Consider the following 57671-nt stretch of genomic DNA (forward strand, 5'->3'; position numbering starts at 1 on the left):
CAGATCACCGTGGCCACGGGAGTACCGGTCTACTTCTGCGACCCGCACTCGCCCTGGCAGCGCGGATCGAACGAGAACACCAACGGCCTGCTGCGGCAGTACTTCCCCAAAGGCACCGACCTGTCCGTCCACAGCCCAGAAGACCTCGAACACGTCGCCCAGCAACTCAACCGCCGACCACGCAAAACGCTCGGCTGGAGAACACCAGCCGAGCGCCTGCGTGATCTACTGACGACCACGTAAGCCATCAGGTGTTGCGAGGACCCCGAGAATCTGCCTATCGCCGGGCTCTTTCCGGTCCGCTACGGGCCGCGAAACTCGGGAACGCGGGAACGCAGAATCAGCCGGAGATGACCCTGACCTCGCCGATGCCCAGCCCCCGCACCGGCGCGGCGATCTTCTCCGCGTCGCCGACGAGCACGGTGACGAGCCGGTCCGTGGGGAACGCGCCCAGCACCGCCGCCGTGGCCTCCACCGTGCCGGTGTCGGCGAGCCGGGCGTACTGCCGGGCCTGGTAGTCGTCCGGGAGCTGCTGCTCGACCTGGTCGGCCAGCGTGCCGGCGACCGCGGCGGACGTCTCGTACCGCAGCGGGGCCACACCGACCAGGAAGTCCGCCGCCGCGTCCCGCTCGGCGTCGGTCAGCCCGTCGGCCAGCGAGCGCAGCACCTGCCAGGTGTCCGCCAGCGCCGGACCGGTCACGTCGGTCTCCACCGAGCCGCCGATGGCCAGCAGCGCGGCGCCGGTGCCGTCGGCCGGCGAGCGCAGCGGCTGGGCGGAGGCGCGGACGCCGTAGGTGTAGCCCTTCTCCTCGCGCAGCACGACGTCCAGGCGGGAGGTGAGGGTGCCGCCGAGGCAGTACGTGCCGAGGATCTGGGCGGGCCAGACGGCGTCGTGCCGGTCGGCGCCGACGCGGCCGACGAGCAGTTGCGTCTGCACCGCGCCCGGGCGGTCGACGATGACGACCCGGCCGGTGTCGTCGGCGGCCACCGGCGGCAGCGGGCGGGCCTCGGCGGGAGCGCCGGTCCAGGCACCCAGGGTGCCGGCCAGCGCGTCGGCGACGTCGGCGCCGGTCAGGTCGCCGACCACAACAACGGTGGCGGTGGCGGGCCGGACGTGCGCGTCGTAGAAGGCCCGTACGGACGCGGCGTCGATGCGCGCGACGGACTCCTCCGTGCCCCAGCGGGGGCGGGAGAGCCGGTCGCCGGCGTCGAACAGCTCGGCGTACAGCGCCATCGCGGCACGCCGCCCGGGGTTGGCCAGCTCGTGCGGGATCTCGTCGAGCCGGTTGGCGACCAGCCGCTCGATCTCGTCGTCCGGGAAGGCGGGCGCGCGCAGCGCGTCGGCGAGCAGCGTCAGGCCGCGGCGCAGCCGGGAGGCGGGGACCTCCAGGGAGACGCGGACGCCGGGGTGGTCGGCGTGCGCGTCCATGGTGGCGCCGCAGCGCTCCAGCTCGGCGGCGAACTCCTCGGCGGTGTGGGTGTCCGTGCCCTCGGAGAACGCCCGCGCCATGATCATGGCGACGCCGTCCAGACCCGCTGGCTCGGCGTCCAGCGGCGCGGCCAGGCACACCTCGACGGCGACGACCTGCTGGCCGGGGCGGTGGCAGGTGAGCACCGTGAGCCCGTTGGCGAGGGTGGCGCGGTCCGGGGCCGGGAACGCCCAGGGCCGCGCCTCGCCGCCCTGCGGGCGGGGGTGGAAGCTCATGGTCGTGCTGGTCGTCTCGGCGGTCACGCCTGAACCTCGTCTTCCTCGGTGCCCGCGGCGCCGGTGGTGTCGTCGGCATCGGCGTCGGCCGGCGCCGTGGGCTCGTACACGAGAGCCGCGCGGTTCTCCGGGATCAGCCGCGCCTTGGCGACGGCCTGCACCTCCGCGGCGGTGACGCCGAGGATCCGCTCGACCGCGCCGAGCGCGAGCTTCGGGTCGCCGAAGAGCACGGCGAAGCGGCAGAACTCGTCCGCCCGGCCGCCGACGGTCGCCAGCCGGTCCAGCCACTCGCGCTCCAACTGCGCCTGCGCCCGCTCCATCTCCTCGGAGGTGGGCCCCTGTTCGGCGAAGCGGGCCAGCTCCTCGTCGACGGCGGTCTCGATGGCGGGCACCTCGACGCCGCCGGACGCCTTGACGTCCAGCCAGCCGAGCGACGGCGCGCCGGCGAGCCGCAGCATCCCGAAGCCGGCCGCGACGGCGAGCCGGTCGCGGCGCACCAGGCGGTTGTAGAGCCGCGAGGACTCGCCGCCGCCGAGGATGGTCAGGGCCAGGTCCGCGGCGTCGGCCTCGCGGGTGCCGTCCTCGGGCAGCCGGTACGAGGCCATCAGCGCCCGCGACGGCACCTCTTCGGCGAGCGGCACGCGCCGCGCGCCGCCGAGGGTGTCGGGCAGCGAGCCGTCGCGCGGGGGCTGCTTGCCCTCGTGCGCGGGGATGGTGCCGAAGTACTTCTCCACCCAGGCCAGCGTCTGCGCGGGGTCGATGTCGCCGACGACGGAGAGCACCGCGTTGCTCGGCGAGTAGTACGTGCGGAAGAACGCCTGGCAGTCCGCGAGCGAGGTCGCGTCCAGGTCGGCCATCGAGCCGATCGGCGTGTGGTGGTACGGGTGTCCCTCGGGGTACGTCAGCGAGGCGAGCTTCTCGAACGCCGTGCCGTACGGGACGTTGTCGTACCGCTGCCGGCGCTCGTTCTTCACCACGTCGCGCTGGTTGTCCAGGCTCTCCTGGGTCAGCGCCGTGAGCAGCGAGCCCATCCGGTCGGCCTCCAGCCACAGCGCCAGTTCGAGCTGGTGGGCCGGCATGGTCTCGAAGTAGTTGGTGCGCTCGAAGCTGGTGGTGCCGTTGAGCGAGCCGCCGGCGGACTGCACCAGTTCGAAGTGGCCGTTGCCGGAGACCTGGGCCGAGCCCTGGAACATGAGGTGCTCGAAGAGGTGGGCCAGGCCGGTGCGGCCGGCCACCTCGTGGCGTGAGCCCACGTCGTACCAGATGCACACCGAGGCGACGGGCGTGAGAGGGTCCTCGGAGAGGATGACCCGCAGCCCGTTGTCCAGGCGGTGTTCTTCCAGTGTCAGTCCGCCTGAGTTGGCCTGCGGGGTGGCCGTCTGACCCATGGGCATGGAGTCCCTTCGATCGCTGCTGTACGCGGGACACCGGACATCCGGTGTCGCGCCCCCACTGTATGCCGGGGGCAGTGCGCCGGGTCGTGGTCGGCGTTGTCGGCGCGTGGGTCCACAATGGGGGCGCACGCCGACCGCCCGTGAACGAGCCCGTAACCAGTCGATGAGGAGCAGCAGCCGAGATGGCCCGCCGCAGAAGCAGTGCCCCGCCGCCAGAGGAGTTCGAAGAGCGGATCCTCGACGTCGACGTCGTGGACGAGATGCAGGGCTCCTTCCTCGAGTACGCGTACTCGGTCATCTACTCCCGCGCGCTCCCCGACGCCCGCGACGGCCTGAAACCCGTACACCGCCGCATCCTGCACCAGATGAACGAGATGGGCCTGCGCCCCGAGCGGTCGTACGTCAAGTGCGCGCGCGTCGTCGGCGAGGTGATGGGCCGGCTGCACCCGCACGGCGACACCGCCATCTACGACGCGCTGGTGCGCATGGCGCAGCCGTTCTCGATGCGCCTGCCGCTGGTCGACGGCCACGGCAACTTCGGCTCCCTCGGCAACGACGACCCGCCCGCGGCCATGCGCTACACCGAGTGCCGCCCCGCGCCCGCCGCGACGCTCATGGTGGAGTCGATCGACGAGGACACCGTCGACTTCGCCCCCAACTACGACGGCAGCGAGCAGGAGCCCGTCGCGCTGCCGTCCGCGTTTCCGAACCTGCTGGTGAACGGCGCTTCCGGGATCGCGGTCGGGATGGCGACCAACATGCCGCCGCACAATCTCGGCGAGGTCATCGCCGCCGCGCGGCACCTCATCCGGCACCCGGGCGCCGACCTGGAGACCCTGATGCGGTACGTGCCGGGCCCCGATCTGCCCACCGGGGGCCGGGTCGTCGGCCTCGACGGCATCCGGGACGCGTACGAGACGGGCCGCGGCAGCTTCAAGATCCGCGCCACCGCGACGGTGGAGCAGGTCTCCGCGCGCCGCAAGGGCATCGTGGTCACCGAGCTGCCCTTCACCGTCGGCCCGGAGAAGATCAGGGCGAAGGTCAAGGACCTCATCGGGGCGAAGCGGCTGCAGGGCATCGCCGACCTGAAGGACCTCACCGACCGCGAGCACGGCCTGCGGCTGGTCTTCGAGGTGAAGAACGGCTTCAACCCGGAGGCCGTGCTGGAGCAGTTGTACAAGCTGACGCCGATGGAGGAGACCTTCGGCATCAACAACGTCGCGCTCGTCGACGGCCAGCCGCTCACGCTGGGCCTGAAGGAGCTGCTTGAGGTCTTCCTCGACCACCGCTTCACGGTGGTGCGGCGGCGCAGCGAGTTCCGGCGCACCAAGCGCCGCGACCGGCTCCACCTGGTGGAGGGCCTGCTCGTCGCGCTGCTCGACATCGACGAGGTCATCCGCATCATCCGCGGCAGTGAGAACGCCGCGCAGGCCAAGGAGCGGCTGATCGCCCACTTCTCGCTCTCCGAGACCCAGACGCAGTACATCCTGGACACGCCGCTGCGCCGGCTGACGAAGTTCGACCGGCTGGAGCTGGAGGCGGAGCGGGACCGGCTGACGGCGGAGATCGCCGAGCTGACGCGGATCCTGGAGTCGGACGCGGAGCTGCGCAAGCTGGTGTCCGGGGAGCTGTCGGCGGTGGCGAAGAAGTACGGCACCGAGCGCCGCACGGTGCTGCTGGAGGCCGGCGGGGAGCCGGCGGCGGCGGTGCCGCTGGAGATGTCCGACGACCCGTGCCGGGTGCTGATGTCGTCCACGGGGCTGCTGGCCCGTACCGCCAACGGCGATCCCTTCGGCGAACCGGCACCGGCGAAGCGCGTCAAGCACGACGTGATCGTCTCCGCCGTGCCGACGACGTCGCGGGCGCACATCGGGGCGGTGACGTCGCAGGGGCGGCTGCTGCGGGTGTCGGTGATCGACCTGCCGGTGCTGCCGGAGACCGCGGCCCGGCCCAGCCTGGCGGGCGGCGCGGCTCTCTCGGAGTTCCTGACGCTGGCGGACGACGAGCAGGTCATCTGCCTCACGACGCTCGACGAGTCCTCGCCGGGGCTGGCGCTGGGCACGGAGCAGGGCGTGGTGAAGCGCGTCGTGCCGGACTACCCGGCGAACAAGGAGGAGTTGGAGGTCATCTCGCTCAAGGACGGCGACCGGATCGTCGGCGCGGCGGAGCTGCGCACCGGCGAGGAGGACCTCGTGTTCGTCACCAGCGACGCGCAGTTGCTGCGCTACCAGGCGGGACAGGTACGGCCGCAGGGGCGGCCGGCGGGCGGCATGGCGGGCGTGAAGCTGGGCGCGGGGGCGAAGGTCGTCGCGTTCCACGTGGTCGATCCGGCGGCGGACGCGGCGGTGCTGACGGTCGCGGGCTCCACGGGGGCGCTGGACGGGGCGTGGGTGCAGACGGCGAAGCTGACCCCGTTCGACCAGTTCCCGCGGAAGGGGCGGGCCACGGGCGGCGTGCGCTGCCAGCGGTTCCTGAAGGGCGAGGACTGCCTGACGTTCGCCTGGGCGGGGCCGGTGCCGGCCCGCGCGGCGGGGCGCACGGGCGGCCCGGTGGAGCTGCCGGAGCCGGACCCGCGCCGGGACGGTTCGGGGACGCCGCTGGCGAAGCAGGTGACGGCTGTCGCGGGTCCGGTGTAGGCCCGGGGCGTCGTACGAGACAGGGCGCCGCGGGGTCCGGGGCGTCGGGGCGGCGTGATCTATTCGCTGGACCCGGAGACCGCCGGCTGCCAGCGTGGGGCCATGAGGACTCCGACCGTCACCGACGCCCTGCTCGCCCGCCGGCTGATCCGCGACGTGCTGCCGCCCACCCCGCTGTGGTCGTACCCCGCGCTGGACCGGGGCTCGGCCGCGGCCCTGCTGGTCAAGCACGAGAACACCCAGCCGACGGGCGCGTTCAAGGTACGCGGCGGCCTCGCCCTGCTCGCGTCGATGAGCGACGCGGAGCGCGCCCGCGGCATCGTGGGCTACTCCACAGGCAACCACGCCCAGTCGCTCGCCTACGCCGCGGCCCGGCACGGCGCGCCGTGCACGATCGTGATGCCGGAGCGCCCCAACCCGGGCAAGGCGCGCGCCGTCACCGCCCTGGGCGCGGAGCTGGTCGAGCACGGCGCGACCTTCGACGAAGCCCGCCCGTACGCCGCGCGGTTGGCCGCCGAGCGGGGCGCCCGGCTGGTCAGCGCCGCGGACGAGCCTGAGATCATCGCCGGGGTGGCCACCGCGTACCTGGAGCTGTTCGAGCAGGCGCCGGACCTGGACACGGTGATCGTTCCGGTCGGCGGCGGCAGCGGTGCCGCCGCCGCGTGCCTGGTGGCGGCGGCCGTCGCCCCCGGCTGCCGGGTCGTCGCGGTGCAGTCCGCGGCCTCCCCGGCAGCGTACGAGTCGTGGCGCGCGGACCGCATCGTCGAACGGCCCAACCGCACCCGCGTGGAGGGCCTGGCCACCGGCACCGGATTCGCACTGCCGCAGGCGCTGATGCGCGCCGGGCTCGCGGACTTCCTCCTCGTCGAGGACGAGGCGATCGCCCTCGCCCAGGCCGGCCTGATGCGCGACGCGCACACGCTGGCAGAGGGCGCGGGCGCCGCGGCGCTCGCGGCGCTGTACACGCACCCGGACGCCTTCGCGGGACAGCGCGTCGCGGTCGTGTGCACGGGAGGCAACGCCCAGGAAGCGGAGATCGCCAGGGCGGTTCACCTGAAGGTGTGAAAGGCCGGGAATGCCCCGTCTGCGATCTCCCCCCGTTGCCAGTTTGGTGAGCCGGCAAGCCCGCCGAACGAGGGGAGCACCCCGGTGAACACGACCCAGGAGCCCGAGGGGGCCCCGCCAGCCCTGCCCCACGATCCGTGGTCCGGCCTGCCGGACTGGTCCGGCAGGCCGGACGTGTCGCCCTGGCCGGCCCGGTCGGCACCGACCGACCGGAGGGAGCAGTTCTACGCGCCCGCCGCCCCGGCCCCCGGCTGGGGCTGGGACGGGTGGGACGCGGAGCCCGACCCGCCCGCGCCGCCACCGCCCCGGGCCGCCGAGACCGGCGAGACCGGTGAGAGGGGCGAGACCGGTGACGACGTGTACCTCGCCGTCCACGCCGGCCCCGAGTTCCAGCGCGTACGCGGCCGGTACCGCCGGTTCGTCGTGCCGGCCGTGCTCGTGTTCCTCGCCTGGTACCTGGCCTACGTCGTCACGGCCACCGCCGCCCCCGGCCTGATGGGCCGCCAGGTCGCCGGCCCGGTCAACGCCGCGCTGCTCGCCGCCCTCGGCCAGTTCGCGACGACGTTCCTGCTCACCTGGGCGTACGCCCGGCACGCCCGGCTGCGCCGCGACCCCGCCGCGTTCGACCTGCGCTGGGACGTCGCCATGCGGACCCGCCGCGCGGCGGGCTGCCCGGACGACCGGGGCCGGGCCGGCACCCGCGGGAACCAGCGGCGGGAGCCGGGCCGGTGACCGGGGAGCACCAGAAGCTCGCGCTGCTGCTGTTCTGCGCGTTCGTGGCGCTGACGCTGGCCATCACGCTGTGGGCCGGCCGGCGGCGGCACGGCTCGCCGGAGGAGTTCTACGCCGGCGGCCGGCTGTTCACCCCCATGGAGAACGGTTTCGCCATCTCCGGTGACTACCTGTCCGGCGCCTCCTTCCTCGGCATCTCGGGCTTTATCGCGCTCTACGGCTACGACGGCGTGCTGTACTCCGTCGGCTTCCTCGTCGCCTGGCTCGTCCGGGCGCTGACCGGGGCGGGGGCCGCGTAGCGTCCTGGACGCCGGGGGCGCTCTCCCCCGACGCGTCCTCGGCTACGGGCGCGGGCGCGGCGTCCCCGCGGCCATGTGCGTCTGAGCCACCGGCGCGGCGCCGCAGCTCGCCGGCGTGGCCACCGCGGCGGCGCGCGGGGAGACGGGCACGTCCCAGGCGCGCCCGTCGCGGTGCGCAAGGGTCACCTGCCAGTCGTCGCCGTCGCGTTCGGTGCGTACGACGGCGAGGTCGTCGGCGCCGTACGCGCCGGTCAGCCGGCGCACCGCCAGCTCCGCCGCCTGCCCGGGGCGCTCCCAGGTGGAGCGCCCGCGGCAGCCGTCGGGGACGACCAGCCCGGAGGCGAGCGACTCGACTATCTCCTTGACGGCGTGCGGGGTCATGCGGCCGTAGGCGTAGCCGTGCGGGAGTACCAGCAGCGTGGGCGAGAAGCGGTGGCCGCCGATGTGGGTGATCTCCCAGGTCTCGGTGGCCGCGGCGGCGTGCAGGGCGGCGGCGAGGGGCCGGCCGAGCAGCGCGCAGCAGCGGTCGCGCCGGCCGTTGGTGCAGACGAACACGAGCGGCAGCGGACCCCGGGGCTCCCCGGGCCCCCAGGGCGCGGGGGGCGGACCGGCGCGGTAGGGGCCGGCGCCGAGGGCGGCGTCGAAGCCGTCGTGCTCGCCGCGGCCGAGGGCGGCGAAGTCGAGGTCGAGGAGGTGCGCGGGGTCGCCTGCGTCGGCGGCGTGGATCCAGATGCCGCCGGGGGCGGTGTGGGCGGCGAGGACGCGGCGGCTGGCGGGGCGGTGGACGTCGGCGTGCCGGCCGGGCCGGCGGATGAGCGCGACGCGCACACCGGTGCCCGCCGCGCGCTCCTCCAGGGCACGGCCGACCTCGGGATCGAGATGGCTCTGGGTCAGCGCCGCGTTCCCCCACGGGCCGGTCTGCTCGACGAGCAGCCAGGTCGCCGCGACGGCCGCGGTCCCGGCGAGCGGTTCGGCCAGCTCTCCGGAGGCGGTCGCGCACGTACTCACGAAGGTGAGCCTAACCGTTGTTCAACCTCCCGTCCCGCGGGGCCCGTCCGTCCCGGTGGCACTCCGGTCTCCCGCGGGCCCCGTGGAGCCGCCGCCCGCCGCGTACGCTCACTGCCCTGACGTACCGTGGCCGCGGGCCGGACCGTCCAGACCGGGCCCCACCCGCCGCAAGTAGTTTGCGTTTCTTGCGCTAATCTTGCGTCCATGACTCGACGACTTGCTGAGGTTGCCAAGAAGGTGGGGGTCTCCGAGGCCACCGTCAGCCGCGTGCTGAACGGAAAGCCCGGCGTGTCGGAGGCGACCCGGCAGGCCGTGCTGTCGGCCCTCGACGTGCTCGGCTACGAACGGCCCACGCAACTGCGCGGCGAGCGCGCCCGGCTGGTCGGCCTGGTGCTGCCCGAGCTGCAGAACCCGATCTTCCCCGCGCTGGGCGAGGTGGTCGGCGGCGCACTGGCCCAGCTCGGCCTGACCCCGGTGCTGTGCACCCAGACCAAGAACGGCGTCTCCGAGGCCGCGTACGTCGACCTGCTGCTGCAACAGCAGGTCTCCGGCGTGGTGTTCGCCGGCGGCCAGTACGCGCAGTCCGCCGCGCCGCACGAGCACTACCGCAGGCTGGCCGAGCGCCGCATCCCGGTGGTGCTGATCAACGCCGCCATCGAGGACCTGGGCTTCCCCAGCGTCTCCTGCGACGACGCGGTGGCCGTCGAGCAGGCGTGGCGCCACCTGGCGTCGCTCGGGCACCGCCGCATCGGGATGGTGCTGGGCCCCGCGGACCACGTGCCCTCGGCCCGCAAGCTCGCCGCCGCCGGGGAACTGGCGCGGGAGACGGGCCTGGAGCTGCCGGCGTCGCGGGTGGCGCGGGCGCAGTACTCACTGGAGAGCGGGCAGGCCGCCGCGGCGCGGATGCTGGCGGACGGCGTGACGGGCTTCGTGTGCGCCAGCGACCCGCTCGCGCTCGGGGTGATCAGGGCGGTGCGGCGGCGCGGTCTTGACGTGCCGGGGGACGTGTCGGTGGTGGGGTACGACGACTCGGCGTTCATGAACTGCACGGCGCCGCCGCTGACGACCGTGCGCCAGCCGATCGAGTCGATGGGCCGGGCCGCGGTCGAGCTGCTGTCGGCGCAGATCGGCGGCGCCCCGGTGGCCGCCGACGAGCTGCTGTTCGAGCCCGAGTTGGTGGTGCGCGGCTCCACCGGCCCGGCGCAGTGAAGGATCTCCATTCCTTAGTCTCTTTCTTGCAATCTCTGCGCGATATCTTGCGGAGTCCTGTCGACGGTGGTTGAGTGTGCGCGCCACGGCGGCGTGCAGCCGTGGCTTCCCGCTCCTGCCCAGAGGGGTCACCGAGATGAGACGAACCGGGTTCCGCCGTACCAGCGCCGCCCTCGCCGTCAGCGCCACCCTGGCGCTCGTCGCCGCCTGCGGCACCTCCAGCTCCGCCGAGGACGAGGACGACGCGGCCGAGCCGGCCGACGCCGCCGCCCCGCTGGACCCGGAGACCGAGGTCACCCTGACGATCGACTGCATGCCGCCGGCGGCCGAGAAGGCCGAGCTGAAGGAGTGGAACGAAGACCTAGCGGCCTTCCGGAAGAAGTACCCGAACGTCACGGTCGAGGGGAAGCAGACCGACCCCTGCCTGGAGCCGCCCCGGTTCACGGCCATGCTCAAGGCCAGGTCCCAACCGGACGCCTTCTACACGTACTTCACCGACCTGCAGCAGGTGCTGGACAACGACGGCGCCGCGGACATCACCGCGTACGTCAGCGAGGAGACCGTACCGGCGCTCGCGGACATCGACCCGCAGGTCCTCGACGTGCTCAAGCAGGACGGCAAGCTCTACGGGCTGCCCACCAGCAACTACACCATGGGCCTGCTGATCAACCGCAAGCTCTTCGAGGAGGCCGGCCTCGACCCCGACAAGCCCCCGACGTCCTGGGACGGGGTCCGTACCGCCGCCAAGGCCATCGCCGGCCTCGGCGACGGCATCAGCGGCTTCGGCGAGTACAGCGCCGGCAACAACGGCGGCTGGCACTTCACCGCCGCCATGTACGGCCTCGGCGGCGACATCGTCTCCGCGGACGGCACCGAGGCGGCGTTCAACGACGCGACGGGCGCCGAGTACGTCGAGAACCTCCACGCGATGCGCTGGGAGGACGACAGCATGGGCAGGACCCAGCTGCTCAAGTGGGGCGACCTGCAGAAGCAGATGGCGTCCGGCAAGCTCGGCATGTTCCTCGCCGCGCCCGACGACATCACGTACATGGTCCAGCAACTGGGCGGCGACTACGCCGACTACGGCATGGGCCCGATGCCCGGCGGCGAGGCGACCCTCTTCGGCGGCAACGACTACATGATCAAGAAGGGCAGCTCACCCGACCAGATCAAGGCCGCCATCGCCTGGCTGAACTTCAAGTTCCTCACCCCCGGCGAGGGCCAGTTCGCGTGGGAGCGTACGAAGGCGGACGGGCTGCCCGTCGGGCTGCCGCAGCCGGACTTCTGGAAGGGCCAGAGCAAGCAGCAGGACGACAAGCTGCGCGCCGCGCACTCCACGATGCCGGTCGAGAACTTCCAGCCGTTCCGTGACAACCCCGTCCCGGGCCGCGCCGAGCCGCCCAAGGCCCAGGAGATCTACAAGGTCCTGGACACGGTGATGTCCGGCGTGCTCACCAACGAGGACGCCGACCCGGCCGGCCTGCTCGACACCGCCGAGGACCAGGTCAACCAGGTCCTCGAGAACCAGTAGCCATGGCGGCGCCCACCCTGTCCCGGCCGGCCGCCCGGTCCGCCGGGCGGCCCGCCGGCCGGCGGCGCGCCGGCCGCGAGGACTTCGGCCGCGCGCTGCGCCGCAACCTGACCGCCCACGGCTTCCTCCTCGGCGCCGTGCTCTGCTTCGGTCTCTTCTCCTGGTATCCGATGGTCAGGGAGTTCATCCTGGCCTTCCAGAAGAACGAGGACGGCGAGACCGTCTGGGCAGGCTGGTCGAACCTCAGCTACATCGTGAACGACCCCGCCTTCTGGGAGGCGTGGCGCAACACGTTCCTCTTCACCGGCCTCGCGCTGCTCCTCGGCTTCGCCGTGCCGTTCGCGGTCGCGATCGTGCTGAACGAACTCCGGCACGGCCGCGCGTACCTGCGGATCCTGGTGTACCTGCCGGTGATGCTGCCGCCGGTCGCCTCGGTGCTGCTCTTCAAGTACTTCTACGACCCGGGCCACGGGCTCTTCAACCGCATCCTGGAGACCTTCGGCCTGCCCGCGCAGGACTGGCTGCAGTCGGCCGACACCGCGATGCTGTCCGTCGTCATCGCCGCCACCTGGATGAACATGGGCGCCGCCACGCTGATCTACCTGGCCGCGCTGCAGGGCATCCCCGGCGAGCTGTACGAGGCCGCGGAGCTGGACGGCGCCGGGCTGTTCCGCAAGATCTGGCACGTCACCGTCCCGCAGACCCGGCTCATCCTGTCGCTGATGCTGCTGATGCAGATCATCGCCACGATGCAGGTCTTCGTGGAGCCGTTCCTGCTCACCGGCGGCGCCGGCCCGGAGAACTCGACGCTCACCGTCGTCCAGCTCATCTACCAGTACGCCTTCACCTTCAACAACTACGGCAGCGCCGCCGCCCTCGGGCTCGTGCTGATGGTGCTGCTGGCCGCCTTCTCGGCCGCGTTCGTCCGCATCGACCGCAGCAGCGAAGACTGAAGCCGGAGATCCGACATGCCCGACACGGCAGCATCACAACGGACGCTGATCTCGCCGGCGGCGCTGGCCAGGCCGCGCGGCAAGGTCCTGTACTGGACCGCGTTCACCCTGGTCATGGCGGTCTTCACGCTGGTGTTCATCGGACCGCTGTACTGGATGGTCACCAGCGGGCTGAAGTCCACCCAGGAGTTCGCGCAGACACCGCCGACGCTCGTCCCGGGCGAGGCGCAGCCGGACAACTACTCCGAGGCGTGGAGCGTGCTGGACCTGTCCCAACTGCTCCTCAACACCTGCGTGTACGCGTTCGGCGCGCTGGCCTTCCAGCTCGTCTTCGACGTGGCCGCGGCGTACTCGCTCTCCAAGCTCCGCCCCGTACTCGGCAAGGTCGTCCTCGGCGCCATGCTCGCGACGCTGATGATCCCGGCGACGGTGCTCGTCGTACCGCAGTACCTCACCGTCCTCGACGTGCCGGTGGTGGAGCGCAACCTCATCAACTCGCCGTGGGTGATCTGGCTGCCGTCGGTCGCCAACGCCTTCAACATCTTCCTGCTCAAGCGCTTCTTCGACTCCATCCCCCGGGAGCTGATGGACGCCGCCGCCATGGACGGCGCCGCACCGCTGCGCACGCTGCGCTCCGTCGTCCTGCCGATGTCCCGGCCGATCCTCGGCGTCGTCTCGATCTTCGCGGTCGTCGCCGTGTGGAAGGACTTCCTCTGGCCGATGCTCACCCTGCCCGACCCGTCGAAGCAGACGCTCAACGTCGGCATCTACTCGCTGTCCGCGAGCGTTCCGGAGAACCAGCTCGTCGCGGCCCTCGCGATCGCCTCGGTGCCCACGTTGGTGGTCTTCCTCGTCTTCCAGCGCAACATCATGCACGGCCTGACCGCCGGCGGCCTCAAGGGCTGACGGTAAGGGCCCTCGTCCTGAACCAGTAGGGATTTCCTGTGGGGGATTCAGTGTCGGATACGAGCTGGTGGCGCGACGCCGCCATCTACCAGGTCTACCTACGCAGCTTCGCCGACGGCGACGGCGACGGCACCGGCGACCTCGCCGGCCTCCGCGCCAGGCTGCCGTACCTCGCCGAGCTGGGCGTGGACGCCATCTGGTGCACCCCGTGGTACGTCTCACCGATGGCCGACGGCGGCTACGACGTCGCCGACTACCGGGCGGTCGACCCGGCGTTCGGCACCCTCGACGAGGCCGAGAAGCTGATCGCCGAGGCCCGCGCCCTCGGCATCCGCACGATCGTCGACGTCGTGCCCAACCACGTCTCCGACGCCCACCGCTGGTTCCGCGCCGCGCTGGCCGCCGGGCCCGGCAGCCCGGAGCGCGAGCTGTTCCACTTCCGCCCCGGCCGCGGCCCCGGCGGCGAGCTGCCGCCGAACAACTGGTCATCCCAGTTCGCCGGCGCGTGCTGGACCCGGCACGCCGACGGCGACTGGTACCTCCACCTGTTCTCCGAACGGCAGCCGGACCTCAACTGGGCCCACCCGGCGGTGCGCCGGGAACACGAGGAGGTGCTGCGCTTCTGGTTCGAGCGCGGCGCGGCGGGCGTTCGCATCGACTCCGCCGCCCTGCTCGCCAAGGACCCCGTGCTGCCCGACTGGGACGAGGACGACCCGTGCGGCACGCCCAGCCCGTACGTCGACCGCGACGAGCTGCACGAAATCTACCGCTCCTGGCGGGCCATCGCCGACGAGTACGACGGCGTGCTCATCGGCGAGCTGTGGGTGCCCGAGCCGGAGCGCTTCTCCCGCTACCTGCGCCCCGACGAGCTGCACACCGCGTTCAACTTCGACTTCCTCGCCCGCCCCTGGGACGCCGGCGAGCTGCGCGCGTCCATCGACACCACGCTCGCGTACCACGCGCCGGTCGGCGCGCCCGCGACATGGGTGCTGTGCAACCACGACGTCACCCGTACCGTCACCCGCTACGGCCGCGACGACGCCGACCCGGGCACCGGCTTCGACTTCGCCGCCAAGCGCTTCGGCACCCCGACCGACCCGGTGCGCGGCACCCGCAGGGCGCGCGCCGCGGCGCTGCTCTCGCTCGCCCTGCCCGGCTCCGTCTACCTCTACCAGGGCGAGGAGCTGGGCCTGCCGGAGGCGGAGGTGCCGCGGGACCGGATCGTCGACCCGATGCACTTCCGCTCCGAGGGCCGCGACCCCGGCCGGGACGGCTGCCGGGTGCCGCTGCCGTGGCGGCCCGGCGGAGCGGCGTACGGGTTCAGCGACCCGGTGGACGCGGACGGCCGCAGCGGCGGCGACGGCCCCGCGCGCGCGAGCGGCGACGGCGCCGCGGCGGGCGGACCGTGGCTCCCGCAGCCGGCGGGCTGGGGCGCGTACGCCGTCGAGCACCAGGAGTACGACCCGGGCTCAATGCTGCGCCTGTACCGCGACGCGCTGCGGCTGCGCCGCGCCGAGCCGGGGCTCGGCGACGGGCCGATGCGCTGGCTCGACGCCCCCGCGGGCGTGCTGTCCTTCGCCCGTTCAGACGCGTTCGCCTGCGTCGTCAACCTCGCCGCGGAGCCCGTGCCGCTCCCGGCCCACCGAAGCGTCCTGATCGGCAGCGGCCCCCTGGACGGCGGGCGGCTGCCCCGGGACACGGCGGTCTGGCTGCGCACCTGACCCGGCTGCGCTCCGCGCGGCCAGGCCGCCGACCCACGCACAGGAAGGATCACACTGGCCGCGTCCGCGTCCGCCGCCGCGGTGCTCTTCGCCGCGCCCGGCTCGGGCTCTGGCTGACTGCGGCGGCACCGACATCACCGTCGAGAACAACCGCATCCGGGACACCAACGCCCTGGCAGCGGCACGAGGCAGATGTGAACATCACGGACACCGTCGTCACCGACAGCCCGTGGAGCGCCTTCGAGTTCGTCTCCGGCGGCGGTACGGGCAAGGCCGTGCAGAACGTCACGATCGACGGCGCCACCGTGGCCGGCGTCGGCAGCGTCGTCGTGCAGGCCGAGACGCAGGGCGAGGTGACCGCCGGCAGCGTCACCGCGACGGACGTCGGCGTGGCCGGCGTCTGCAACTGCCCGTACCCCGAGGGCAGCGGCACCTTCACGCTGACCGACGGCGGCAACTCCGGCTGGGACACCGAGTGGGAGGACTGCCCCGCCTGGCCCGGCCAGGACTGACCCGCACTCTCTCCCTCCGGGCCGCCGGCGCGGGCTCCCGTCCCATCCCCCACGGGACGGGAGCGCGTCCCGTGTGCCTCAGGTGTCGATCCGGGAACGGTCCAGGGTGGCCGCCGAGTTGGTGATGAACTCCTTGCGGGGGGCGACCTCATTGCCCATCAGCAGGTTGAACACCTGCTCGGCGGCCTCCAGGTCGCTGATGTTGATCCGCCGCAGCGTGCGGTACCGCGGGTCCATCGTGGTCTCCGCGAGCTGGTCGGCGTCCATCTCGCCGAGGCCCTTGTAGCGCTGGATGGAGTCCTTGAAGCGCGTGCCCTTGCGCTGCAGGTCGAGCAGGGTCTCGCGCAGCTCGGTGTCCGAGTACGTGTAGATGTACTTGTCCTGGCCCTTCTTGGGCTGGATCAGCTCGATGCGGTGCAGCGGCGGCACCGCGGAGAAGACCCGGCCCTCCTCGACCATCGGGCGCATGTAGCGCTGGAAGAGGGTGAGCAGCAGGGTGCGGATGTGCGCGCCGTCGACGTCGGCGTCGGCGAGGAAGATCACCTTGCCGTAGCGGGCCTGGTCGATGTCGAACGTCCGCCCCGAGCCGGCCCCTATCACCTGGATGATCGCGCTGCACTCGGCGTTCTTCAGCATGTCCGCGACGGACGCCTTCTGGACGTTGAGGATCTTGCCGCGGATCGGCAGCAGGGCCTGGAACTCGGAGTTGCGCGCGAGCTTGGCCGTGCCCAGCGCGGAGTCGCCCTCGACGATGAACAGTTCGGAGCGCTCCACGTCGTCGCTGCGGCAGTCCGCGAGCTTGGCGGGCAGCGAGGAGGACTCCAGCGCGGTCTTGCGGCGCTGCGCCTCCTTGTGCTGCCGGGCGGCGATGCGCGTACGGGCCGCGGCCACGGCCTTCTCCAGCACCGCGCGCGCCTGCTGCTTGGCGTCGCGCTTGGTGGACGTCAGGAACGCCTTCAGCTCCTTGGTGACGACCTGGGCGACGATCCGGGACGCCGCCGAGGTGCCCAGCACCTCCTTGGTCTGGCCCTCGAACTGCGGCTCGGCGAGCCGGACCGTGACCACGGCGGTCAGGCCCTCCAGCGCGTCGTCCTTGACGATGTCGTCCTCGGCGACGCGCAGCAGCTTCAGGCTGCGCAGGGCGTCGTTGACCGTGCGGGTCAGGGAGCGCTCGAAGCCGGTGACGTGGGTGCCGCCCTTGGGCGTGGCGATGATGTTGACGAAGGAGCGGATGGTGGTGTCGTACCCGGTGCCCCAGCGCAGCGCGATGTCGACGCCGAGGTCGCGGGTGACCTCGGTCGGCGTCATGTGCCCGCGGTCGTCGAGCACCGGGACGGTCTCCTTGAACGTCCCCTGCCCGGACAGCCGCAGCACGTCGCAGACGGGCCGGTCGGGGGCGAGGAACTCGCAGAACTCGCTGATCCCGCCGTCGTAGCGGAAGGTCTCCGTGGTGTGCTCGCCCTTGTCGGCGGAGCGCTCGTCGCGCACGACGAGGGTGAGGCCGGGCACGAGGAAGGCGGTCTGCCGGGCGCGCGCGTGCAGGTCGTCGAGGGACAGCTCGGCGTCCTTGAGGAAGATCTGCCGGTCCGGCCAGAAGCGGATGCGGGTGCCCGTCCTGGTCTTGGGGATCTTCTTGCCCTTGGTCAGGCCGCTCGCCGGCTCGAAGGAGGCGTCGGCGCCCTTGCCCGAGAACTGCCCGGGGACGCCGCGGCGGAAGCTCATCGCATGGGTCCTGCTGTGGAGGTCGACCTCGACGTCGAGCCGGGCGGACAGCGCGTTGACCACGGAGGCGCCGACGCCGTGCAGACCGCCGGAGGCCGCGTACGCGCCGCCGCCGAACTTGCCGCCGGCGTGCAGCTTGGTCATGACGACCTCGATGCCGGACAGGCCGGTCTTCGGCTCGACGTCGACGGGGATGCCGCGGCCGTCGTCATCGACCTGCACGGAGCCGTCGGCGGCGAGCAGGACCTCGATGTTCGAGCAGTATCCCCCGAGGGCCTCGTCGACCGAGTTGTCGATGATCTCCCACAGGCAGTGCATGAGGCCGCGGCTGTCGGTGGAGCCGATGTACATGCCGGGCCGCTTGCGGACGGCCTCCAGACCCTCCAGAACGAGCAGGTGCCGCGCGGTGTAGTTGGAGCCGTCGCGCTCGGCGGCGGCCAGCACTGACGGCACGGACGTGTCGGCGGTCACTCAGTTCGCTCCTCGCTGAATTCGGGCCCGGGTGGCGGTGGCGGGCCTCATCTGCCGGTCAGAGGGTACCGAGGCTCTATAGAGCCGGTACGCAGCCACCCGCATGTGACTCGATACTAGTCCCGCTTCGAGTGCATGTTCGATCCCTCGGAGGGGTGATTCGTTTATCACGTTCCCTTACACGCATGAACCATTTAGGCTCCGGGCACGTCCTCCTGAACAACCGGCAACCCAGCCGGGGAGGCCAAAAAGAATCAAATGCGCTCAAAACGGCACAGGCACGACAAGCACTACGGCTCCTCCGCCGCCACCTGACGACATCGGGCCTGGTGACGAGGGCTTTCCCGATCCCGAGCCACGAGCGGGAACGTTTTCGGCCTGGTTGGATGTTGACCCTGGTACGACAGCTCGTCGAGCTAGAGAAGAGGCGACGTGACTACTGTTCTGACTCCCGCAAGCCCGCTGACGGCCGCCGACCGGTGCGACCGCTGCGGAGCCCAGGCCTACCTGCGCGTTGTCCTGACGAGCGGTGGCGACCTGCTCTTCTGTGCGCACCACGGCCGCAAGTTCGAGCCGGAGCTCAAGAAGATCGCTGCCGAGATACAGGACGAGACGGAGCGGCTCCAGGCCACTCCCGCGTCGGCGACAGCCGACGAACGCTGACGCACCGGCGTCAGCCCGACGAGCCTCGTGCGGCCCCCGGGCCGGAGATGGCGGTCATTCCCCGCAGGGGGAGTGGCCGCCTCGTCGGTTTTCCGGGGCGGCAGCCGCTTCCGGGACTCCAGTCGGTTTCCGGGGCGGCAGGGGCGCCTGCGGCCGGGGGCGCGGCGCGTACGGCACAGGGTGCCGCGCCAGCGCCGTGAGGGGCGGCTGTGTGCTCCTCAGGCGACCTTGCCGGGGTGGTGCGCCTTGAGGGTCTCCACGACCGCTGAGATGCGCGTGTAGACGCCCGGCCGCCCCGCCTCGCCGCAGCCCTCGCCCCACGAGACCAGGCCCACCAGCCGCCCCCGTACGACCAGCGGGCCGCCGCTGTCGCCCTGGCAGGCGTCCGGGCCGCCGCGCATCAGCCCCGCGCAGAGCATCGACGCCGCGACGTAGCGGCCGTTGGCACTGCCCGGGTACGCCTCCTCGCAGACGGTCTCCGGCAGCACCTCGACGTCCGCGGCGTGCAGCGTCGTGGGGAGACCGGCGCCGCCCCCGGTGTCCCCCCAGCCGTAGACGCGGGCCGGCGAGCCCGGCTCGTACGCCGGGTCGTCCGGCTTCTCCGCCAGCTTCACGAAGGGCCCGTCCCCGGCCGGGTCCTTCAGGTGCAGCACGGCGAGATCGCCGGAGTTGGTCCAGCCGTCGTAGTCCGGGTTCACCCACACCCGCTCGATGGCGATCTCCTTGCCGTCGGTGCCCGCGAGGTCACCCCGGCCCGCCACCACGCTCAGATCGCCGACCCCGCTCCACGGCTCGCCCAGGGTCTCCTCGGCGAGGCAGTGCGCGACCGTGAGCACCACCGCCGGGGACACCAGGGCGCCCGCGCAGAACTGCCCCGAACGCTCGTCGCCGAAACGCTTGCGGCTGGTCAGCGCGACGGTCCAGGGGCTGTCGCCGATACGCACGGGGTGCCCGCCCACCACCACGCCGTCCGCCGCCGCCGGCAGTGCCTGTCCGAGCGCGGCCGGGGGCAGCAGCACGGCGACGGCGGCGGCGATCGAGCGGAGGCGCAGGCGCATGGGGTCTCCCTGACGGCGTGGGGTGTGAGCGGTCGTGCACTCAGCCTCAGCCAGCAGGGCGCGGGCCGCACTTCGGTCGCGCCGCCCGGGGTCCCCTCCCGGGCTCAGCCGCAGGCGGTCACGGTGCCGCCGGTGCCGCGCTCGCCGCCGGGGCGGCCGTCACCGCCGGTGCCGTGGTCGCCGCCGGCAGGTGGCGCAGCCGCTCGGAGGCCAGACAGGCGCGGGTCAGGATGGTGCGTACCTCGTCGGCGGCGCTGCCGCTGCACCGGGCGAGATAGAAGATCACGACATTGATGGCGGCCACGGAGCCGGCGTAGATGTAGATGTCCTTCGCGGTGCCCACGTAGATCGACAGTCCGATGCCCCAGCAGGCCACGCAGTAGAAGCCGGCCGTCAGCGTCCAGCTCTGCAGCGCGTCGAGGCCGGCGATCCGGCCCTGCGGCACCGTGCCCAGTTGCCTGCCGCGGGCCTCGGCGATGGCGGCGCGGGCGAAGACCAGGCAGGCGGCGTTGCACAGCGAGGTGGAGAGGATGCCGATCGCGGTGCAGATGGGCCACCAGTCGCGGTGGAAGAGCGTGGTCGACAGCACCAGCACGGCGGGGATGAGGGTGAACAGCCGCATCGCGACCTCGGCCTGGACCGCCCGCCGGCTCAGCCGCCCCTGCTGCCGGCCGGCGACCAGCGGGGTGAGGCCGGCGAAGAGGTTCTGGTAGTACCGGGCACCGGCGAGCAGGAAGCTCATGGCGACCATCCGCACCGGCGCGTTGGCGGAGTGGTCGGGGATGGTGTAGCCGTCCAGCCGCAGCCCGTCGAGGAGGGGGAGCTCCTCCTCGCCCGCGCTGTTGGTGCGCTGCAGCAGGGTGACGTAGTTGTTGCCCCACTCCCAGTTGAGGTCGCGCAGCCAGTACGTGATGACGATGCTGGCCGCGACGTACCAGGCCGCGGCCGACAGCCAGGAGAAGAACAGCAGCCACCGCACGTGCATGCCGCGGTGCGGGTCGCGGTAGAGCGACTGGTTGCGGCGGATCCGCCACATCTGGAGCTGCTGCCTCGGCGCCCCGGCGAGCGGCGTGTACAGCCGGACGAAGCGCGTGCCGGCGCTCTGTGCACGCGTCGCCTCGACGGCCGCCAGCTCCTCCTCGTAGAAGTGCAGCAACTGCGGATAGAGCCGCTCCCCCGCGGCGGGCCGGAACAGCAGCAGCCGGTTCTCGGGGACGGGGTCGGTGAGGTCTTCCAGGAAGCGGGCCAGCAGGGGCGTCTCGGCGTAGAAGCCGTCGGGTACGGTCACGGCGCCGGCGCCCGCCGTGTCGCGGTGCCCGCTGCCGATCGCGGTGAGGAGCTGCCCGACCGAGTACAGGTCGGCCTGCCGGGGGTCGACCACCATGGTCTCGCTGCGCACTTCGGGCGCGACGAACGCCGCGTCCGGGCCGCCGGAGCCGGGGACCGCGTGGGAGTAGAGGTAGTTGACGCCGAGGTCGATGAGGACGAAGCGGCGGTCCCCGGCACCCGTACCGCTTCCTGATCCGGAACCGGAGCCGCTGAGGATGATGTTGGACGGGGAGAGGTCGCCGTGGCGCAGGCCGCACCGGTCGAGTTCGTCCAGCACCCCCAGCAGCCGGGGCCCGAGGTCGCGCAGGAGATCGAGCCGGATGCGGGAGCTGTCCGGCCGCTGGCTCAGATACTCCGCCAGCGTCTCCCCGGGCACGAAGTCCATCAGGATCCACCGCCCACTGCTCGCCCACGCGCGGGCCAGCGGCAGCGGCTCGGTCGCCGCCTCCTCCCGCGCGTGGACGTCGCCGTAGGCGGAGCGGTACTCGCGGGTGGCCCGGACGATGGTCGGCACCCTCAGGTACGGGTAGACGATGCACTTGAGGGCGAACGGGATGCGCCGGCCGTGCGCCTGGCGCAGCGGGAGGCCGGTCAGGATGAACGACGTGGTGCCGTGGCGGTGGAAGCGCAGGGTCTCGGTGTCGACCTCGCGCCACGCCTCCAGCGTCACGGCCTCCTCGTCCACGCTCCCCTCGACGTCGGGAATCGGGGTGTCGGGCGCGTACAGCGCACGAATCGCCTCCCGCACGGCCGGGTCCGCCACGGCCGGCACGCACAGGGCCGCGCAGTCGTGCGGCGTCCGCTCACCCTGGTCGTAACGGCGCTGGTAGGAGTGGGCCAGCGAGACCAGAGTGAGAAGGAGCAGGCCGAGATATCCGCTGACCGACCGGAACTCGCTGCGAAACGGCGCCGGGCGGGTGGCGAATTCCGTACGCCAGCGGGCCACCTGTTCGATGACCGATTCCCACGACTGCTCGAACTCGCCGCTGAAACTATGCGCCTCGAACGGCAGACCGAAAAGGACCCGGATCCAGTCCTCCCGGTCCCACTCGCATAACTCGTTCTCCGCCCGGGTCGCGGCCCGGGCAGCGCCCTGCGCGGGTGAACCCGCGGATACGGCGCGGATGATCGCGCGGAGATTACGCGCGCTGCCGGTTGTTGGCATCGTCCTTCGTCACGATGGTCAGTTGGGGTACGGCACGGATGCGGCCGTTCTTTATCAGCTCGGGGTCTTTGCCTTCGATGGCGCAGTACATCACCTCGTACCCGCCGCGGGCGCCGCTGAGAATCCGGCCGGGGTCCAGCTCGTGCCGCTTGACCTGCGGCATCCACGACATGGGCGCGAGGTCGAGCACATACGGGGCGTCGCCCGGCTCCGTCATCCGCCGCTGCAGCATGACGCGCTCGCCCCGGTAGCGGGCGATGGCCTCGCCGTAGCCCCGGCCGAGGCCGTCGCGGATGCGGTCGAGATGGCGGATCGCCCAGCGCTGCGAGACCGACAGCTTCTGCGCGGGCGGCTGGATGGGGCGGGTGCTCAGGGACAGCACGTGCGTGCAGCCGTCCTCCAGCGCCAGCTTGTACGGGTGCGGGGTCAGGACGCCGCCGTCGACCGCCCGGGAGCCGCGGAAGTCGGCCGTGCCGCGCAGCGCGACCGGGAGCCAGGCGCTGGCGATCAAGGCGGCACGCAGGTCCGCGCGCGAGGTGAAGTCGGTGGCGGCGGTGGTGCGGACCTCGTCGACGAGGGTGACCGCGACGTGCAGCCGGGTCGGGGAGGCGATGACCTTCTCGTACCCCAGGGGCTTGACGTTGTCCACGACCTCGAAGGCGTAGTCCAAGTCCATGATGCGGCCGCGCAGCGCCCGCCGGAAGTCGACGAATGTCCGGGTGGCGAGGTCGTCGTAGTAGATCGAAAGCGGATACCACGTCTCGCCGTTGAGGAAGTAGGCGCTGTTGATGGCACCGGAGGAGGCGGAATATATGGTGTCGAACGCCTGATTGAGCCCGCAGTCCTCCAAGGCGCAGAGCATCGCGGCCGAGACGACGCCCCGGATGCCGCCGCCCTCGACGGCCAGCCCGATCTTCAGGTCGTCCACGGGGTTGTCGTGCGTGTGTCCCTTTTCCCGGCGACGGCGTAAGGCGGCCAGCACAGGATGGTCCGCGTGCCACGGCATGGCACTACTCATGAGTCATGTCCTCCCTGAGGATCCGAGATTGTCACGCCCGGCAAGTGACGTCAATTCCTGGAGAGTTCACGGATACGTACCGTCTTCTCCACGAATCGCGGACGCGGCGGCCGGCGCGGCGCCCTCGCCGAAGAAAACGCCCCCGACCCGCCGCAGGGCAGGTCAGGGGCGCTGAATGCGGCTCGGCTCAGTCGAGATAGTCGCGCAGCACCTGCGAGCGCGACGGGTGCCGCAGCTTCGACATGGTCTTGGACTCGATCTGGCGGATGCGCTCGCGCGTGACGCCGTACACCTTGCCGATCTCGTCCAGGGTCTTGGGCTGCCCGTCGGTGAGCCCGAAGCGCATGGAGACCACGCCCGCCTCGCGCTCGGAGAGCGTGTCGAGGACGGAGTGCAGTTGCTCCTGCAGCAGGGTGAAGCTGACCGCGTCGGCCGGGACGACCGCCTCGGAGTCCTCGATCAGGTCGCCGAACTCGCTGTCGCCGTCCTCGCCCAGCGGGGTGTGCAGGGAGATGGGCTCGCGGCCGTACTTCTGGACCTCGATGACCTTCTCCGGGGTCATGTCCAGCTCCTTGGCCAGCTCCTCCGGGGTGGGCTCGCGGCCCAGGTCCTGGAGCATCTGGCGCTGCACCCGGGCCAGCTTGTTGATGACCTCGACCATGTGCACCGGGATGCGGATGGTGCGGGCCTGGTCGGCCATCGCGCGGGTGATCGCCTGCCGGATCCACCAGGTGGCGTACGTGGAGAACTTGTAGCCCTTGGTGTAGTCGAACTTCTCGACGGCGCGGATCAGGCCGAGGTTGCCCTCCTGGATGAGGTCCAGGAAGAGCATGCCGCGGCCCGTGTAGCGCTTGGCGAGGGAGACCACGAGGCGGAGGTTCGCCTCCAGCAGGTGGTTCTTGGCGCGGCGGCCGTCCTCGGCGATGATCTCCAGCTCACGGCGGAGCTTGGGCGCCAGCTTGTCGGCGGCGGCGAGCTTGTCCTCGGCGAAGAGACCGGCCTCGATGCGCTTGGCGAGCTCCACCTCCTGCTCGGCGTTGAGCAGGGGGACCTTGCCGATCTGCTTCAGATAGTCCTTGACCGGGTCGGCGGTGGCACCGGCGGCGGCGACCTGCTGGGCGGGGGCGTCGTCCTCGTCCTCGTCGGAGAGCACGAAACCCTCCGCCTCGGCCTCGGCGGGCGGCTCCTCCTTCTCCAGGGAGCCGTCGTCCGGGCCGTCGGGGCCGGACTCGCCGTCCTTCGCCGCGGCCTTCTTGCCGGCGGCCTTCTTGGCCGGGGCCTTCTTCGCCGCGGTCTTCCTGGCAGCCGCCTTCTTGGCGGTGGCCTTCTTGGCGGTGGTCTTCTTCTCCGGCTCGTCCGCCGGGTCACCCAGGCCCGCGGGCACCGGATCGTCCATGGGGGCCTCCTGGACCGCGTGCGCCGTGGCCGTGGCCGTGGGCTTCTTCGTCGCGGTCTTGGCGGGGACGGCTTGCTTGGTGACCGCCTTGGTGGCGGTCCGTTTCGCCGGGGTCTTCGCCGGCACGCTCTTGCGGGTGCGCTTGGGCGCCTCTGCGGCACTGACCATCAGTGTCACACCCTCCTCATCGAGGATCTGATTGAGGCTGCGCAGGACACTCTTCCACTGGGTGGGCGGAATCTGGTCAACCTCGAAGGCACGACGCACGTCATCACCGGCGATCTGCCCTTCGGCCTTCCCCCGCTCGATGAGTGCCATCACGGACTCAGCTTCGGCGATCTCCGGCGGGAGCGTACGGGATGTGCTGGCCGACACGAACAACCTCTCGAAACGATGGGAACGACCGGTGGCGGGGATGGACCACCGGCGTAGAGGCGGAACCGCGATACGTGCGCCACCACCTCTTAGGTCATCGCGCCTTCCCGCACAGCGTTACGCCCAATCCACGTGGCCCAGGTCACAATCTACCGCCACCGGCCGGAGGGCACGACAGCCGCCCGGCAGGCGCCCGCCCGTCCGGGTGGGCGGGGGGGCGCGTGGGCGCCCGGAGGAAGCGCGCCGCACGCCCGCTGTCCGGCGGTTGTGCGCCGGTGTCCGCGGGGCGCGCGGGGCTGGTGGGCTGGTGGCTCCCGGTGGGGCCCGACGGGCGCCCGGGCGGGTGATGCGGCGGCGTTCCGGGGTCTCCGGCTGGCGTCCGTGCGGTCCGTGCTGCCTGTGGCGTCCGTGAGGAGAGTCTCGTACGTGCCGGGCGTGGGCGTCGCGGTACGTGCCCCGGCGGCTGTGCCCCGGTGGCTGGCCGTCGTCCGCTGCCGCGGCCGTCCGGGGCATCCCGGGCCCGACCGGCGGTCGCCCGGCGGCTGCCGGGGGCCGGCGCACGGCGCCGCCGTCCCCTGACCGGGGCCGGCGGCGGTGCCGGTGCTCGTCGCGGCGGGGCGCGCGGGACCGTGGCCTCGCGCCCGTACCCCGCCGTCAGTGCTCGCGCGGCGCCGGCACGACGCGGTCGCCCGCGCCGATCTCGGTGTGCACGCCGAGCAACTGCCGCATGGCCGACTCGGCCGCGGCGCCGTCCCCGCTGCCCAGCGCCTCCACGATGTGCACGTGGTGGGCGACGGCGGCCTCGCTCGGGCGGTCGCAGCCGCCGGCGGGACCGCCGGAGACCTGGAGCGCCGCGGTGACCACGCCGGCCAGGTGCTCCAGCATCCGGTTCCCCGCGACCTGCAGGACCAGCGCGTGGAACTCGGCGTCGGCGCGGGCGAAGGTGACCGTGTCGCCCTGCACCAGCGCGTGGCTCATGATCTCGGCCATGTCCGTCAGGCGCTGCTGGACGGCGCCGCGGCCGTGGCCGGCCGCGAGCCTGGCGGCCAGCGGCTCGATCGTCCAGCGCAGCTCGCACAGCTCCCGGCGCTGGTCCTCGCGCTGCGGGCCGAAGGCCCGCCACTCGATGATGTCCGGGTCGAGGAGGTTCCAGTCGCTGACCGGGCGGACCCGGGTGCCGACGTTGGGGCGGGCGCTGACGAGGCCCTTGGCCTCCAGCACCCGCAGGGACTCGCGCACCACGGTGCGGGAGACCTCGAAGCGCTGCCCGATCTCCTCGGGCACGAGCGGGCGGTCGGCGCCCAGATCGCCGGAGACGATCATCTGGCCGAGCTGCTGGACGAGTTGGCCGTGGAGGCCGCGGCCCCGGCTGGTCGCCGCGCGCCGGCCGACGCGGCCGATCTCCGGGTCCCCGGCGTCCCACGCCGGCGGCGGGGCGGCGGCGGGCGGAGCGGCCGGGCCGGGGGCGGCGGCCGGGGGGACGGGGGCGGCGGCAGCGGGGCCGTCCGCGTACGGGTAGCGGTCCAGATCCCCGTGGCCGGCGAAGCCGGACTCGGAGGAACGGGCCGTCATCATGGTCTGCGCAAGGGTACTCACGAAACCTTTGTCGGCGGACGCCCCGGCCGCCTTGAGGGCTTTGGTGAAAAGCACACGAAAGGGTGATCGCCCAGCGCCCTTCCCTTGACGCCTTTCCGGCATCAAACCGGTGGGAAACCGGCTAATCACCGGCCGAGTTGAAAACCCTCCGTACGAAACTCGGACACCCGCTTCGCTCCAGCGCGCGCCCCAGGGAACGGGCGCGGCCCGCGGTCAGGACGTACGCGCCCAGGAGGGCGCCGAGCGACAACACCAGCGCGTGCCCGAAGGGTTGGGCGGGCACGCCGAACACGCCGCCGAGGTGCAGCCCGCCGCCGGGCCGCGGAATGTGCAGCACGCGCATGAGCTGCAACGGGAGTTCCCCGAGGCGGCGCACGGCGCCCGTGCCGGCGAGCGCGTGGACGGCGGGGGCGACGGCGACGGGCACGGTGAGCACCGCGGCCAGCCCCAGCGACGCCGACGTGAACAGCCCCGCGGCCAGCACCCCCGTCCACGCGCAGCCCACGGTCACGCCCGCCCAGCTCAGCAGTTGCAGGCCACCGTCCGCGGGCATGTCCACGATGTCGCCGAAGAGCACGAGCAGCGCCGTGGCGTCCGCGAGCAGCACCGCGACGAAGAGCAGCAGCGCCGCCGCCGTGCTCACGGCGAGCTTGGCGAAGAGCAGGCCGAGGCGGCGCGGCACGGCGCCGACCGCCGGGGTGAGCGAGGGGAAGCTGAACTCCTGGCCGAAGGCGTGCGCGCCGATCAACCCGGCGCCGATCGCGGCGGGCGGCAGGGGGAGGACCGGTGCCCAGCCGGTGAGCATGCGGACGGCGGCGTCGTCGGAGACGGCGGAGCCGCCGGCGGAGTGCGCGAGGAGGGCGGCGCCGGCGACGGAGGCGGCGAGGGTGCCGGCGGCGGCGACGCGGGGCAGGCGGGAGCCGGAGGTGGCGCGGCGCAGTTCGTAGCGCAGGGGGTGGGCGGGGCCGGGGAGCCAGCGGCGGCGGAGCGGGCCGGCGAGGGGCGCGTCTTCGGGGCCGGTGGGCTGGGCGGGGACGAGCGTCCCGGCGGGCGGGGTGTCGCCGTCGTCCGCGGGTCCGGCGCCGGTGTCAGTGCCGGGTGGCAGGGCTGCCGTAGCGGTGCGGGCGAGGTCGCCGCCGGGGAGGGCTTCCCCTCCGGAGGCGGCGGTGAGGACGGACTCGTGGGAGGAGTCGGCGAGTTGATGCAGCAGGATGCCGTTGCGGTACGCGAGTTCGCCGACGGCCGCGCTGTCGGTCCCGTAGACGGCCAGGGCGCCGCCGTCCCGGCGTACCACCTCGACGCGCCGTTCCGGCGTGCTGGCCTGCCGCGTCAGATAGCTGGCGAACCGCTCGGACTGCGGCGTCCTGATGAGGACGCAGGGGCGCAGCCGCAGCCGGGCGAACTCGTCGGCCTCCTCGTCGGCGACGAGCCGGCCGGCCCGCAGCGTCAGGACCCGGTCGGCGAACCGGGCGGCGACGCGCGGCTGGTCGGTGGCGAGCACGACGCAGACGCCGGCGGCGGCCAGCTCGCGCAGCAGGGCGTAGTAGAACGCCGCCTCGCGGCGCGGCAGATCGCGTACGGGGTCGTCGAGCAGGAGCGAGTGCGGCTGGCCGAGGAGCGCGGTGGCGAGGCCGAGGCGGCGGTCCATGCTCAGGGAGAGAGCGTCGAGCCGGTCGTCGGCGAGCGCATCGAGGCCGACGTGCGTGAGCAGGGCGTCGGCGCGGGCCGCGGGGACGCCCACGGCGGCGGCGAGCATGCGCAGGTGGCCGAGCACGGTGCGGGCCGGGTGGCCGGAGACGTCGCCGAGCACGGCACCGATCTCGCGGGCGGGGGCGGGGAGCCGGCTCAGCGGGCGGCCGTCGTAGAGGGTGATGCCGCGACCGCTGTCCAACTGGAGCATGAGGCGCAGCGCGGCGGTCTTGCCCGCGCCGGGCTCGCCGAGCAGCGCGGTGACGGTGCCCGCGTCGGCCTCGAACGTGAGGTCGCGCACGGCGGGCGGACGGCCGCCGCGGGGCCTGCTCGTGAGTCCGATGGCCTGGATCACCGCGCCTCCCAAAATCGGTTGATATCCGACATATAAGGATGATTACGCAGGAGGCGCGCCGGGACGGGGATTTCACTCGGGGCGCGGTGCGGCGTCGCGGATGTGTGCTCGTACGACTCGTATGTCCGGACGGGCACGCCCCTGCGGCCGGGAAGCCAAGCGCGAACCGTCACGAATTGTCTGCTGTTGTCCGGAACGGTCCGGGGTGGTCCGCGGCGGACTGCCCGATCGCGGTGCGGGGCGGTCGGGCGGGTGCCCGGCGGTCACACCTCGGGGCGCAGCATCGGGGGGTTCAGGATCGTGGCGCCCCCGGCCTGGAAGAGCTGCGCGGGACGGCCGCCCTGGCGGGTGGTGGTGCCGCCGGTGGGCAGCAGGAAGCCGGGGGTGCCGGTGACCTTGCGGTGGAAGTTGCGGGGATCCAGGGCGACGCCCCACACCGCCTCGTAGACCCGGCGCAGCTCCCCGACCGTGAACTCCTGCGGGCAGAAGGCCGTGGCCAGCGACGAGTACTCGATCTTCGACCGGGCCCGCTCCACGCCGTCGGCCAGGATCCGGCGGTGGTCGAAGGCCAGCGGCGGGTGCTCCGCCTCGTCGTCGGAGGGCCCGACGAGGGTCTCGACCGGTGCCCAGCGGACGCCGCCGACGTCGCCGCCGGGGCGCGGCGCGGGCAGGTCCGGGGCCAGCACGAGGTGGGCGACGCTCACCACGCGCATCCGCGGGTCGCGCTTGGGATCGCCGTACGTGGCGAGTTGTTCGAGGTGCGCGGCGTGCGCGGAGGTGTGCTCCGCCACCAGGCCGTGCGCGTGCAGGCCGGTCTCCTCGGCGAGTTCGCGTGCCGCCGCCTCCTCCAGATCCTCCTCCTCGCGCACGAAGCCGCCGGGCAGCGCCCACCGGCCCTGGAAGGGGGCCTCGCCGCGGCGGACGATCAGGGCGCTCAGGGCGTGCCGGCGCACGGTGAGCACCACCAGGTCGACGGTCACGGCGAACGGCGGGTAGGCGGACGGCTCGTAGGGGGGCATGGCGGGGATCTTAGTCGTCTGCCTGACGATAATCAGGACTTCGCGGGAGACGGACGCACGGGCCGGGGGCGGTTCAGGAACAGAGCTGGAGGCCGGGGGCGGCCTCTTCTACGACGGCGAGGCCGAGGCGGCTGACCCGTACGGCAAAGGGCTCACCGGCCAGCCGCCAGCCCGTCAGCTGCAGCGCGCCCAGCGGGGCCGTGCGGGGCGGGCGGGCGGCGACGGTGCCGGCGGGGACGTCGGGGGCGACGCCGGCGAGCGTGGTGAGGACGTGCACGACGGCGGCGGCGGCGACGGCGGACGGGCGGCAGGCAGCCGGGTGCGGGAGCGGGGCGCCGCCCGCGGTGCGCTGGTCGCCGGCGTACATGTCGGGCAGGTGGTGGCCGAAGTGGCCCGCGGCGGCGAGGAGTCCGCGCAGGAGGGTGCCGGCCTCCTTGTCGTAGCCGGCGGTGAAGAGGCCGGCGACGGCGACGGCGGTCTCGTGGACGTGCACGGCGCCGGCGCGGTGGCCGAAGGGGTTGAAGCCGGGCTCGGCCGCGCCGAGGCTGCGCAGACCCCAGCCGGAGTCGTATGCCGGGCCGCCGAACCGGCGGGCGAGCTGGCCGCTTTGGGCCGAGTCGAGGAGGCCGGGGGCAGGCGCGGGGCGGGCGGCGCTGTCGCCGGGGGCTGTTGCGGCGCGGTCGGCAGCGGGGCCGGCGGGCGCGACGTGCTCGACGGGGACGGGGGCGAGGGTGTCGGCCATGGTGGGCAGGAGGTGGGCGGCAGGGCTGCCGAGGTGGGTGAGCGGGCTGCCGTCGGGGGCGAGGGCAGCCGCGGGCCTGCCGCCGGCGACGTCCTCCGCCCAGAAGTCGGCGCGGAAGCGCGCGCGCAGGTCGGCGGCCCACTGCCGCCACTCGGCGGCGCCCGGGCGCCCGCAGGCGTCGAGGAGTTCGGCGCCGAGAAGCGCGGCGCGGTGGGCGTGGGCCTGGGTCTCGCAGCGGTACGGGCCGCCGGGGGCGGGGTCGGGGACGTAGCCGCAGTCGTCCGCGGCGGTGCGGAGCCAGGCGAGGCAGCGTTCGGCGGCGGGCAGGAGTCCGTCGAGGTCCCGCTCCGGCAGCCCCCAGCGACGTGCCTCGGCGAGCACCGCGGGGAAGAGGAGGGTGGCCTCGACACCGGTGGCGGCGGGAGGCAGATGCGGGCCGGAATCCCGGAGGGTGCCGGGCAGCCGGCCGGGATCAGGAGCCCCGGCGGCAGGAGTTGCCGGCCAGGTGCGGGCGACCGCGCGAAGAGTGCCGGCGGCCAGGCGCGTACCCAGCGGGAGGAGCATGCGGGCGGCCCAGAGCGCGTCGGCGGAAGCCAGCGCGCAGCGCCACGGCACCCCGGCGACGAGGTGGACGTCGGCCGGCTCCGCGGGATCACGGAGCAGCAGAGTCCGCAGGTCGTCGAGCGCGGTGTCCAGCAGCGGGGCGACCCCCGGGTCGTCGCCCACGGCGGCGGCTGCCGGCGACCACGGCACCGGGGGCAGCTCCCGCGGACCCGCCTGGTCCGTGCCGATCCGCAGCTCCAGCGTGCGGGACCCGCCCGGCGCCAACTCCACGTGCCACCGCAGCAGCCCGGCCGCGGCGATCACATCGTCGGGCGGCGGCTCCGCACTCACCAGCGCCCCCACCCCGGGGGCCCCACCCCCTCCCCCGCCGCCGCTTTCGTCGGTGCTCCGCGCACCGCCGCCCGCCGCGCCGCCGCAGGGAGCCGGCGTGCCCCCGCGCGGCGCAGCACCGCCCGCTCCGCCTCCGCGCGTCCCGCCGCCACGGACTCCGCCGCCCCGGGGCGGGGCGCCGCGCACGGCACCGCCGCGCATCTCTCCGCCGGACGCACCGCCGCCGGTCAGGCCGCCGCCGTGCCCGGTGCCGCCGCGTGCCGGGTCCGTGGCGCACGCCCCCGCTCCCGCGCCGTCCCCGGGGCCGGCGCCCCGCGCACGGCCCAGGTCCGCGGTGGCCGGCAGCGGGCGCCAGCGCAGGCCCGACTCGTGGACGCTGGCCGGGACTTCGCGGCGGTCGCGTCCGGCGGCGACGGCGCTCAGCTCGGCCAGGTCCGTGCCCAGCTCGGCCTCCAGCGTCAGCCGCAGCACCCGGGTGGCGCTGCTATGCAGGGTGATCCGCTCGACGCCGGCGGCGTGCCGCACCCGCTCCACGACCACGGCCGGGTCCGGCCCCGTTTCCGCGCCGGTGCGCACGGTGCCCACGAAGCGCACCCGGTCCGCCCCCGCCCGCCGCCCCTGCACCGGCAGCGGCTCGACGCCGCCCACCCGCAGCCGCAGCCGTCCGACCAGCCGGCGGCCCGCCCGGTAGAACCCTTCGAGGCCGCGGCCGTCGAGCTGGCCGTGGCGGGCGGAGACGGCGAAGGCCGGCATGGCGACGCAGACGAGCGCGTCGTGCGCGGGGCTCGGCACGGGTGGCCGCTGACGTGGCGGCTGCGGGCTGGGAGACACGCGGCAGTCCTCTCGGGAAGCCGTGGACGGACGAGGCGGCGGCCGGCCGCCGCCGTGAGAACGCCCGCAAGCCCCTCCAGGTCACGCCGGCGGCCTGCCGGCCGCCCCGCGCCCCTCTCTCATGCCGCCATCGCTACTCCTTGCTCCGCACGTCGCGGCGCCGGGCGGTGCGGCGCGACGTGCGGCGGCCGAACGGGCGGCGGGAGCCGCGGTTCGACGGCTGGGCCGGCGGCAGGCACAGCGGCCGGGCCCGCGGCCTGGCCGGGGCAGCGGCGGACGGCAGGGACCGCGGCTCCGCCGGCGCGGGCGAGGCGGGCGAGGCGGTCTCGTGGACGCGGCGCTGACGCCGCAGGGAGCGCCGCAACGGCTCCGGGTCCAGGCCCTCGTTGACCGCCTGGTGGAGCAACTGTGCGAACAGGTACTCCGGGTCGGACTCCAGCGCGCAGCCGAAGGCGACCCGGGCCGCCGCCTCGTCGCCGCTCGACCATGCCACCCACCCGGCGAGCGTGAGCGGCGGCGCGGCGTGCTCCACGTACGCCCCGACGCAGCGGCGGGCCAGCGCCCGCCACAGCCGGAGCGCGCCCGCCGCCTCCGTGCCCTCCATCCGTTCGGCGGCGCGGTCGCGCGTGAGGCGGTCCTGCAGCCCGACGATGAGGGCCGCGCACTCGTCGTCGCTGAGCAGTGCGTCGTCGCGCCCGTCGGTGTCGGCCGCCGCCTCCCCCGCGGGCGGCGGCGCCTCGGTGAGCCGCGCGATCAGCCGGTCGGCGAGCGCCAGGGTCTCCTCGCGCACGGTCTCGCGGCCGGCCTGCTCCAGGATCCGCGGCACGAGCGAGCCGCCGGCCGCGTCGAGCGCCCGCGTCTGCCGGTCCACGTCCGGGTGCCGGGGCACGAGCCTGCCCTCAAGGGCGCGCAGGGATCCGGGCTTCTGCACACCCGCGTATGCCGCGGCGGCGGCCATCTCGGAGCTGCCGGGCGGGACCAGCGCCGTGCCCTCAGGCGGACAGCAGCGCTCGTCCGGGCAGAGGTAGGACCAATAGCGCCCGGCGGAGATGCACAGGGCCTCCACGACCGGCACCTCCAGCCGTCCGCAGGCGACCCGCAGCCGCTGGGCGAGGGACCGCAGCCGCTCCATCACCTCCCGCGGCTGCTCTCCCGCGCCGGGGTCCTGGCAGAGGAAGACGACGATGCCGTCTGGCTTGCCGCCCCGCTTCGCGCTGCCCTCGATGAGGCACTCCGCGAGCTGCGCGGCCACGTCCGGCCAGCCGTCGCGGTCCGGCGGGATGCCGAGGCGCAGCCGGCCGCCGAAGCGTCCCCGCTCGCCGTGCAGTGCGGCCAGGACGACGCTGTCGTCCGGGTGGAATCCCATCAAGTAGGGCAGCGCGTCCGCCAGCTCGGCCGGGCTGCGCAGCACGGCCTGCGTTTCGTTGTGCGATGTCATGGCACGAGGGTTCCGTGTCTCCGGGGGATTCGCGACCCCTGTGGATAACCCCTGACCAGGGCATGCCATCACCCTCCCGGACCTGGGGAAACCGGCCGACCCGCGGGTTGGCCGGTTCGGTTCGGGCGCGGGGCACGGGCTGCCTTTACGGTGACGCCAGAAGGCGAGGTCCGCCGACTGGAAGGGGCAACGCGCCATGACGTCCGACGCGCACGACAGCCACCTCGACCCCCCGTCGCCCGAGGAGGTCGGTTCCGCGTACGACCGGTTCGGCCCGCTGTACGACCTGACGCAGGGCACCTCCGCCATCCACGTCGGCCGGTGGTCGGCCGGCGACGCGGGCCGCCGTCCCGCGACCTCGCTCGGGGAGCTGGCCGACCAGGCCATGGACAGGCAGACCGACTACTACATCGACGCCCTGGCGCCCGGCACGACCGACCACGTGCTCGACATCGGCAGCGGTACCGGCGGTCCCGCCGTGCGGCTGGCGCAGCGCACCGGTGCGCGGGTCACGGGGATCACCGTCAGTGAGACGCAGGTCGCCCGCTCCCGGGAGCGGGCCGCCGCCGCGTCGCTCACGGACCGTGTCGGATTCGCCCTCGCCGACGTGCTGGAACTCCCCTACGAGGACGGCGCGTTCGACGCGGCCTGGGCCATCGACTCCTTCGCTCACATCTCCGACCGCCTGCGCGGACTGCGCCAGGCGTGGCGTGTGCTGCCGCGCGGCGGGCAGTTGCTGATGACGGAGTTCACCCGCCGCGGCGACCCGTCACGCGCGCAGTTGGAGACGTTCCGGGAGGTCTGGACGTCGCCGCCGCCGCTGCCGCTGGCGGAGGGGCTGCGGGTGGCGTACGAGGCGGGCTTCGAGCTCGTACGGCTGGAGAACCAGACGCACGACGTCATCATGAACGGCGAGGTCATGACGGTGCTCTACCGGGACCATCACGACGAGATCCAGGAGCGCTACGGCCCGGAGACGACCGCGGCGCTGGATGCCTCGATTCCGCTGTTCCGCACCTTCGTCCGCGACCACCTCGGCTACTTCCTCTACGTCCTGCGCAAGCCGTAGCGCGCCACCGGTCCCGGGGCGGCGGCCGGGCCGCCGGCCGAGGGCGGCGGCCGGGGCGCCGCGGGGGCCCGGATCGCGGTTCGCGAGGTGAGCGTCACGTTGGGTGAGTTCGCCGATTGTCCGTGGCATCGGGTTGCATGGGGGCATGGACGATCTGGAGCTCCGCGCCGAAGCCGATGCCGTCCTCGCCGGGCTCGTGGGGGACGCCGGAGGCTCGGCGCGGTTGCGGGAGGACCAGTGGCAGGCGGTGGCGGCCCTGGTGCAGGAGCGCCGACGGGCGCTGGTGGTGCAGCGCACCGGCTGGGGCAAGTCGGCGGTGTACTTCGTGGCGACCGCTCTGCTGCGCCGGCGCGGCTCCGGTCCGACGGTGATCGTCTCGCCGCTGCTGGCGCTGATGCGCAACCAGGTCGAGTCGGCGGCGCGGGCCGGGATCCAGGCACGCACGATCAACTCGGCCAATCCGGAGGAGTGGGAAGCCATCTACGGGGAGGTCGAGCGCGGCGAGGCCGATGTTCTCCTGGTAAGTCCGGAACGCCTTAATTCCGTGGATTTTCGTGATCACGTGCTGCCCAGGCTGGCGGCCACGACCGGCTTGCTGGTGGTGGACGAGGCGCACTGCATTTCCGACTGGGGCCATGACTTCCGCCCGGACTACCGCCGCCTGCGGACGATGCTGGCGGAGTTGCCGGCGGGTGTGCCGGTGCTCGCCACGACGGCGACGGCGAACGCGCGGGTGACCGCGGACGTGGCGGAGCAGTTGGGCACGGGGGGCGGGGACGCTCTGGTGCTGCGGGGGCCGCTTGACCGGGAGAGCCTGCGGCTCGGGGTGCTGCGGCTGCCCGATGCGGCGCACCGGCTGGCGTGGCTGGGCGAGCGGCTGGGGGATCTGCCGGGTTCGGGGATCATCTACACACTGACGGTGGCGGCGGCGGAGGAGGTCGCGGCGTTCCTGCGGCAGAGCGGATATCCGGTGGCCTCGTACACGGGGAAGACGGAGAACGCGGACCGGCTGCAGGCGGAGGAGGATCTGCTGGCGAACCGGGTGAAGGCGCTGGTCGCCACGTCCGCGCTGGGGATGGGTTTCGACAAGCCGGACCTGGGATTCGTCGTGCATCTGGGGTCGCCCTCGTCTCCGATTGCCTACTACCAGCAGGTGGGGCGTGCGGGCCGGGGCGTGGATCACGCGGATGTGCTGCTGCTGCCGGGGCGGGAGGACGAGGCGATCTGGGCGTACTTCGCTTCGGTGGGCTTCCCGCCCGAGGAGCAGGTGCGGCGCACTCTGACGGTTCTTCAGGAGGCGGGCCGTCCGTTGTCACTGCCGGCGCTGGAGCCGCTGGTGGATCTCCGCCGCTCGCGCCTGGAGACGATGCTGAAGGTCCTGGACGTGGACGGGGCGGTCAAGCGCGTGAAGGGCGGCTGGACCGCGACGGGGCAGCCGTGGGTGTACGACGCGCAGCGGTACACGTGGGTGGCCGGGCAGCGGGAGGCCGAGCAGCAGGCCATGCGGGACTACGCGGCGGGCGAGGGCTGCCGGATGGAGTTCCTGCAGCGCCAGCTCGACGACGAGAAGGCGGGCCCGTGCGGTCGCTGCGACAACTGCGCCGGCCCCTGGCTCGGCCCGGAGGTCTCTCCCGGGGCCCTGGCCGCGGCCCGGGGCGAGCTGGACCGTCCGGGGGCCGAGATCGAGCCGCGCAAGATGTGGCCGACCGGGCTCGCCGCGGTCGGCCTGGACCTCAAGGGGCGTATCCCCGCGGGCCAGCAGGCGGCCACCGGGCGGGCGCTCGGCAGGCTGTCGGACATCGGCTGGGGCAACCGCCTGCGTCCACTGCTGTCGCCGCAGACGGCCGACGGGCCGGTCCCGGATGACGTGCTGGCCGCCGTCGTGACGGTGGTGGCCGACTGGGCCCGTTCGCCGGGCGGCTGGGCCAGCGGTTCTCCCGACGCCCCGGCGCGGCCGGTGGCGATCGTCGCCATGCCGTCCCGTACGCGCCCGCGGCTGGTCACCTCGCTGGCCGAGGGCGTGGCCCGGGTGGGCAGGCTCCCGCTGCTGGGCAGCCTGGCCTACACGCCGCAGGCCGGCGATGACGCGGCGCGGCGCAGCAACTCCGCCCAGCGGCTGCGCGCCCTGGCCGGCTCGTTCACCGTGCCCGGCGAACTCGCAGCCGCGCTGGCCGCCGCTCCCGGCCCGGTCGTGCTCGTCGATGACTACACCGACTCCGGCTGGACCCTGGCCGTAGGCGCACGCCTCCTGCGTCAGGCCGGTGCCGACCAGGTGCTCCCGCTCGTCCTCGCCCTGGCCGGATAGGCGGACAGAGCGACGCGCCGGAGCCCGGTCAGGCTCCGGCGCATCCAGGGCCTCCGGAAGTCCGTCTTGCTGCCGCCTGAATGGTGAGTTCGCCGACTCCCGCCGCCCTTGAAGCGGCAGCAACCGCCCCGGCGGAATGCGTTCGCGGTACGGGCACCGTGGTGCACAGGTCCTGATGATCAGTCAACTCGCGGACAAAACAGCAGGTGGACGCGCATGTACGGGTCCATTTTCGGACCCTGTCGTCGATTTTCAGCCGGAGTGATCCGACTCTTTACGGAAAGCACTATTATTGATCAATAATGTCCCGAAACCGGATGGGCCAATTCACTGCGTGGCACGACTGCGCACTCCACTCACATTCAGGACCTCGTGGCACCCCTGCGCCTCGCGACCCGTGGCCGGGGTGCCGGGCTTCGCGCAAGTCACCTCGATCGTCACGGTGTCGTTCTCAGGGATCTCGATAGGGGTCACCCAGTGGTAGTCCTGGTTGCGGAAGGTCTCCAGCGCGATCGTGGTGATCTTCCGGTCGCCGAACGTGATCGTCAACACCCCCTCGTCGCCCTGGAAGTTGGCGACGACGATGTCCGTGATCTCGAAGACGCTGCCCTCGGGCACCCTGTAGGTGCCGGTCTCGGTCTCCCCGGCGGCCGTCTCCAGGTCGATGGTCGCCGAGCTCTGCCCTCCGTCGGCCGAGGGCCCGCCGTCCCCCGCGGCGCCGCCGTCACGGCCAGATCCGGATGCCGCCCCCGGCTCCTGGCCGCCGGGCTCGGCGCCCGGACCGTTGCCCTTGTCGGTACCGGCATCGGTGCCGGCACCCGGAACCTGCTCCCCGGCCGGGTCGGGACGCGGCTCGACGGCTTCTTCAGCCGCGTCCTTGGCGGCGCTGCGCACCGCCGGACGGGCCAGCGCGAACCAGGCGAGCAGCAGCGCGAGCAGCAGCGCGAGCAGTGCGAGCAGCCACTTCGGGAAGACCGGGATCTGGACGAACTCCGCGTCCAGCGGCCCTCGTACAGCGGGGTCGTCCCACCGGTCCCGTTCCTCTTCCCGGTCACCGGTTCCGGTGGTCTCGACGGTGAACGGCCACACCACGGGGGCGCCGAACCACACCGGCTTCGCGGTACGGACCCGCAGCCCGGCCTCCGCCGACTCACCGGGCTCCAGCTTCGGCTGCGCCGGGCTGAAGGCGAATCCCAGCTCCTCACCCGGCTGACCGGGGGTGAAACCGGCCTGCACCGGGGTGTTGCCCCGGTTGCGCACCGTCAGCCGGAACCGGCCGCGCAGCCAGCCGCGCCGGCGGCGCGGGGCAAGCTCGGTCTGGAGCTCGTGGAACGGCTCGATCCGCACGGTGGTTTCGGGAACCCGCACCGACTCGGGGTGCTCGGCCGGCAGGACCCGTACGCCCAGCGGCTTCTCGCCGGCCCGGATCTCCGGGGAGCGCGGCGGCGCCAGCCGGATCGTCACCGTTTCCGAGGTGCCGGGATAGAGAGAGACCCGCTGGGGCTCCACGGTGGTCCAGGCGCGGCAGTCCCCGACGACCTCCAGGCTGTACGCCTCGACGATGTCGCTGTCGTTGCGCACGGTCAGAGTGGTGGTTGCGGTGTCGCCCGGTGCCACCGTCACGGCCGGGATGTCGAGACCGGGCGCACCGGGGCTGGGAGGGGCTGGAGAAGGCGTCACGCCGTCACCGTAAGGACACGTCCGGGGCTGCCGCGAGGAGCGCGAGGGCAACGCCCGGGCAGTCACGGTGCCCGGGGAGTCACCGTCAGCTCCCCGGTACCGGCGGGTCGTTGATGCCGCGCGTTCTCCCCCGTGCGCCGCCGTTCCCCGGTGGTGCGCGCTCCGGTCCTGCACCCGCCCCCACGAATTCGAGAAAGGGGATCCCCCATGTCCTCCATCGAGGAGAACGGCCCTGCCCCCTCCGACACCGCTTTGCTCGTGACCTCCCGGACCCGGGCCGCGTGGTCCTCCCGCTCCGGTCGCCCCAGCAGGGTGACCGTGGCCGTCTATGCCGCCGATCCGGTCCTGCGCGTCGGCGTGGTCCATCAGTTGCGCCAGCGCCCCGAGGTCGACCTGGTCGACGACGCGGACGCGCACCAGGCCGAGGTGTCGCTGGTGGTCGTCGACACCGTTGACAACGAGGTCGTGGCCCTGCTGAACCGGCTGCGGCGCGCCAGCTCCACCCGCACCGGCCTGGTGATCGGCACCCTCGGAAGCGGCGCACTGCAGCGTGTCATCGAGTGCGGCGTGGCGGCGGTCCTGCGGCGCACCGAGGCCGACCAGGGCCGGCTCCTCCACCTGGTGCTGGCGATTGCCAACGGTGAGGGAGTGCTCCCCGGCGACCTGCTCGGCAAGCTGCTCACCCACGTGGGCAACCTCCAGCGTTCGGAGTTCGACCCCGGCGGGCTGTCCCTCGCCACGCTGACCACGCGTGAGGCGGACATGCTGCGCCTGGTCTCGGAGGGCCTGGACACCGCGGAGATCGCCCGCAAGACCTCGTATTCCGAACGGACCGTCAAGAACGTGCTGCACGAGATCATTACGCGCCTGCAACTGCGCAACCGGGCCCACGCGGTGGGCTACGCGCTGCGCAACGGGCTGATCTGACAGCCGAGCGCTCCGCCGGAGGGCCGCGACGTGGCGGCCGCCGTCCGGCCGGGGCGCCGTCCCAGCCGGACGTGCCACGCGGCGGAGCCGCATATCGAGACCGCCCCGCGCCCGCGGCGCGGCACGGACCGGCGACGGCGGGGAAGCAGGCGCTGCCCGAAAGCGCACCGCAGCTTTCCCCCGGGCAGGGACCCGCCGCTCTGCCCCGCCGCGTGCGGGTGGTGGAGGGTGGCCGGGGGACATCCACAAGCCGCGTCAGACTGCGAGGGGGGCCGTGATGGAAACCGCTGGCGCCGGCGGGCGGTACCGCCTGGGGAGACTCGGCGTGTCGCTGCTGCTGCTGGTCCCGCTGCTCGGGGTGACCGCGAGCAGCGGGCCGGGCAGCGCCGAGCCGCAGGTGAAGGACGCCGCGGACACCCTCGACGCCCCGGACACCCGGGTCGCGTACGCCGGTACCCGCCACCGCAGTCTCGGCCAGGTGGCCACCACGACCTCCAGCACACCGCTGTTCGGTGACGGCCCGGCCCACTACGACGTCCACCCGTCCGCCCTCGGCGGCCAGTTGGTCTTCGCCAGCCGCCGCGACGAGAAGAACCCGCAGATCTATCTGAGGTCCGCCGACGGTTCGGTCCGCAGGCTCACCACCGGCCGGGACGCGGCGCACCCCCGGCTGACGCCGGACGGCCAGGCCGTGGTGTTCGACTCGGCCGAACCAGGCGGCCCGGACGGCGGGACGCAGCGCGACCTGTGGCTGGTGCGCACCGACGGCACCGGCCTGACCCGGCTCACCGACACGGCCGAGGACGAGGAGTGCCCGACGGTCTCCCCGGACGGGCAGCGGATCGCGTACTCCGGCGACAGCGGCCAGGCCCTCGGACCGCAGATCTACGTACGTCCCCTCGCAGGCGGCACCGCCGTCCGGGTCACCGACCCCGCGAACGGCGCGGGCACCGAGCCGGTGTGGAACCCGGTGGACGACGACGAGAACCGGGACTGGATCGCGTACACCGCCACGACCACCGCCGTCGACGGGCAGAGCGTGCCCCGGCTGCGGGTGGCGAACGCGAACGGGACCGGTGACGAACCGCTGCTCGGGGGCGCGCAGGCCGAGTGGCGTGCCCACGGGGCAACGTGGCTGCCCGACGGGGACGGTGTGGTGTTCCTCAGCCCCGAGATCACCTGTGAGTGCGAGGGCGACTACGACCACGTGTTCCGGACGACCGCGCACTCCGAGGAGGTCCCCTCGCTGGTGCTGGACGAGGACCGGGAGGTCGGCTCGCCCACCTGGCTCGGCCCGCTCGACGGCGGCGGCGTGGTGGTGGAGCGCACCTCGGCGGCCGGCCCGCACGTAGCGACGCTGCAGGACGTACGGATGGACGGGGCCGATCCCCGCGACCTGGGGCTGACGATCCTCAAGGAGGACCCGGAGGCCGACACCGACGTGAGCGAGGACCGGCTGTTCCAGCCCGGGCCCGGCTACGACCCGTGGACCGAGCGGCAGACCTACACGCCCGACGGCCGCCGCATCGCGGTGACCCGCTTCGAGGACACGCAGGACACGCCCCCCAGCCGGATCGAGCGGATCTGGACGGCGGACGCCGACGGCTCGAACGCGGCACCCCTGCCGCTCGCCGGACGCGGCCCCGACGACTGGGACACCGACCCGGCGTTCTCCCCGGACGGCACTTCCCTGGCCTTCACCCGGACGTCGCCGGGCGGCACCGGGGATGCCGCGGGCCCCAGCCGTGTGCTGATCGCGGACGTCGCCACCGGTGCGATCACCGGTGAGATCACCCCGCCCGCCGGGCAGCTCCAGGGCCAGGACGCCCAGCCCGCCTGGTCCCCCGACGGGACCACCCTGGCCTTCACCCGCAACCACGTGATCGACGGGGCCGGCGGCAACAAGCACATCTGGACCGTGCCCGTGGACGACCTGGGCGCGCAGCAGGACCTGAGCGTGGCGAACTGCCCGGGCGACTGCCAGGTCATCGACGACAGTCCGGCGTTCTCCCCGGACGGGCTCAGCATCGCCTTCAACCGCAAGAACGGCGCCGGCGCCGACGACGAACAGAACGGCCTGCTCCTGACGTCCCCGTCGGGCGACGACTGCCGGGTGCTGCTGCCCACCGCCGCCCGGGACCTGGCCGGCGCCTGCGGCCAGGAGCTGCCGGACACCTCGGTCACCGGCCCGCACCAGCCGAGGGACGCCGCCTGGACCGGCGACGGAACGGGCATCGTGTTCAGCTCACGCGCCGGGTCCGCGGCCACCAGTCCCGAGAAGCTGCGGATCCTGGACATCGCGTCCGGCGACGTCACCCCCCTCACCGCCGGTCTGGCCGGCCGGCAGAAGGAACCGAGCGTGCAGCAGTCCGTGGACCTCGCACTTGAGGCGCCCGGTACGGTTCCGGCGGTCACCGTCGGCGAGTCGGCCACGGTCCGCGTCGACGTGGTGAACAACGGCCCCGCCGTCTCCCCCGGCGCCACGCTGACCACCGCCCCGCCGGCCGGCGTGCAGATCACCGGGATCACCCGGCCCGGCGGCACCTGCGCTGCCGCCTCGCTCCAGTGCGACGTCGGCGTGCTGGAGCCCGGCGCGACCGTGCCGGTCGAGGTGACCCTCACCGGGCTCACGCCCGGCGACGCGCCGGTGGACTGGTCGGTCACCGGTACGGTCCTGGATCCGCAGCCCAGCGACAACACGGGCCGGACCGTGGTACCGGTGGTCGAGGAGGACGCACCGCCCCCGACGACACCTCCCCCGCCGCCGCCCCCGGCAACGACGCCGACACCCACCCCGCCGCCCGGCACACCGCCCGCCGCGCCCCCGGAGGTCCAGGAGCCGGAGGCCGGACCCGCGGTGCGCGTCACCGCCCGGCCGAACCCCGGCTACGTCGGCGGGCGCGTCGTGGTGACGTACACCGTGCGCAACGGCCGCAACGCGCTGGCGACCGGGCTGCGCCTGCGCATCGGGCTGCCCGCGGGCATCCCGGACAACGGGCCGCCCCCGGGCTGCGACGAGCGCTGGGTGTGCGCGCTGCCGGATCTCGGGCCGGGCGACAGCACCGGCGTCCGGGTGGTCCTCAGTCCCGACGAGGCGCTGACCGCTGACGTGACCGGAGAGCTCACCACCACCGGGACGGACGCCGACCGCGGCGACAACACCGCACGGGAGCGGCTGCGTATCCTCCGGCCGCGCATCGTCGCGGTGCCGGAGGTCGGCAAGCCCGGCTTCGTCACCTCCGTGCGCGGCAGGGACTTCCCGCCGGGGGTGCCGGTGCGGTTCACCTGGAACCCGGGGATCACCGCGGCGGCGGCCCCGACCGTGCCGAAGCCGGACGGCACTTTCATCGGCCAACTCCTCATCCTCGCCAAGGACCAGACCGGGCCGCGCAGAATCACCGCCGCCGGCCCCGGGTTCGCACCGGCGAGAACCGGCTTCCTGGTGGTCAGCGGCAGCGTGCAGCCGCCGGACGAGGTGACCCGCCGATGATCCACGAGGTCGACGAGGGGCTGCGCCGGCTGCTCGCCGAGTCCGGCCTGGAGGCGTCGGGCGTCGAGGTGGTCTTCGACGCCCCCACCCGGGACTGGGCGGCGCGCCGCAGCGCACCGACGGTCTGCGTCTTCCTGTACGACATCCGCGAGGACACCGGCCGGCGCGGCAGCGGGGCCGGGGAGGTGTACGACGCGGCCGGGCACGTCGTGGCGCGGCGCGCCCCGCCACGCTGGTTCGAGCTGACGTACCTGGTCACGGCGTGGGCGGGCCGCCCGCAGGACGAACACCGGCTGCTCGCGCAGGTGCTCGCCTGCCTGGTGGCCTTCGACACCCTGCCCGGGCGGCTGCTCACCGGCACCCTCGCGGAACTGGGCCTGACCGTGGGCCTGGACACCACGGGGGCCGGAGCCGACGTACCGGCCGCCGCCGACGTGTGGTCGGCGCTCGGCGGGGAGCTGAAGGCGTCCCTCGGGGTACGGGTACGGGCCCCGCTCGCCGGGGTGAGCACGGTCGCCGCGCCGCCGGTCACCGAGGGGCTCGTCGTGCGCTCCGCCACCCGGGACGCCCGGCGCGAAGACCCCGAGGACGGAGAACGCGGAGACGGACGACACGCGGGCGTGGCAACGGAGCCGGGGCGCCGGCTGCGCTACGCGGAGACGAGCGATCCGGGCCCGGACGGCTTCGCCGGCCCGCGCGAGCGGGGCCCGGCCCCGGCCCGGCGCCGCCGCAGGGGAGACCGTCACCCGTGACCCGCACCGCGGAACCGCCCGCCACCGCCCGTACACAGGCCAAGCGCGACGGCGAAGTCCGGCCGCCCGGCGCCGAGCACCTGTGGACGCGGCTCCGCCTGGTCGAGGAGCGGGTGCGGCGGGCGGTGGCGGTGCGGCGGGACGCCGACCCCGACCCCGACGACCCGTACCGCGGCCAGTACCTCACCCCCGAGGCGGCGGCCCGCATCCTGGCCGAGCCGGGCGGTCTCGACGTACCCGGCCACGAACCCCGGCAGCCCCCCGCCGGTTCCCTCCTCGGCACTCTCGCCGCACGGTTCGGGCTGTCGCCGCTGGACCTGGACCTGCTTCTCGTCGCGGTGGCACCCGATCTGGACGCGCGGTTCGAGCGGCTCTACGGCTACCTCAACGACGACCTGACGCGCCGCCGGCCCACGGTCGGGCTCGCGCTGGAGCTGTGCGGGCTCGCCGGGGCGGCGCCCGGGCGGTTCCGGCTCACCCACGGAGCGCCGCTGGTCGCGGGTGGTCTGGTGACGGTCACCGAGCCGGAACGGCCGCCGCTCTCCCGCGTCCTGGTGGTGCCCGACCGGGTCACCGGGCACCTCCTGGGCAGCGCGCAGCACGACGCCCGGCTCGCCGGGGTGCTCGGCGAGGCCCGGGAGGATCCGACGGCCGAGGCGGCGGAGGTGCAGCGGACGGCGGCGGCGGCCGGGACCGGTGCCGTCCACCTGCGCAGCCAGCGCGGCGACGCCGAGGGCCTGGCCGTCGCCGCCCTGCACACGGCCGGGCCGTACCCGCTCGCCGTGCACGCGGCGGCACTCGCCCCGCACGCGGGTGACGTGCCGGAGCTGGCCCGCGTGCTCGCCCGTGAAGCGCGCCTCACCGGCGCGGGAGTCGTCCTCGGTCCGCTGGAGGCGCTGCCCGGGGAGCCCGCGGAACGGGCCCGCACGCTGCGGGCGTTGTGCACGGCGCTGCGCGGCATCCCGCTGATCACGTACGGCACCGCCGGCTGGGACCCGGCGTGGGCGCCCGACACCCCCGTCGTACTGACCGTGCCCGCCCCTTCTCCCGGACGCCAGGCTGCGCGCTGGCAGCACGCCCTGGAGCGCGCCGCCGCCGGTGACGGCTTGGTGACCGGCGACGCCGCGGAACTCGCCCGCGCGGTGGCCGCGCACCGCCTGGACTCCGGGCAGTTGCGCCGCGCCGCCGATGTGGCCGTACGCACCGCCCGCCTCGGGGGCCGTCCGGTCCGCGCCGACGATCTGCGGGCCGCCGTACGGGCCCAGAACGGCGCGGGTCTTGACCGGCTGGCCCGCCGGGTGGAGCCGGCGGTCGGCTGGGACGACCTGGTGCTCCCGCCGCTCACCCACCGGCGGCTGCGCGAACTCGCGCTGCGCGCCCGCCATCGCGAGCAGGTGCTCGGGCAGTGGGGCATGCGGCCCGGCGGCGGCCGGGGGCGCGGTGTGATCGCCCTGTTCGCGGGTGAGTCGGGCACCGGCAAGACCATGTCCGCCGAGGTCGTCGCGGCGGATCTGGGCATGGACCTGTACGTGGTGGACCTGTCCACGGTCGTCGACAAATACGTCGGGGAGACCGAGAAGAACCTGGAGCGGATCTTCACCGAGGCGTCGGTGGTCAACGCGGTGCTGCTCTTCGACGAGGCCGACGCGGTCTTCGGCAAGCGCTCCGAGGCGAAGGACGCGCACGACCGGTACGCCAACATCGAGTCGGCGTACCTGCTCCAGCGCATGGAGTCGTTCGACGGGATCGCGGTGCTGACCACCAACCTGCGGGCCAACCTGGACGAGGCGTTCACACGGCGCCTGGACGTGGTGGCCGACTTCCCGGTACCCGACGCCGGCCAGCGCCTCGCCCTGTGGGAACGGTGCCTGGGCGACCGGCTGCCCCGCGCCGGCGACCTGGACCTCGGCTTCTGCGCGGACCGCTTCGAGCTGGCCGGCGGCTCGATCCGGTCCTGCGCGGTGACGGCGGCGTACCTCGCGGCGGAGTCCGGCGGGCCGGTCACCATGCGGCAGGTGGTGAGAGCGGTCGCGCAGGAGTACCGCAAGCTCGGACGGCTGGTCCTGGAGGGGGAGTTCGGGGCGTGGCTGGCGGAGGTCGCCGACGGGTGAAGGCGGGCCACGAGCCGGGTCGGCACCGATGCCGCCCCGCCAGGCGTTGTCACGCGCCGCTCCTTCAGTCCACGTCCATGGCGTCGTCGCTGTCGAAATCGCTGTCGGTGCTGTTCGACAGCGTGCCCCTGGCGATCATCTTGGGGGACGTCAGCACGTATTCGCCCGTGTTCGGGTCCGGAAGGTACTCGTGGATGAAGTACTCCAGTGTCCTCGGTACGTCCCTCAATCCGAACTGGTCGTCGGGCTCGGACATCCGTACCTCGAAGCGCACGACCCGCCCTTGTTCGAGCACCATGCGCTTGACGCGGCTCTCGGCCTTCCGCTCGAACTCCGAGTTGAGACTGCTGCTCATCGGGACGAGGTTGCGCGGCTCGGCGGGACCGTGGAGATGGTGGTTGAGGAGGTGGCCGCGGATGGCCCCGGCTCCCAAGGCCGCACCTTCCGGCTCGAAACCCACCTGCCCGGCCGGGGGCAGGAGGGTGAGCGGGTCGGCGACCATGGACTTGCCCATGACATGCGGGATCTCGTCGTCGTACTCGTCGAAACTGGAGAAGGTGCCCGTCTTGAAGGTGACCTTGGTGCGGGGCATACGGGCGAGTGGCGTGCGGACGTTGTTCTGGGCGTGGAAGGCGCTGACGGCCTGGTGTGCCGCTTCCAGCACCTCCTGGACCACCTGCCCGTAGCCCTTGGTCCACGGGAACTTCAGCTGGTTCCACAACACGGCGATCCTGGAACCGCCGCCCTCCGCGTCGAAGTCGAGTTCGGTATCCGGGTCGGGACCACTGGCCGTCTTGTTGACCAGATATTTCACCTGTCCGTTCTGGAAGATCTCGACCTTCTGCTCGTAGCCGTCGTCCCTCTTCCCCTCGTCCTCGTCGTCCTCGCGCTCGAAGACATGGCAGACGATGGAGAGCGGAAGAGGGTCCGTGCCGTTGGCGACTACGGTGACTTCGTAACTGAAGGTGCCGTGCTCGTTGTAGACCATCTTCTTGAGAGGATCCTCGACGAGCTGGCTGTGTTTCCTGTTGAGCGCGGGCATGAACGGCGCGAGGTTCCTCTGGTCGGCCGGGCCGTGGAGGTGGGCGTTGAGGAGGTGGCCTTCGACCGCCCCGCCGAGGTTGGCGTAGGCGCCGGTGGTCGCGTCGGAACCGGCGGCGCCGCGCAGCGTGAGCGGGTTGGCCAGCATGTACGTTCCGCGGGGCACTCCCCCCACCGTCACGACCGGGCCGTAGGTGACGGCGGTCTGCGGGATGTCGTTGTCCTCCCCGAACTTGTTGCTGAGTGCCTGCTGCACCTCCCCCTTTCCGCTGCTCCAGCCGTTCGACAGTTTCTCGTAGGTCAGCAGGATCTGGTGGACGTCCACCGCGGTGGGGTGCGGCGCGGCATTGCGCAGCGTTTCCCAGTCCCGCAGGGGAGTGGTGTCGTAGGGCATGGGGTCCACGTAGTTCAGGAGCTTGATGGGGGCTCGCTGTACGGCGGCCGTTCCCGCGCCGGCCGCCGGGGCGGCACGCTGGACGTGGCCGGCGTGCTCCCCTTCCCGGGTCTGCTCGGCGACGGGGCCGGAAGGGGCCGACGTGGAACCGGACATGACCCGTCGGGCGGTGGCCTCGGCGTCGCGCTCGAAGCGGTCGGACGGGTCGGACAGCCTCAGTCCGGCCCCGCTGCCGGTCCCGGCGACGGGACCCTGACGCTGCTGGACGACATGGGTGAGCTCGTGAGCCAGGGTGTGCTTGTCCGCGCCGCCTTCGCCGATGACGACATCGCTGCCGGAGGTGTAGGCGCGTGCCCCGATGGCCTGGGCCGACCGGGCGGCCGAGGGCCCGGTGTGGAGCCGTACATCGGAGAAGTCGGTGCCGAACCGGGACTCCATCTCCCGGCGTACCGGCGCGGCGAGGGGCCGGCCTGCGGACCGCAGCACGCCCCGCACCCCGGGGTCCGGCTGCTCCGGGGCGGGCGCGGCGCGCTCGCGGCGGGCGATCATGCCGGCAACCGCGGCGTTGCCCGCGACGCGCTGCATCGCCGTCAGCGTGCCGGCGGTGAGCGGGGGCGGTACGGCGGCGCCCGCCGAGGGCGTCTTCCGGCCGGCGGCGGTGCCGTGTGCCGGCTGCTCGTCGCGGGCCCGCTCGGCGTGCGACCTGGACGTCCGCATCCGCTGCCTCCTTGTCGCCGCACTCCTGGTGGGGTGCGGCCCCCAGGGGACCGCGTGGGCGCCCGGCGCGTCCAGGTCCGTAGGGGCAGAGCAGGGGCAGCCCCGGGTGGCGGCCGGACGGTCGGCGGGCGGCAGGGAAAGGTAACGGCCCTGCCCCCGGCCAGGTCCGTACGTCCCTGCCGCCCGCGCGGGCCCCTCGCGCAGACTCGCCCTGGACACAGGTGACCGGCTGTAAAGACCCGAAGGAGCGAGCATGCCGACGTACCTCACCCCGGGCGTGTACGTGGAGGAGGTGCAGTCCGGTGCCCGGCCGATCGAAGGGGTCGGCACCGCCGTCGCCGCGTTCGTCGGGCTCGCCGGGAACGGCCCGTTCCACACGCCGACGCTGGTCACCAACTGGGACCAGTACACCCAGCAGTTCGGCGGCTTCACCGAGGGCACGTACCTGTCCCACGCGGTCTACGGATACTTCGCCAACGGCGGTGGCGCCGCGTACGTGGTGCGGATCGGCGGCGCCGCCGAGGACGCCTCCGCCCCGGTCGCCGGCGGCGCCCGGCGGGGGGCAGCGGCGGTGCAGCCGGCGCAGCTCGGCGGCTTCCTGGTCGCGGCCAGGGCCGGCGCCTCCGGAGTGTCGGTGGAGATCGCCGACGCGGACGGCGAGAAGCCGCCTGCGGACCGCTTCAGGGTCCTGGTCCACCAGGGCGGCGAGGTGGTGGAGACGTACGACGTCTCCACCCGCAAGAACGTCAAGGGGTACCTGGTCACCCAGGCCCGTGCCTCCAAGCTGATCGAGGTCACCGAAGAGCAGGGCGCCGCCCAGAGCAGGCCCGCCAACCAGACGGTGGCGCTGGCCGACGCCCCGGCCGCGCCTGCCGCCGCCGCTCCCGGCTCCGGCGAGGTGGCGCGCCTCGACCCGGCCGAGTACGTCGGCGACGCCGGGGCCCGCACCGGGTTCGCCGGCCTGGAGAGCATCGACGAGATCACCATGGTCGCGGTGCCGGACCTGATGAGCGCCTGCCAGCGCGGCGCCATCGACGCCGAGGGCGTCCGTACCGTACAGCTCGCCGTGATCTCGCACTGCGAGCAGATGGGCGACCGGGTGGCGGTCCTGGACGCCCCGCCGGGGCTCTCCGCCCAGCAGGTGCGCACCTGGCGCAACGACGAGGCGGGCTACGACTCCCGGTACGCCACCCTCTACTACCCGTGGGTGCGGGTCTTCGACCCGGCCCTCGGCCGCAACACGGCCGTGCCGCCGAGCGGTCACATCGCCGGCGTGTGGGCGCGCAGCGACGCCGAGCGCGGTGTGCACAAGGCGCCGGCCAACGAGGTGATCCGCGGCGCGGTGGACCTGGAGATCCGGCTCAGCAAGGGTGAGCAGGACCTGCTGAACCCGATCGGCGTGAACTGCGTACGGGCCTTCCCGGGCCGGGGCATCCGGATCTGGGGCGCCCGCACCCTCTCCTCCGACCCCGCCTGGCGCTACCTGAACGTGCGCCGGCTGTTCAACTACCTCGAGGAGTCGATCCTGCTGGGCACCCAGTGGGTGGTCTTCGAGCCGAACGACGACCGGCTGTGGGCCAGCATCCGCCGCAACATCACCGCGTTCCTCAGCGAGGAATGGCGCCGGGGTGCGCTCTTCGGCCGCACCGCCGACGAGGCGTTCTACGTGAAGTGCGACCGCGACAACAACCCGCAGGAGTCCATCGACCAGGGCCGGGTCGTCTGCGAGATCGGCGTCTCGCCGGTCAAGCCCGCCGAGTTCGTGGTGTTCCGGCTGGCCCAGTTCTCCGACAGCACCAGCCTCATCGACGAGTGACCCGCGGGTCCACAAGGAAGGGTTGACAGACAGACATGGCAACGGGCGATGCTCTTTCCACCCACGTCTTCGGCGTGCAGCTCGGCGGCTACCTGGTCGAGTCGATCCAGGAGATCAGCGGGCTGACCGTCGAGGAGGAGGTCGTCGAGGTCAAGCAGGTCAGCGACCAGGGCAAGCAGATCATCCGCAAGCAGCCGGGGGCCCGGCAGGCCGGCGAGATCACGATCACCCGGGGACTCGACCAGAGCAGCGAGTTCACCAAGTGGATCAAGGAGACCCTGAACAACGGGGCCGTCAACTCCGCCCGGCAGAACCTCACCATCGAGATCAAGGACTCCGAGGGCAACACGGTCCGCCGTATCCAGTTGATGCAGGGCTGGGCCTCCAAGTGGGAGGGCCCGTCCCTGAAGGCGGGCGAGTCGTCCCCGGCCACCGAGTCCGTCACGATCGTGTTCGAGGAGATCGTCGTCGAATGAGGCGCCGTACGGTGAAGGCGGGCAGCCTGGAGGAGATCCTCCAGGTGACGGCGCCGGCCCAGGCGCCTGAGCAGGCGGCGGCCACCCCCGCCCCCGACGCCCCGCCGCGCCAGGAGGAGCAGGGGCTGCGCACGGAGTTCGAGTTCGAGCTGCCGCGCGGGTACGTGGACGAGTCGGGCACCGTGCACCGGCACGGCGCGATGCGGCTGGCCACGGCCCGTGACGAACTGCGGCCCCAGATCGATCTGCGGGTCAAGGAGAACCCGGCGTATCTGAGCGTGGTGCTGCTCAGCCAGGTGATCACCCGGATCGGGACGGTCACCGACGTGCACGCCGGGATCGTGGAGCGGATGTACGCCACCGACGTCGCGTTCCTCCAGGACTTCTACCGCCGCGTCAACAGCGAGGGCCACACCCGCGCGGCGGTGACCTGCCCGCACTGCGAGGGCGGCTTCGAGGTCGACCTCTCGGGTGGGCGCCTGGGGGAATCGTGACGTACGCCCTTCCCCGGCTCCGGGAGGAGATCGCGTACGTCGCCTACCACTTCCACTGGCCGCGTGAGGAGATCCTCGGCCTGACCCACGGCGAACGCCGGCAGTGGGTGGCGGAGATCGCCCGTATCAACACCCGTATGAACGAAGGCGGTTGAGCACATGGGATGGCGGGACAGGCTGCGCCGCCGGTCCGGTGCGCCGGGCTCCGGTGACGGCGGCGGCGCGGGCACGTCCGGTGCCCCGGGCTCTTCGGTGTCCGGGCCTCCGGGTTCCGCCGCGTCCGGTGCCCCGGCTCCTTCCGTGCCCGCCGACTGGGACGGCGGCTGGCGCCGCACCGCGCCGCCGACGCTCACCGTGGCCCGTGCCCCGCTCGGCGTCAGCGACGGCCTCGCCTTCCGCGCCGGCCTCGCCGCCTGGAAGAACCCGTCCTTCGGCCACGGCCTCGGCCACGCCCTGCTGCCCACCGCTCCGACCGGCCTGGTCCGCGACGTCACCCGCCCGGCCGCCCGGCAGCCCGTCCACACCGTCGGAGGGCCGCTGCTGCTCCGGGCCGTACGGCCGGAGGGGGCGGACGAGCCGGGGGGCGGTCCGCCGGACACGGGATCCGGGACCGGGCCCGCGGACGGGCGGGGCGGTGACAACGGCGGTGCGGGCGGGGGGCGTTCGAGCGACGCTCCCCGGAGTCGCGGCCTCACGTCCACGGACTCCCCCGCGGTGCTCTCCGCGCCCGCTCCTTCCGTCCAACGGGCCGTGGCTGAGAGCAGCGCCCCGGTCCTGAGCCCCGCCGGCACCGGCCGCCGGCCGGCCGCTCCGGAGATCCCGCTGATACGACGGGTGGCGGTGCTCCCGGGAGCGGCCGGCGACGGCGCGGCCGACCGTCCCGCTTCCCGTACGCCCGCCTCCGGTACACGGTCGGGACGTGCGACGGGGCCGGACTCCGGGAGCGCGCCCCGTACGCAGGCCGGCTCGGGCAGCCGTACGCCTTCCGGCCCGGCCGTCCAGCGCACCGCGACGGGGGCTGCGGGCTCACCGCCGCGGGCATCCCGTGCCACCGGGGCCGAGGTGCCCGGTCCGGCAGTCCGGCTCCGCCCGGTGGGGCCCCGGTTGCCCGTCGCCCCTCGCCGGTCGGGGCCCGTACGCCGCCTCCCCGCCCTGCGGCCGGCCGCGCCCCCGTCGCCCGGCACCGGCCCCGTCATATCCGGCACCCCCTCCGCCACGACCACACCGGCCGGTACGGCACAGGGACCGGTCTTCCCCGCGCAGCGCACCGCCGCCCGCCCGGGAAGCCGCGCGCCCCTCGGCGCCCCGCTGAGTGAACTGCCCGCCACGGCCGCACCGTTGCCGCCGAGCGCCCCCTCGTCCGGACCGGCACTTCCCGTCGTCCAGCGCCAGGCGGACGGTACGGGCACGACCGGCGCCCCGGGCGCGTCCGACGGCGGCGGGCAGGGAACCGCCCCGGACGGCCCCGCCCCCCACTCGACCGGCACCCGCCCGACCGGCACCCGCCCGACCGGCACCCGGGCGCGCGGTGGCCTGGGCGCGCCGCTGCCCGCGCTGCCGCCGAGCGCCGGTGTGCCCGGGTCCCGTACCGGGGCCTCCCGTCCGTCGCCGACCGTCCAGCGCGCACCGGTACACCGGGACGACCGGGCACCGACCGAGCCCGCACCCCCTGCGCGGGTCGAGAGCCCGCTGCTGGGAGAGGCCGCCGTCCAGCCCAGCCTCGCGGACCGGCCCGCCACCGGGGGCACGACCCCACCCGGTTCCGCGGCCCGCGGAACCGGGCCCGCCACGCCGCTGGTGACCACGGCACCGCCCGGCGCCCGGGACGGCAACGCAGGCCCGGGGGCTGCTGCTTCGGGCGCCGCGGGTACGGGAGGACCGGGCGGCGACGCGCCACGACCCGGCACGACGCCCGACGATCCGGCTCCCGGCACGCGGCGGCCTCCGCACCCCGGTCCCCCGGGCCCGGTCGTCGTCGCCCGGGCGGCAGCCGACGGCACCGGCCGCCCTCCGGCCCGCCCCGGAGCTGCGCCACCGCGCCGCACGCTTCAGTTGCTCCCCGCGCGCCCTCACACCCTGAACACCCGGGCCCCGGAAGGCGTCGCGCCGCCCGCCGCCCACCCCGGCGACCGTCCGGTGGTCGCGGCGCGCTGGCCGGGCGCACCGGCTGACGCCCGGCCGGACTCCGCCCGGCCGCACCGGTCATCCGGGGGACCTGAGCGGGGACCATCCGCCGGCCTCCCTGCGGTAAGCGGACTGCCCACATCGGTCCCGGCGGCGGCCGGACCCGCGGCACCCCCTGCGACGCCCCCCGTCCAGCGCGCCGCGCCCGCCCACCCCGGTCCGCACGACTCGGGTGCACCCGAAGCCGGTTCCGCGGCCTCCGTGCAGCGCGCCCCGGTCGTCCGGCCCGCGCCGCCCCGCCCGGAGCCGTCCGGACCGGCCGCTTCGTCCGCCGCAGCCGCCGGCATACCCGGGCGGCCCCTGCCCGTGACCGCCCCGCAGATGCCGCCGCTCGCCGACCGCCCGCCGGTCACGGCGGGGACGCCGACGCCGGCGGGGACCGTCCCCGTGGTCCGGCCACGGAACACCGCGCCCGGCCCCGCGCCGGCGGCAGGCGCCGGGACCGGCGCACCGGGGCTGCCGGTGCAGCGTCAGTCCTCCAGCGCCGGCGACCTCGCCGTACCCAAGGGCGTACCGGCCAGGCCGGGACCGGCGCGCAGCCGGCCGCAGCCCGTCTCCGCTGCCGGTGACCTCGCCGTGCCCGAGGGCGTACCCGCGCGGGCGGTACCGGCCCGCGGGCAGTCCCGGCCGGCCTCCGGCCCGCCGGGCAGGAGGCCGGCCGGGACTGCCCCGCACGCCGGGGCGCCACAGGACACCGGTATCGACCTGGACGACCTGGCGCGCCGCCTGCTCGATCCGATGGCCCGGCTGCTGCGCACCGAGCTGCGGCGCGGGCGGGAACGTACCGGCCGCCCCTACGACGGACGCCGCTGAGGGCGCGGCAGGCAACGGACAGGGGACGAATGACAGACAGCATCTTCGCCACGAGCGTGTTCTTCAGGCTCGCGATCGGCGGCAACGACCTGGGCCCCTTCCACACCTGTTCCGGCATGGGCGCGGAGGTGGAGATGGAGAGCTATCAGGAGGGCGGCAACAACGGTTTCACCTGGCAGTTACCCGGCCGCGTGAGCTGGACGAACATCACGCTGACCCGGCCGGTCACCGCCGACACGGCGAAGATCGCCCGCTGGCTCGACGAGACGCTGAAGCGGGTCGAGCCCAAGGACGGCGAGATCGTGGCGCTGAAGCCGGACCTGACCCGGATCACCGGCTGGCAGGTGTTCGGGATCGTCCCGGTGCGCTGGCAGGGGCCGTCCTTCGACCCCGCGAGCTCGGAGGCGGCGGTGGAGACCCTGGAGATCGCCCACCAGGGGCTGCGCCCTTCCTGACGTGACCGCAGCAAGGGCTCCCCGTCCACGTATACGCGGCAGAAAGGCAGAAAGGAGGTCCGGCCATGCCCCCAGCGTCCCGCTCCAGCCGGACCAGGGCGCAGTTGACCCTGAAGGAGCCCCCGGCCTCGGTCGGGGCGAAGCCCGGCGGGACGATCGCGCGGCTGAACCTGCAGTTCAACCCCTCCACGCTGGAGCTGCGCAAGACCACCGAGTGGCGCCGCACGCCGTCCCGGATGGCGGGGCAGTCGGCGCTGCCCGAGTTCGTCGGCAGCGGCCCGCGCGAGCTGAGCCTCGAGGTGTTCCTGGACGCCACGGCCACCCACGACAACTCCGTGGAGCTGGCGGTGGAGAAGCTGATGAAGGCGTGCGTGCCGACCCCGGCCAGCCTGGGCCGCAAGAAGCCGGCCAGCCCGTGGGTGCGGTTCGAGTGGGGCACCGCGCGGACGACCTCGTTCGACGGGGTGCTCTCCAGCCTGTCGGTGTCGTACACGCTCTTCGACGTGGACGGCAAGCCGCTGCGGGCCACCTGCTCGCTGTCCATCGAGGAGGCGAGCGTCGACCCGCCGGGCCAGAACCCGACGTCCGGCGCGCGTACCGCCCGCAGTACGCACACCGTGGTGGCGGGCGACAGCCTGGCCATGCTGGCCTGGCGGGAGTACGGCGACGCGACGGCCTGGCGGGTCATCGCGGAGGCGAACGGAATCGACAACCCCATGGTGCTCGTGCCCGGCACCGAGCTGGTGGTGCCGGGGCTGCGGGACGCGGACGGTGAGGAGGAGCGGTGACCACATCCGTGGACAGAGGAGCGGTGACCACATCCGTGGACAAGGGTGGCCGGTCGTTCGCGGCGGACCCCGTCGTGGAGACGCCCGGCGAACTGCCGCCGGCCTGGGCCGCCCAGTTGGTGAGCTGCGTGGTGGACGAGAACGTGGGCCTGCCGGACGCGGCGGTGCTCACCTTCCGCGACCCGGATCACGAGTTCCTGCGGGCGACCGGCGTCACCATCGGCACCCCGCTGCGGGTGTCGGTGGTGACCGTGTCCGGCCGGGCGCGCGAGCGGCTGTTCAACGGCGAGGTGACGGCCCTGGAGGCGGACCGGGACCGCACGGGCTCGTTCACGGTGGTACGCGCCTACTCCAAGGCGCACCGCCTCCAGCGGGGCCGGAAGGTGGTGGCGTACCGGAACATGACGGCGGCGGCCATCGTCCGCAAGGTGGCCGCCGGGGCCGGGCTGGCCTGCGGCACGGTGCAGGCCGCACCGGTCAGGTACAAGCAGCTCTCGCAGGCGAACGTGTCCGACTGGGACTTCCTGCAGTTCCTGGCCGCCGAGAGCGGCGCGCAGGTGCGCGTCGACGACAAGGGGCTGCTGCAGTTCACCAAGCCGAAGAAGGCGTCCGGGGCGCCCGCGCCGTCGACCTCGGCCGCCCGGAATCCGATGGTGCTGGAGTACGGGCGGAACCTGCTGGCACTGCGGGCCTCGCTGTCGGCCGCGGACGGTGCACAGCAGGTGGAGGTGCGCGGCTGGGACGTCACCACGAAGCGGCCCCTGGTGGCCCGGCAGCCGTCGGTCAGCAGTGACACGGTGGTGGCGGGGCTGAGCCCGGCGCTGGCCGCCCGGTTCGGCAAGTCGTCGAAGCTGACGGTCACCGACACCCCGTACCGCACCCAGGCCGAGACGACCGCGGTCGCGGACGCGGTGGCCGATCAGGTCAGCGCGGGCTTCGGGGAGCTGGAGGCGGTGGCCGAGGGCAACCCGCTGCTGCGGGCGGGCAAGCCCGTGGCGCTCGGCAACGTCGGGCAGGCGTTCTCCGGCCGGTACACGGCGACAGCGGTGCAGCACGTCCTCGAACCGCACGGCGGGTACCGGACGACGGTGTGGGTGAGCGCCAGCCCCGACCGCTCCCTGACCGGCCTGGTGACCGGTGCCAACGCGCCGAGCCGCGGGCCGCGGATGCCGGGTCTTGCGATCGGCGTGGTGACGGACGTGCGCGAGCCGGCCGGTTCCGAGCGGGGCGCCGTGAAGGTGAAGTTCCCCTGGCTGGACGACACGTACGTCAGCGACTGGGTGCGCACCGTGCAGTGGGGCGGCAAGGGCGGCGGAGGCGTGGTCAGCCCGGAGGTCAACGACGAGGTCCTGGTCGGCTTCGAACAGGGCCTGCTGGACAGCCCGTACGTCATCGGCGGGCTCTACAACGGCGTGGACAAGCCGTCGCCGCACGACGTCCCGCTGATCGACAAGACCACGGGGAAGGTCAACCGCCGCTCCCTCGTGTCGCGTTCGGGACACCGGGTCGAGTTGCTGGACGCGCGGGCTCCGGGCCCCTCCGGTGTCCGGCTCATGTCCGCCGACGAGCGCCTGGAGGTGTTCCTCGACGACCGGCGCGACCGGATCGAGCTGACGGTGTACGCCTCGAAGGGCCGGCAGCGGCCCCTCACCTCCGTCCTGCTCGACAAGTCGGGCATCACCCTGGACGCGGGGCGGGGGAACGTGCGCGTGTCGGGCGCGAACGTGGACATCCAGGGCCGGGTCGGGGTGAAGATCGGCGGGCGCAGGGTGAGCGTCAGCGGCTCGTCTGACGTCACCGTCGACGGCGGTCTGCTCGGCGTCCTCAAGGCCAGGCTCATCCGGATCAACTGACCGCTGTCCGCCGTACCCACGGCCCTTTCAAAGGAGCGCCGCATGCCTGCCGCAGCCCGTACCGGCGACCCCACCAACCACGGCGGGGTGATCGCCACACCACCGCCGCCCGCCGCCAGGGCGGTGGCCACCGTGCTCATCGGCGGTCGCCCCGCCGCCGTCGTCGGAAGCGTGCACACCTGCGTGATAGCGCCGCACGCGGCCCTGGGTCCTGGCAACGTGATCGTGCCCAACCCGGCCGGGCTCGCCTCGGGCACCGTGCTCATCGGCGGGCTGCCGGCCGCGAAGGCCCGCGACCAGACGACGTGCGGCGCCATGATCGTGGCCGGCGCCCCGAACGTCCTGATCGGCGGTGTGTGATGAGCGAGCAGTTCATCGGCCGCGGCTGGGCGTTCCCGCTGCGCACCGGGCCGACCGGCGGGATCGCCATGGTCGAACGGGACCGGGAGATCGAGGAGGCGATCCGGCTGGTGCTCGGCACCGCGCCCGGCGAGCGCCCCATGCGCCCCGCGTTCGGCTGCGGCATCCACGACTACGTCTTCGCCCCCGGCGACGGCGCCACCGCCGGACGTATCGCGCAGCAGGTGCGCGAGGCGCTTGAGCGGTGGGAGCCGCGGATCACGGTGGACGACGTGGTGGTCGCCTTCGACGCCGTCGAGGACGGCACCCTCTACATCGACGTGCACTACTGCGTGCGCTCCACCAACGACCGGCGCAACCTGGTCTTTCCCTTCTACACGATCCCCTCCGAGGAGGGGGCCGAGGAACTGGTCGCGGACTGATGGCCCTGCCCTCCCCCAACCTGGACGACCGGCGCTTCCAGCAGCTCGTCGACGAGGCGAAGCGGTACGTGCAGCAGCGCACCCCCGAGTGG

General features: G+C 73.6%; 42 protein-coding genes and 2 pseudogenes (1 of these 44 running past the window's edge). 29 read left to right on the plus strand and 15 right to left on the minus strand.

The annotated features are described in order from the left end of the window. Positions 1 to 243 (plus strand): IS30 family transposase (locus B124_RS14860; protein WP_496503299.1); only part of this gene is annotated, 243 nt, incomplete at its 5' end. Between the two features lie 97 nt (positions 244 to 340). Here B124_RS14860 and B124_RS14865 read toward each other — a convergent pair. Continuing rightward, the gene (locus B124_RS14865) at positions 341 to 1705 is read right to left on the minus strand and encodes a M16 family metallopeptidase (protein WP_496503385.1); all 1365 of its coding nucleotides are present in this window, start codon (positions 1703 to 1705) and stop codon (positions 341 to 343) included. A gap of 23 nt (positions 1706 to 1728) precedes the next feature. Then, a complete protein-coding gene (locus B124_RS14870) occupies positions 1729 to 3093 on the minus strand; it encodes a M16 family metallopeptidase (RefSeq protein ID WP_496503300.1) in 1365 nt (454 codons plus the stop codon). A gap of 188 nt (positions 3094 to 3281) precedes the next feature. Between B124_RS14870 and B124_RS14875 the strand changes: the two genes are divergently transcribed. From B124_RS14875 to B124_RS14890, 4 genes and pseudogenes are all read left to right on the plus strand, one after another. Further along, a complete protein-coding gene (locus B124_RS14875; protein WP_496503301.1) occupies positions 3282 to 5735 on the plus strand; it encodes a DNA gyrase/topoisomerase IV subunit A in 2454 nt (817 codons plus the stop codon). 102 nt (positions 5736 to 5837) lie between these two features. Beyond that, complete coding sequence (locus tag B124_RS14880) at positions 5838 to 6800, plus strand: threonine ammonia-lyase (protein WP_496503302.1); 963 nt, start codon at positions 5838 to 5840, stop codon at positions 6798 to 6800. Positions 6801 to 6884: 84 nt separating this feature from the next. Continuing rightward, positions 6885 to 7532: a DUF485 domain-containing protein gene (locus tag B124_RS14885; RefSeq protein WP_496503303.1), complete on the plus strand. Its 648-nt coding sequence runs from the start codon at positions 6885 to 6887 to the stop codon at positions 7530 to 7532. After that, positions 7529 to 7801 (plus strand): annotated as a pseudogene (locus B124_RS14890) (sodium:solute symporter family transporter); the annotation flags it as partial. The gene B124_RS14885 and the pseudogene B124_RS14890, both read left to right, overlap by 4 nt. Positions 7802 to 7873: 72 nt before the next feature. Here the strand turns inward: B124_RS14890 and B124_RS14895 are convergent. Then, positions 7874 to 8839, minus strand: a complete 966-nt coding sequence (locus B124_RS14895) for a ferredoxin family protein (RefSeq protein WP_496503304.1) — start codon at positions 8837 to 8839, stop codon at positions 7874 to 7876. Between the two features lie 204 nt (positions 8840 to 9043). On the opposite strand from B124_RS14895, the gene B124_RS14900 reads away from it, so the two are divergent. The 6 genes and pseudogenes from B124_RS14900 to B124_RS14925 form a co-directional block, all read left to right on the plus strand. Further along, positions 9044 to 10048, plus strand: a complete 1005-nt coding sequence (locus B124_RS14900) for a LacI family DNA-binding transcriptional regulator (protein ID WP_496503305.1) — start codon at positions 9044 to 9046, stop codon at positions 10046 to 10048. Between the two features lie 136 nt (positions 10049 to 10184). Continuing rightward, the gene (locus B124_RS14905) at positions 10185 to 11579 is read left to right on the plus strand and encodes an ABC transporter substrate-binding protein (RefSeq protein ID WP_496503306.1); all 1395 of its coding nucleotides are present in this window, start codon (positions 10185 to 10187) and stop codon (positions 11577 to 11579) included. A gap of 2 nt (positions 11580 to 11581) precedes the next feature. After that, positions 11582 to 12532 (plus strand): carbohydrate ABC transporter permease, encoded by a 951-nt coding sequence (locus B124_RS14910; protein ID WP_496503307.1) that lies wholly within the window; start codon positions 11582 to 11584, stop codon positions 12530 to 12532. Positions 12533 to 12547: 15 nt separating this feature from the next. After that, on the plus strand, positions 12548 to 13438 hold the full coding sequence (locus tag B124_RS14915) for a carbohydrate ABC transporter permease (RefSeq protein ID WP_496503308.1): 891 nt from the start codon (positions 12548 to 12550) through the stop codon (positions 13436 to 13438). 50 nt (positions 13439 to 13488) lie between these two features. Further along, positions 13489 to 15159, plus strand: coding sequence for a glycoside hydrolase family 13 protein (locus B124_RS14920; protein WP_496503386.1), 1671 nt, complete (start codon positions 13489 to 13491; stop codon positions 15157 to 15159). A gap of 85 nt (positions 15160 to 15244) precedes the next feature. Further along, positions 15245 to 15671 (plus strand): annotated as a pseudogene (locus tag B124_RS14925) (hypothetical protein); the annotation flags it as partial. Positions 15672 to 15749: 78 nt separating this feature from the next. Here B124_RS14925 and B124_RS14930 read toward each other — a convergent pair. Then, positions 15750 to 17864, minus strand: coding sequence for a DNA gyrase/topoisomerase IV subunit B (locus B124_RS14930; protein ID WP_496503309.1), 2115 nt, complete (start codon positions 17862 to 17864; stop codon positions 15750 to 15752). A gap of 432 nt (positions 17865 to 18296) precedes the next feature. On the opposite strand from B124_RS14930, the gene B124_RS14935 reads away from it, so the two are divergent. Continuing rightward, positions 18297 to 18527 (plus strand): DUF7455 domain-containing protein, encoded by a 231-nt coding sequence (locus B124_RS14935; RefSeq protein ID WP_420304822.1) that lies wholly within the window; start codon positions 18297 to 18299, stop codon positions 18525 to 18527. A 218-nt stretch (positions 18528 to 18745) separates the two neighbouring features. On the opposite strand, the gene B124_RS14940 is transcribed toward B124_RS14935, so the two are convergent. The 9 genes from B124_RS14940 to B124_RS14980 all read right to left on the minus strand — a co-directional run bounded on the left by B124_RS14940 (position 18746) and on the right by B124_RS14980 (position 33432). Next, entirely contained in the window at positions 18746 to 19585 is an 840-nt protein-coding gene (locus B124_RS14940; RefSeq protein ID WP_496503310.1) for a S1 family peptidase, read from the minus strand. Positions 19586 to 19703: 118 nt separating this feature from the next. Then, entirely contained in the window at positions 19704 to 22079 is a 2376-nt protein-coding gene (locus B124_RS14945; protein WP_496503311.1) for a protein kinase family protein, read from the minus strand. Beyond that, positions 22054 to 23097, minus strand: coding sequence for a patatin-like phospholipase family protein (locus B124_RS14950; protein WP_496503312.1), 1044 nt, complete (start codon positions 23095 to 23097; stop codon positions 22054 to 22056). The genes B124_RS14945 and B124_RS14950 overlap by 26 nt, the downstream gene beginning before the upstream one ends. Before the next feature lie 187 nt (positions 23098 to 23284). Beyond that, entirely contained in the window at positions 23285 to 24868 is a 1584-nt protein-coding gene (locus B124_RS14955) for an RNA polymerase sigma factor (protein WP_496503313.1), read from the minus strand. A 654-nt stretch (positions 24869 to 25522) separates the two neighbouring features. Beyond that, positions 25523 to 26518 (minus strand): FadR/GntR family transcriptional regulator, encoded by a 996-nt coding sequence (locus tag B124_RS14960; protein ID WP_496503314.1) that lies wholly within the window; start codon positions 26516 to 26518, stop codon positions 25523 to 25525. Between the two features lie 67 nt (positions 26519 to 26585). Then, on the minus strand, positions 26586 to 28508 hold the full coding sequence (locus B124_RS14965) for an ATP-binding cassette domain-containing protein (protein WP_496503315.1): 1923 nt from the start codon (positions 28506 to 28508) through the stop codon (positions 26586 to 26588). A gap of 263 nt (positions 28509 to 28771) precedes the next feature. After that, positions 28772 to 29527 carry an NUDIX hydrolase gene (locus B124_RS14970; protein ID WP_496503316.1) on the minus strand — a complete coding sequence of 252 codons (756 nt, stop codon included), beginning with the start codon at positions 29525 to 29527 and terminating at the stop codon, positions 28772 to 28774. 73 nt (positions 29528 to 29600) lie between these two features. Then, positions 29601 to 31916: a glycogen debranching N-terminal domain-containing protein gene (locus tag B124_RS14975; RefSeq protein ID WP_496503387.1), complete on the minus strand. Its 2316-nt coding sequence runs from the start codon at positions 31914 to 31916 to the stop codon at positions 29601 to 29603. Positions 31917 to 32127: 211 nt separating this feature from the next. Further along, entirely contained in the window at positions 32128 to 33432 is a 1305-nt protein-coding gene (locus tag B124_RS14980; RefSeq protein WP_496503317.1) for a DUF4192 domain-containing protein, read from the minus strand. Between the two features lie 196 nt (positions 33433 to 33628). Between B124_RS14980 and B124_RS14985 the strand changes: the two genes are divergently transcribed. After that, positions 33629 to 34501: an SAM-dependent methyltransferase gene (locus B124_RS14985; protein WP_496503318.1), complete on the plus strand. Its 873-nt coding sequence runs from the start codon at positions 33629 to 33631 to the stop codon at positions 34499 to 34501. 145 nt (positions 34502 to 34646) lie between these two features. Continuing rightward, positions 34647 to 36806, plus strand: a complete 2160-nt coding sequence (locus B124_RS14990; protein ID WP_496503319.1) for a RecQ family ATP-dependent DNA helicase — start codon at positions 34647 to 34649, stop codon at positions 36804 to 36806. Positions 36807 to 37133: 327 nt separating this feature from the next. On the opposite strand, the gene B124_RS14995 is transcribed toward B124_RS14990, so the two are convergent. Continuing rightward, a complete protein-coding gene (locus tag B124_RS14995; protein WP_496503320.1) occupies positions 37134 to 38486 on the minus strand; it encodes a COG1470 family protein in 1353 nt (450 codons plus the stop codon). A gap of 207 nt (positions 38487 to 38693) precedes the next feature. On the opposite strand from B124_RS14995, the gene B124_RS15000 reads away from it, so the two are divergent. From B124_RS15000 to B124_RS15015, 4 genes are all read left to right on the plus strand, one after another. After that, positions 38694 to 39413 carry a helix-turn-helix transcriptional regulator gene (locus tag B124_RS15000; RefSeq protein ID WP_496503321.1) on the plus strand — a complete coding sequence of 240 codons (720 nt, stop codon included), beginning with the start codon at positions 38694 to 38696 and terminating at the stop codon, positions 39411 to 39413. A 277-nt stretch (positions 39414 to 39690) separates the two neighbouring features. Beyond that, the gene (locus tag B124_RS15005) at positions 39691 to 42903 is read left to right on the plus strand and encodes a hypothetical protein (RefSeq protein ID WP_496503322.1); all 3213 of its coding nucleotides are present in this window, start codon (positions 39691 to 39693) and stop codon (positions 42901 to 42903) included. Then, a complete protein-coding gene (locus B124_RS15010; protein WP_496503323.1) occupies positions 42900 to 43655 on the plus strand; it encodes a Pvc16 family protein in 756 nt (251 codons plus the stop codon). Before B124_RS15005 ends, B124_RS15010 begins: the two co-directional genes overlap by 4 nt. Before the next feature lie 80 nt (positions 43656 to 43735). Further along, positions 43736 to 45766 carry an ATP-binding protein gene (locus B124_RS15015; protein WP_496503388.1) on the plus strand — a complete coding sequence of 677 codons (2031 nt, stop codon included), beginning with the start codon at positions 43736 to 43738 and terminating at the stop codon, positions 45764 to 45766. Between the two features lie 64 nt (positions 45767 to 45830). Here the strand turns inward: B124_RS15015 and B124_RS15020 are convergent, their stop codons facing one another. Further along, positions 45831 to 47918, minus strand: coding sequence for an eCIS core domain-containing protein (locus B124_RS15020; RefSeq protein WP_496503324.1), 2088 nt, complete (start codon positions 47916 to 47918; stop codon positions 45831 to 45833). A 253-nt stretch (positions 47919 to 48171) separates the two neighbouring features. Here B124_RS15020 and B124_RS15025 point away from each other — a divergent pair, with 253 nt between their 5' ends. The 11 genes from B124_RS15025 to B124_RS15075 form a co-directional block, all read left to right on the plus strand. Then, entirely contained in the window at positions 48172 to 49734 is a 1563-nt protein-coding gene (locus B124_RS15025) for a phage tail sheath family protein (protein WP_496503325.1), read from the plus strand. 35 nt (positions 49735 to 49769) lie between these two features. Beyond that, positions 49770 to 50210: a phage tail protein gene (locus B124_RS15030; protein ID WP_496503326.1), complete on the plus strand. Its 441-nt coding sequence runs from the start codon at positions 49770 to 49772 to the stop codon at positions 50208 to 50210. Then, positions 50207 to 50704 (plus strand): hypothetical protein, encoded by a 498-nt coding sequence (locus tag B124_RS15035; protein WP_496503327.1) that lies wholly within the window; start codon positions 50207 to 50209, stop codon positions 50702 to 50704. Before B124_RS15030 ends, B124_RS15035 begins: the two co-directional genes overlap by 4 nt. Then, positions 50701 to 50859: a DUF6760 family protein gene (locus B124_RS15040; RefSeq protein WP_199788942.1), complete on the plus strand. Its 159-nt coding sequence runs from the start codon at positions 50701 to 50703 to the stop codon at positions 50857 to 50859. The genes B124_RS15035 and B124_RS15040 overlap by 4 nt, the downstream gene beginning before the upstream one ends. A 2335-nt stretch (positions 50860 to 53194) precedes the next feature. Further along, positions 53195 to 53701 (plus strand): hypothetical protein, encoded by a 507-nt coding sequence (locus B124_RS15045; RefSeq protein WP_496503328.1) that lies wholly within the window; start codon positions 53195 to 53197, stop codon positions 53699 to 53701. Positions 53702 to 53730: 29 nt separating this feature from the next. Next, the gene (locus B124_RS15050) at positions 53731 to 54156 is read left to right on the plus strand and encodes a phage tail protein (protein WP_496503329.1); all 426 of its coding nucleotides are present in this window, start codon (positions 53731 to 53733) and stop codon (positions 54154 to 54156) included. A gap of 65 nt (positions 54157 to 54221) precedes the next feature. Next, positions 54222 to 54944 carry a CIS tube protein gene (locus tag B124_RS15055; RefSeq protein ID WP_496503330.1) on the plus strand — a complete coding sequence of 241 codons (723 nt, stop codon included), beginning with the start codon at positions 54222 to 54224 and terminating at the stop codon, positions 54942 to 54944. A 35-nt stretch (positions 54945 to 54979) separates the two neighbouring features. Continuing rightward, positions 54980 to 56797, plus strand: a complete 1818-nt coding sequence (locus tag B124_RS15060; protein ID WP_496503389.1) for a VgrG-related protein — start codon at positions 54980 to 54982, stop codon at positions 56795 to 56797. A gap of 42 nt (positions 56798 to 56839) precedes the next feature. Beyond that, positions 56840 to 57157, plus strand: a complete 318-nt coding sequence (locus B124_RS15065; protein ID WP_496503331.1) for a PAAR domain-containing protein — start codon at positions 56840 to 56842, stop codon at positions 57155 to 57157. Beyond that, positions 57157 to 57579 (plus strand): GPW/gp25 family protein, encoded by a 423-nt coding sequence (locus tag B124_RS15070; protein ID WP_496503332.1) that lies wholly within the window; start codon positions 57157 to 57159, stop codon positions 57577 to 57579. The genes B124_RS15065 and B124_RS15070 overlap by 1 nt, the downstream gene beginning before the upstream one ends. Beyond that, positions 57579 to 57671, plus strand: partial view of a putative baseplate assembly protein gene (locus tag B124_RS15075; protein WP_496503333.1) — the 5' portion only. It continues 1872 nt past the right edge of the window; the window shows 93 of its 1965 coding nt (coding positions 1-93); its start codon is at positions 57579 to 57581; its stop codon lies beyond the right edge, outside the window. Before B124_RS15070 ends, B124_RS15075 begins: the two co-directional genes overlap by 1 nt.

Source organism: Streptomyces sp. CNP082, assembly GCF_059570535.1.

Coding starts and splice junctions, on each gene's coding strand:
- B124_RS14910 (WP_496503307.1), top strand. CDS start 11,582: ATGGCGGCGCCCACCCTGTCCCGGCCGGCCGCCCGGTCCGCCGGGCGG.
- B124_RS15055 (WP_496503330.1), top strand. CDS start 54,222: ATGCCCCCAGCGTCCCGCTCCAGCCGGACCAGGGCGCAGTTGACCCTG.
- B124_RS15030 (WP_496503326.1), top strand. CDS start 49,770: ATGGCAACGGGCGATGCTCTTTCCACCCACGTCTTCGGCGTGCAGCTC.
- B124_RS14970 (WP_496503316.1), bottom strand. CDS start 29,527: ATGCCCCCCTACGAGCCGTCCGCCTACCCGCCGTTCGCCGTGACCGTC.
- B124_RS14980 (WP_496503317.1), bottom strand. CDS start 33,432: ATGACATCGCACAACGAAACGCAGGCCGTGCTGCGCAGCCCGGCCGAG.
- B124_RS14950 (WP_496503312.1), bottom strand. CDS start 23,097: ATGAGTAGTGCCATGCCGTGGCACGCGGACCATCCTGTGCTGGCCGCC.
- B124_RS14875 (WP_496503301.1), top strand. CDS start 3,282: ATGGCCCGCCGCAGAAGCAGTGCCCCGCCGCCAGAGGAGTTCGAAGAG.
- B124_RS14940 (WP_496503310.1), bottom strand. CDS start 19,585: ATGCGCCTGCGCCTCCGCTCGATCGCCGCCGCCGTCGCCGTGCTGCTG.
- B124_RS14985 (WP_496503318.1), top strand. CDS start 33,629: ATGACGTCCGACGCGCACGACAGCCACCTCGACCCCCCGTCGCCCGAG.
- B124_RS15070 (WP_496503332.1), top strand. CDS start 57,157: ATGAGCGAGCAGTTCATCGGCCGCGGCTGGGCGTTCCCGCTGCGCACC.
- B124_RS15000 (WP_496503321.1), top strand. CDS start 38,694: ATGTCCTCCATCGAGGAGAACGGCCCTGCCCCCTCCGACACCGCTTTG.
- B124_RS14880 (WP_496503302.1), top strand. CDS start 5,838: ATGAGGACTCCGACCGTCACCGACGCCCTGCTCGCCCGCCGGCTGATC.
- B124_RS15035 (WP_496503327.1), top strand. CDS start 50,207: ATGAGGCGCCGTACGGTGAAGGCGGGCAGCCTGGAGGAGATCCTCCAG.
- B124_RS14905 (WP_496503306.1), top strand. CDS start 10,185: ATGAGACGAACCGGGTTCCGCCGTACCAGCGCCGCCCTCGCCGTCAGC.
- B124_RS14915 (WP_496503308.1), top strand. CDS start 12,548: ATGCCCGACACGGCAGCATCACAACGGACGCTGATCTCGCCGGCGGCG.
- B124_RS14945 (WP_496503311.1), bottom strand. CDS start 22,079: ATGCCAACAACCGGCAGCGCGCGTAATCTCCGCGCGATCATCCGCGCC.
- B124_RS15005 (WP_496503322.1), top strand. CDS start 39,691: ATGGAAACCGCTGGCGCCGGCGGGCGGTACCGCCTGGGGAGACTCGGC.
- B124_RS15065 (WP_496503331.1), top strand. CDS start 56,840: ATGCCTGCCGCAGCCCGTACCGGCGACCCCACCAACCACGGCGGGGTG.
- B124_RS15020 (WP_496503324.1), bottom strand. CDS start 47,918: ATGCGGACGTCCAGGTCGCACGCCGAGCGGGCCCGCGACGAGCAGCCG.
- B124_RS14865 (WP_496503385.1), bottom strand. CDS start 1,705: ATGAGCTTCCACCCCCGCCCGCAGGGCGGCGAGGCGCGGCCCTGGGCG.
- B124_RS14900 (WP_496503305.1), top strand. CDS start 9,044: ATGACTCGACGACTTGCTGAGGTTGCCAAGAAGGTGGGGGTCTCCGAG.
- B124_RS14975 (WP_496503387.1), bottom strand. CDS start 31,916: ATGCCGGCCTTCGCCGTCTCCGCCCGCCACGGCCAGCTCGACGGCCGC.
- B124_RS15010 (WP_496503323.1), top strand. CDS start 42,900: ATGATCCACGAGGTCGACGAGGGGCTGCGCCGGCTGCTCGCCGAGTCC.
- B124_RS14990 (WP_496503319.1), top strand. CDS start 34,647: ATGGACGATCTGGAGCTCCGCGCCGAAGCCGATGCCGTCCTCGCCGGG.
- B124_RS15025 (WP_496503325.1), top strand. CDS start 48,172: ATGCCGACGTACCTCACCCCGGGCGTGTACGTGGAGGAGGTGCAGTCC.
- B124_RS15050 (WP_496503329.1), top strand. CDS start 53,731: ATGACAGACAGCATCTTCGCCACGAGCGTGTTCTTCAGGCTCGCGATC.
- B124_RS14870 (WP_496503300.1), bottom strand. CDS start 3,093: ATGGGTCAGACGGCCACCCCGCAGGCCAACTCAGGCGGACTGACACTG.